This window comes from Vibrio sp. 378, assembly GCF_033339435.1.
On record NZ_JAWOUO010000006.1, the window covers coordinates 255801 to 313471 of the forward strand.

51 protein-coding genes and 1 riboswitch (1 of these 52 only partly in view) are annotated in these 57671 nt (G+C 45.6%); of the genes, 29 read left to right on the forward strand and 22 right to left on the reverse strand.

The genetic code is table 11. The features are described from left to right. The first annotated feature begins 5 nt into the window (after positions 1 to 5). A complete protein-coding gene (gene glpT / locus R7Q48_RS13560) occupies positions 6 to 1370 on the forward strand; it encodes a glycerol-3-phosphate transporter (RefSeq protein ID WP_005380199.1) in 1365 nt (454 codons plus the stop codon). 56 nt (positions 1371 to 1426) lie between these two features. Beyond that, the gene (gene glpQ, locus R7Q48_RS13565) at positions 1427 to 2482 is read left to right on the forward strand and encodes a glycerophosphodiester phosphodiesterase (protein ID WP_005380201.1); all 1056 of its coding nucleotides are present in this window, start codon (positions 1427 to 1429) and stop codon (positions 2480 to 2482) included. A 70-nt stretch (positions 2483 to 2552) separates the two neighbouring features. Here the strand turns inward: glpQ and dapD are convergent, their stop codons facing one another. The 5 genes from dapD to R7Q48_RS13590 form a co-directional block, all read right to left on the reverse strand. Then, the gene (gene dapD / locus R7Q48_RS13570; protein WP_025768219.1) at positions 2553 to 3584 is read right to left on the reverse strand and encodes a 2,3,4,5-tetrahydropyridine-2,6-dicarboxylate N-succinyltransferase; all 1032 of its coding nucleotides are present in this window, start codon (positions 3582 to 3584) and stop codon (positions 2553 to 2555) included. Positions 3585 to 3907: 323 nt separating this feature from the next. Then, positions 3908 to 4891, reverse strand: coding sequence for a GGGtGRT protein (locus tag R7Q48_RS13575; protein ID WP_064368735.1), 984 nt, complete (start codon positions 4889 to 4891; stop codon positions 3908 to 3910). Positions 4892 to 4914: 23 nt separating this feature from the next. Beyond that, a complete protein-coding gene (locus R7Q48_RS13580) occupies positions 4915 to 5607 on the reverse strand; it encodes an iron-sulfur cluster assembly scaffold protein (protein ID WP_005450903.1) in 693 nt (230 codons plus the stop codon). Positions 5608 to 5739: 132 nt separating this feature from the next. Next, positions 5740 to 5815, reverse strand: a riboswitch (Fluoride riboswitch). Positions 5816 to 5971: 156 nt separating this feature from the next. Continuing rightward, positions 5972 to 6271, reverse strand: coding sequence for a YebG family protein (locus tag R7Q48_RS13585; protein ID WP_005380208.1), 300 nt, complete (start codon positions 6269 to 6271; stop codon positions 5972 to 5974). A 128-nt stretch (positions 6272 to 6399) separates the two neighbouring features. Next, positions 6400 to 7326: a LysR substrate-binding domain-containing protein gene (locus tag R7Q48_RS13590; protein WP_025768221.1), complete on the reverse strand. Its 927-nt coding sequence runs from the start codon at positions 7324 to 7326 to the stop codon at positions 6400 to 6402. A 109-nt stretch (positions 7327 to 7435) separates the two neighbouring features. Here R7Q48_RS13590 and R7Q48_RS13595 point away from each other — a divergent pair, with 109 nt between their 5' ends. Then, positions 7436 to 8410, forward strand: coding sequence for a TDT family transporter (locus tag R7Q48_RS13595; protein ID WP_017636010.1), 975 nt, complete (start codon positions 7436 to 7438; stop codon positions 8408 to 8410). 75 nt (positions 8411 to 8485) lie between these two features. Here R7Q48_RS13595 and R7Q48_RS13600 read toward each other — a convergent pair whose 3' ends face one another. Continuing rightward, positions 8486 to 10309, reverse strand: coding sequence for a DUF3413 domain-containing protein (locus tag R7Q48_RS13600; protein WP_025768222.1), 1824 nt, complete (start codon positions 10307 to 10309; stop codon positions 8486 to 8488). Between the two features lie 252 nt (positions 10310 to 10561). Here R7Q48_RS13600 and recC point away from each other — a divergent pair, with 252 nt between their 5' ends. The 3 genes from recC (at position 10562) to recD (ending at position 20202) form a co-directional block, all read left to right on the forward strand. Next, positions 10562 to 14053 carry an exodeoxyribonuclease V subunit gamma gene (gene recC / locus R7Q48_RS13605; protein WP_318132328.1) on the forward strand — a complete coding sequence of 1164 codons (3492 nt, stop codon included), beginning with the start codon at positions 10562 to 10564 and terminating at the stop codon, positions 14051 to 14053. Positions 14054 to 14380: 327 nt separating this feature from the next. Then, positions 14381 to 18055 carry an exodeoxyribonuclease V subunit beta gene (recB, locus tag R7Q48_RS13610; RefSeq protein WP_064369108.1) on the forward strand — a complete coding sequence of 1225 codons (3675 nt, stop codon included), beginning with the start codon at positions 14381 to 14383 and terminating at the stop codon, positions 18053 to 18055. Continuing rightward, positions 18055 to 20202 carry an exodeoxyribonuclease V subunit alpha gene (recD, locus tag R7Q48_RS13615; RefSeq protein WP_064368732.1) on the forward strand — a complete coding sequence of 716 codons (2148 nt, stop codon included), beginning with the start codon at positions 18055 to 18057 and terminating at the stop codon, positions 20200 to 20202. Before recB ends, recD begins: the two co-directional genes overlap by 1 nt. Before the next feature lie 34 nt (positions 20203 to 20236). Here the strand turns inward: recD and R7Q48_RS13620 are convergent, their stop codons facing one another. Together R7Q48_RS13620 and argA are read right to left on the reverse strand one after the other, a co-directional pair. Beyond that, positions 20237 to 20425, reverse strand: coding sequence for a hypothetical protein (locus R7Q48_RS13620; protein ID WP_130545062.1), 189 nt, complete (start codon positions 20423 to 20425; stop codon positions 20237 to 20239). A gap of 400 nt (positions 20426 to 20825) precedes the next feature. Then, positions 20826 to 22163 carry an amino-acid N-acetyltransferase gene (gene argA, locus R7Q48_RS13625; RefSeq protein WP_012841478.1) on the reverse strand — a complete coding sequence of 446 codons (1338 nt, stop codon included), beginning with the start codon at positions 22161 to 22163 and terminating at the stop codon, positions 20826 to 20828. 162 nt (positions 22164 to 22325) lie between these two features. Here argA and R7Q48_RS13630 point away from each other — a divergent pair, with 162 nt between their 5' ends. The 5 genes from R7Q48_RS13630 (at position 22326) to R7Q48_RS13650 (ending at position 26745) form a co-directional block, all read left to right on the forward strand. Beyond that, complete coding sequence (locus R7Q48_RS13630) at positions 22326 to 22781, forward strand: DUF2850 domain-containing protein (RefSeq protein ID WP_005380234.1); 456 nt, start codon at positions 22326 to 22328, stop codon at positions 22779 to 22781. A gap of 273 nt (positions 22782 to 23054) precedes the next feature. Continuing rightward, on the forward strand, positions 23055 to 24158 hold the full coding sequence (gene mltA / locus R7Q48_RS13635; RefSeq protein WP_238966867.1) for a murein transglycosylase A: 1104 nt from the start codon (positions 23055 to 23057) through the stop codon (positions 24156 to 24158). 99 nt (positions 24159 to 24257) lie between these two features. Next, the gene (gene tcdA, locus R7Q48_RS13640) at positions 24258 to 25067 is read left to right on the forward strand and encodes a tRNA cyclic N6-threonylcarbamoyladenosine(37) synthase TcdA (protein WP_005380241.1); all 810 of its coding nucleotides are present in this window, start codon (positions 24258 to 24260) and stop codon (positions 25065 to 25067) included. Positions 25068 to 25086: 19 nt separating this feature from the next. After that, positions 25087 to 25515: a cysteine desulfurase sulfur acceptor subunit CsdE gene (csdE, locus tag R7Q48_RS13645; protein WP_213898557.1), complete on the forward strand. Its 429-nt coding sequence runs from the start codon at positions 25087 to 25089 to the stop codon at positions 25513 to 25515. 309 nt (positions 25516 to 25824) lie between these two features. Next, positions 25825 to 26745: a GGDEF domain-containing protein gene (locus R7Q48_RS13650; protein ID WP_318132329.1), complete on the forward strand. Its 921-nt coding sequence runs from the start codon at positions 25825 to 25827 to the stop codon at positions 26743 to 26745. 33 nt (positions 26746 to 26778) lie between these two features. On the opposite strand, the gene csdA is transcribed toward R7Q48_RS13650, so the two are convergent. The 4 genes from csdA to R7Q48_RS13670 all read right to left on the reverse strand — a co-directional run bounded on the left by csdA (position 26779) and on the right by R7Q48_RS13670 (position 30382). Then, positions 26779 to 27990: a cysteine desulfurase CsdA gene (csdA, locus tag R7Q48_RS13655; RefSeq protein ID WP_256903025.1), complete on the reverse strand. Its 1212-nt coding sequence runs from the start codon at positions 27988 to 27990 to the stop codon at positions 26779 to 26781. After that, complete coding sequence (locus R7Q48_RS13660) at positions 27990 to 28589, reverse strand: DJ-1 family glyoxalase III (RefSeq protein ID WP_213867032.1); 600 nt, start codon at positions 28587 to 28589, stop codon at positions 27990 to 27992. Before R7Q48_RS13660 ends, csdA begins: the two co-directional genes overlap by 1 nt. Then, positions 28586 to 29476, reverse strand: coding sequence for a 2-dehydropantoate 2-reductase (panE, locus tag R7Q48_RS13665; RefSeq protein WP_256900256.1), 891 nt, complete (start codon positions 29474 to 29476; stop codon positions 28586 to 28588). The genes R7Q48_RS13660 and panE overlap by 4 nt, the downstream gene beginning before the upstream one ends. Before the next feature lie 108 nt (positions 29477 to 29584). After that, on the reverse strand, positions 29585 to 30382 hold the full coding sequence (locus R7Q48_RS13670; RefSeq protein WP_005380251.1) for an outer membrane protein OmpK: 798 nt from the start codon (positions 30380 to 30382) through the stop codon (positions 29585 to 29587). A 323-nt stretch (positions 30383 to 30705) separates the two neighbouring features. Here R7Q48_RS13670 and R7Q48_RS13675 point away from each other — a divergent pair, with 323 nt between their 5' ends. The 4 genes from R7Q48_RS13675 to R7Q48_RS13690 are packed head-to-tail and all read left to right on the forward strand — an operon-like array spanning position 30706 to position 33942. Continuing rightward, positions 30706 to 31302 carry an LON peptidase substrate-binding domain-containing protein gene (locus R7Q48_RS13675; protein WP_225473681.1) on the forward strand — a complete coding sequence of 199 codons (597 nt, stop codon included), beginning with the start codon at positions 30706 to 30708 and terminating at the stop codon, positions 31300 to 31302. Continuing rightward, positions 31299 to 32657 carry a DUF4397 domain-containing protein gene (locus R7Q48_RS13680; RefSeq protein WP_256903026.1) on the forward strand — a complete coding sequence of 453 codons (1359 nt, stop codon included), beginning with the start codon at positions 31299 to 31301 and terminating at the stop codon, positions 32655 to 32657. Before R7Q48_RS13675 ends, R7Q48_RS13680 begins: the two co-directional genes overlap by 4 nt. A gap of 44 nt (positions 32658 to 32701) precedes the next feature. Next, positions 32702 to 33286 (forward strand): RNA polymerase sigma factor, encoded by a 585-nt coding sequence (locus R7Q48_RS13685; RefSeq protein WP_017636022.1) that lies wholly within the window; start codon positions 32702 to 32704, stop codon positions 33284 to 33286. After that, entirely contained in the window at positions 33283 to 33942 is a 660-nt protein-coding gene (locus R7Q48_RS13690) for a ChrR family anti-sigma-E factor (RefSeq protein ID WP_005380256.1), read from the forward strand. The genes R7Q48_RS13685 and R7Q48_RS13690 overlap by 4 nt, the downstream gene beginning before the upstream one ends. Before the next feature lie 63 nt (positions 33943 to 34005). Here the strand turns inward: R7Q48_RS13690 and R7Q48_RS13695 are convergent, their stop codons facing one another. The 4 genes from R7Q48_RS13695 to R7Q48_RS13710 form a co-directional block, all read right to left on the reverse strand. Next, the gene (locus R7Q48_RS13695; protein WP_005380257.1) at positions 34006 to 35358 is read right to left on the reverse strand and encodes an AmpG family muropeptide MFS transporter; all 1353 of its coding nucleotides are present in this window, start codon (positions 35356 to 35358) and stop codon (positions 34006 to 34008) included. 71 nt (positions 35359 to 35429) lie between these two features. Next, complete coding sequence (locus tag R7Q48_RS13700; protein WP_005380258.1) at positions 35430 to 35975, reverse strand: peptidylprolyl isomerase; 546 nt, start codon at positions 35973 to 35975, stop codon at positions 35430 to 35432. Next, positions 35975 to 36544 (reverse strand): YajG family lipoprotein, encoded by a 570-nt coding sequence (locus R7Q48_RS13705; protein ID WP_005380259.1) that lies wholly within the window; start codon positions 36542 to 36544, stop codon positions 35975 to 35977. The genes R7Q48_RS13700 and R7Q48_RS13705 overlap by 1 nt, the downstream gene beginning before the upstream one ends. Before the next feature lie 32 nt (positions 36545 to 36576). Next, positions 36577 to 37731 carry a methyltransferase gene (locus R7Q48_RS13710; RefSeq protein ID WP_256903027.1) on the reverse strand — a complete coding sequence of 385 codons (1155 nt, stop codon included), beginning with the start codon at positions 37729 to 37731 and terminating at the stop codon, positions 36577 to 36579. Between the two features lie 243 nt (positions 37732 to 37974). Between R7Q48_RS13710 and bolA the strand changes: the two genes are divergently transcribed. From bolA to nqrM, 9 genes are all read left to right on the forward strand, one after another. Continuing rightward, positions 37975 to 38283 (forward strand): transcriptional regulator BolA, encoded by a 309-nt coding sequence (bolA, locus tag R7Q48_RS13715; protein ID WP_005380262.1) that lies wholly within the window; start codon positions 37975 to 37977, stop codon positions 38281 to 38283. A 473-nt stretch (positions 38284 to 38756) separates the two neighbouring features. Then, entirely contained in the window at positions 38757 to 40097 is a 1341-nt protein-coding gene (locus R7Q48_RS13720; protein ID WP_042521444.1) for a Na(+)-translocating NADH-quinone reductase subunit A, read from the forward strand. A gap of 5 nt (positions 40098 to 40102) precedes the next feature. Then, positions 40103 to 41347, forward strand: coding sequence for an NADH:ubiquinone reductase (Na(+)-transporting) subunit B (locus R7Q48_RS13725; RefSeq protein WP_005380265.1), 1245 nt, complete (start codon positions 40103 to 40105; stop codon positions 41345 to 41347). Beyond that, positions 41337 to 42107 carry a Na(+)-translocating NADH-quinone reductase subunit C gene (locus R7Q48_RS13730; protein WP_005380267.1) on the forward strand — a complete coding sequence of 257 codons (771 nt, stop codon included), beginning with the start codon at positions 41337 to 41339 and terminating at the stop codon, positions 42105 to 42107. The genes R7Q48_RS13725 and R7Q48_RS13730 overlap by 11 nt, the downstream gene beginning before the upstream one ends. Continuing rightward, entirely contained in the window at positions 42107 to 42739 is a 633-nt protein-coding gene (locus R7Q48_RS13735; protein WP_005380269.1) for an NADH:ubiquinone reductase (Na(+)-transporting) subunit D, read from the forward strand. Before R7Q48_RS13730 ends, R7Q48_RS13735 begins: the two co-directional genes overlap by 1 nt. Before the next feature lie 7 nt (positions 42740 to 42746). Continuing rightward, positions 42747 to 43343, forward strand: a complete 597-nt coding sequence (gene nqrE / locus R7Q48_RS13740) for an NADH:ubiquinone reductase (Na(+)-transporting) subunit E (protein ID WP_005380270.1) — start codon at positions 42747 to 42749, stop codon at positions 43341 to 43343. A 33-nt stretch (positions 43344 to 43376) separates the two neighbouring features. Next, on the forward strand, positions 43377 to 44600 hold the full coding sequence (gene nqrF, locus R7Q48_RS13745; RefSeq protein ID WP_005380271.1) for an NADH:ubiquinone reductase (Na(+)-transporting) subunit F: 1224 nt from the start codon (positions 43377 to 43379) through the stop codon (positions 44598 to 44600). A 155-nt stretch (positions 44601 to 44755) separates the two neighbouring features. After that, positions 44756 to 45760, forward strand: coding sequence for an FAD:protein FMN transferase (locus R7Q48_RS13750; protein ID WP_262681196.1), 1005 nt, complete (start codon positions 44756 to 44758; stop codon positions 45758 to 45760). A gap of 22 nt (positions 45761 to 45782) precedes the next feature. Next, complete coding sequence (nqrM, locus tag R7Q48_RS13755; protein WP_005380273.1) at positions 45783 to 46016, forward strand: (Na+)-NQR maturation NqrM; 234 nt, start codon at positions 45783 to 45785, stop codon at positions 46014 to 46016. 158 nt (positions 46017 to 46174) lie between these two features. On the opposite strand, the gene R7Q48_RS13760 is transcribed toward nqrM, so the two are convergent. Continuing rightward, the gene (locus tag R7Q48_RS13760) at positions 46175 to 47392 is read right to left on the reverse strand and encodes a response regulator (RefSeq protein ID WP_225496626.1); all 1218 of its coding nucleotides are present in this window, start codon (positions 47390 to 47392) and stop codon (positions 46175 to 46177) included. A gap of 187 nt (positions 47393 to 47579) precedes the next feature. On the opposite strand from R7Q48_RS13760, the gene R7Q48_RS13765 reads away from it, so the two are divergent. Together R7Q48_RS13765 and dinB are read left to right on the forward strand one after the other, a co-directional pair. Beyond that, a complete protein-coding gene (locus R7Q48_RS13765; RefSeq protein ID WP_005380277.1) occupies positions 47580 to 47813 on the forward strand; it encodes a DUF2789 domain-containing protein in 234 nt (77 codons plus the stop codon). A 76-nt stretch (positions 47814 to 47889) separates the two neighbouring features. Then, positions 47890 to 48954: a DNA polymerase IV gene (gene dinB, locus R7Q48_RS13770; protein WP_025998728.1), complete on the forward strand. Its 1065-nt coding sequence runs from the start codon at positions 47890 to 47892 to the stop codon at positions 48952 to 48954. On the opposite strand, the gene R7Q48_RS13775 is transcribed toward dinB, so the two are convergent. Next, on the reverse strand, positions 48951 to 50876 hold the full coding sequence (locus R7Q48_RS13775) for a RecQ family ATP-dependent DNA helicase (RefSeq protein ID WP_318132336.1): 1926 nt from the start codon (positions 50874 to 50876) through the stop codon (positions 48951 to 48953). The genes dinB and R7Q48_RS13775 overlap by 4 nt on opposite strands. A gap of 76 nt (positions 50877 to 50952) precedes the next feature. On the opposite strand from R7Q48_RS13775, the gene R7Q48_RS13780 reads away from it, so the two are divergent. Beyond that, positions 50953 to 51432 (forward strand): GreA/GreB family elongation factor, encoded by a 480-nt coding sequence (locus tag R7Q48_RS13780; RefSeq protein WP_167415397.1) that lies wholly within the window; start codon positions 50953 to 50955, stop codon positions 51430 to 51432. A gap of 61 nt (positions 51433 to 51493) precedes the next feature. Then, positions 51494 to 52237, forward strand: coding sequence for a YggN family protein (locus tag R7Q48_RS13785; protein WP_167415396.1), 744 nt, complete (start codon positions 51494 to 51496; stop codon positions 52235 to 52237). Between the two features lie 91 nt (positions 52238 to 52328). On the opposite strand, the gene R7Q48_RS13790 is transcribed toward R7Q48_RS13785, so the two are convergent. Further along, positions 52329 to 54875 carry an Ig-like domain-containing protein gene (locus tag R7Q48_RS13790; RefSeq protein ID WP_167415395.1) on the reverse strand — a complete coding sequence of 849 codons (2547 nt, stop codon included), beginning with the start codon at positions 54873 to 54875 and terminating at the stop codon, positions 52329 to 52331. Positions 54876 to 55253: 378 nt separating this feature from the next. Between R7Q48_RS13790 and R7Q48_RS13795 the strand changes: the two genes are divergently transcribed. After that, positions 55254 to 56618 carry a sodium-dependent transporter gene (locus R7Q48_RS13795; protein ID WP_005391763.1) on the forward strand — a complete coding sequence of 455 codons (1365 nt, stop codon included), beginning with the start codon at positions 55254 to 55256 and terminating at the stop codon, positions 56616 to 56618. Between the two features lie 104 nt (positions 56619 to 56722). On the opposite strand, the gene R7Q48_RS13800 is transcribed toward R7Q48_RS13795, so the two are convergent. The 3 genes from R7Q48_RS13800 to R7Q48_RS13810 form a co-directional block, all read right to left on the reverse strand. Continuing rightward, entirely contained in the window at positions 56723 to 56914 is a 192-nt protein-coding gene (locus R7Q48_RS13800; RefSeq protein WP_005380289.1) for a DUF4250 domain-containing protein, read from the reverse strand. Further along, entirely contained in the window at positions 56914 to 57120 is a 207-nt protein-coding gene (locus R7Q48_RS13805; RefSeq protein ID WP_005391765.1) for a YaeP family protein, read from the reverse strand. The genes R7Q48_RS13800 and R7Q48_RS13805 overlap by 1 nt, the downstream gene beginning before the upstream one ends. Positions 57121 to 57231: 111 nt before the next feature. Beyond that, positions 57232 to 57671: the 3' portion of a tellurite resistance TerB family protein gene (locus tag R7Q48_RS13810; protein ID WP_017820764.1), read on the reverse strand. The gene runs 229 nt beyond the window's last position; the window shows 440 of its 669 coding nt (coding positions 230-669); the start codon falls outside the window, past its right edge — the gene reads right to left on this strand; it ends in the stop codon at positions 57232 to 57234.

Below are 57671 nucleotides of genomic sequence, written 5' to 3' on the forward strand. Positions count from 1 at the left end.
TTCCTATGTTTGGAATATTCAAACCTAAGGCGCACATTGATCGTCTGTCCCCTGGCAGCATCGATAGCACCTACTCTCGCCTCCGTTGGCAACTCTTTATCGGTATCTTTGTTGGCTACGCCGGTTACTATCTAGTTCGTAAAAACTTCAGTTTGGCGATGCCTTATCTTATCGAGCAAGGCTTTAGCCGCGGAGACTTAGGTGTCGCCTTGGCAGCTGTTTCCATTGCATATGGTCTCTCTAAGTTTCTAATGGGCAGCGTTTCAGACCGCTCCAACCCTCGCTATTTCCTTAGTGGCGGCCTATTGATGTCTGCATTAGTGATGTTTTGCTTTGGCTTTATGCCATGGGCGACTGGTAGCGTCACTGCGATGTTCATTTTGCTTTTCTTGAACGGTTGGTTCCAAGGGATGGGGTGGCCTGCTTGTGGCCGAACCATGGTGCACTGGTGGTCACGTAAAGAGCGTGGTGAGATCGTTTCGGTTTGGAACGTGGCGCACAACGTGGGTGGCGGTTTGATTGGTCCACTATTTATTCTTGGCCTATGGGCATTTAACGATGATTGGCGCACTGCATTTTATGTTCCTGCATTTTTCGCCACGTTGGTTGCTGTGTTTGTTTGGATGACGGTTCGCGATACCCCTCAGTCTTGTGGTCTGCCTCCTATTGAAGAATACAAAGACGATTACCCAGATGACTATGACAAGTCCCATGAACAAGAAATGACAGCGAAGGAAATCTTCTTCAAATACGTCTTCAACAACAAACTTCTTTGGTCGATTGCAATTGCAAACGCATTTGTTTACCTAATTCGTTACGGCGTACTGGACTGGGCACCTGTTTACCTAAAAGAAGCGAAGGATTTCTCGGTAGATAAATCGTCATGGGCTTATTTCTTATACGAATGGGCTGGCATTCCCGGAACACTATTGTGTGGTTGGATCTCTGACAAATTGTTCAAAGGTCGTCGTGCACCTGCTGGTATCTTATTTATGGTGTTAGTGACAGTTGCAGTGATGGTTTATTGGTTTAACCCTGCGGGCAACCCAACAGTAGATATGATGGCGCTTATTGCAATTGGCTTCCTAATCTATGGTCCGGTTATGCTGATCGGTTTGTACGCACTTGAACTCGCTCCGAAGAAAGCCGCAGGTACTGCCGCTGGTCTTACTGGTTTGTTTGGATACCTGGGTGGGGCAGTTGCCGCAAACGCGATTTTGGGCTACACCGTAGACCACTTTGGCTGGGATGGTGGCTTTATCATCTTAGTGGGTTCTTGTATTACTTCTATCGTGTGTTTGATGTACGCCTTCTTAGGTGAGCGTGCGCACCACGAGCAAAAAGAGCGCGAGAAGGAAGCGCTAGCGTAATATTTATTTAAAGAGGCAGTGGAATACTGCCTCTTCGCTTTATCAAGGAAATAACAATGAAAACAAAGTCAGTATGTCTTACTTTTTTAGCACTTAGCCTTTCTGCTGGTGCGATTGCGAAGCCGCTTGTCATTGCGCACCGTGGTGCATCGGGCTACTTGCCTGAGCACACGCTAGAAGCCAAAGCACTTGCTTACGCAATGAAACCTGACTACATAGAGCAAGATGTGGTAATGACGAAAGACGACCAGTTGGTCGTGTTGCATGACCATTATCTCGATCGCGTAACGGATGTTGCGGAGCGTTTTCCTGATCGTGCACGTAAAGATGGTCGTTATTACGCGATTGATTTCACTCTGGCGGAAATCAAATCCTTGCGAGTTACCGAAGGGTTCAACATCGATGAGAAAGGCAACAAAGTAGCGGGCTATCCAACCCGATTCCCTATGTGGAAATCTGATTTCACCGTGCCGACGTTTGCTGAAGAGATTGAGCTGATCCAAGGCTTAAACAAAACGCTGGGTTATGACATCGGTATTTACCCAGAAATTAAAGCGCCTTGGTTCCATCGTCATGAAGGTAAGGACATTTCTAAAGCAGTACTTAAAGTCTTGAAGCAGTACGGTTACGGCTCTCAAGACGACAAAGTCTACCTTCAGTGTTTTGATGCGAATGAACTTCAACGCATCAACAGTGAACTCATGCCTGCAATGGACATGGACTTAAAACTCGTTCAGCTTATGGCTTACACGGACTGGAACGAAACTATGGTGTACAAAGGCGACAAGGCAACACCATACAGTTATGACTGGATGTTCGAAGCCGACGGAATGAAGAAAGTAGCGAGTTACGCGGAAGGAATTGGACCTTGGAAGCCGATGCTGGTGGATGATAAGTCAACCAAAGACAATATCATCATCAAGCCGTTGATGAAGGCTGCAAAAGACGCTGGCTTGCAAGTGCATCCATACACGTTCCGCGCCGATCCAGGACGCATTCCAGCGTACACTGACAGCTTTGAAGGCATGATGGATGTGTACTACAACCAAGTAAAAGTGGATGGTTTGTTTACTGATTTCCCAGATAAAGCGGTCAGCTTTTTAAATCAGTAATCACGCATTTTGACTTAAGCTAAAAAATCCCCCAACAGTTTCCTGCTGGGGGATTTTTCTTAACTATTTATTAGTTGTTTTTATGCAGTTCGCTGTTCAGTTCAACCGCGCTCTTGTTTGCAAGACACTCAATTTGACCTGTTACAGAGTTACGACGGAACAGTAGGTCAGAAACACCAGCAAGATCGCGTGCTTTCACCACTTCGACTTCTTGACCGTCAGAATCTAGCATGCGTACTTTAGAACCAGCAGTTACGTACAGACCTGATTCGATAGTACAACGGTCACCCATTGGGAAGCCAAGACCTGCGTTCGCGCCTAGTAGAGAGTTTTCACCGATAGAAACTACAACTTTACCGCCGCCAGATAGCGTACCCATGATAGATGCGCCGCCGCCGATGTCAGAGCCGTTACCAACCACTACGCCAGCAGAGATACGACCTTCAACCATGCTCACGCCAGTTGTACCTGCGTTGAAGTTGATGAAGCCTTCGTGCATTACCGTTGTGCCTTCGCCAACGTGTGCGCCAAGACGTACGCGAGAAGTGTCAGCGATACGAACGCCAGTTGGTACCACGTAGTCCACCATTTTAGGGAACTTGTCTACGCAATCTACGCTTAGTGCACGACCCGCTAGGCGAGCTTCGATTTGACGCTCTGCTAGTTCAGGTAGATCGATTGGACCTTCGTTAGTCCATGCGATGTTGTGTAGTAGACCGAAGATGCCGTCTAGTACCGTGCCGTGCGGTTGAACTAGGCGGTTAGAGATAAGTTGAAGTTTTAGGAAGCCTTCAGCAACGCTTTGTGGCTGCTCGTCAGTTGCAAGGATAACCAGTACAAGTGGTTGTGCTGATTCTGCTGCTTTTGCTGCGAAAGATGCGTTTGCAGCATCGCCGTTTGCTTCAAATGCTGCTGCCAGTTCTGCGCTTTGTGCTGCAGAGATCTCGATAGCTTGGTTGCCTTGCTCGTAACCTGCTACTGCTGCTAGTGCGTTAACAAGCGCTTCGCTTGGGTTAAGAACTGGGTTTGGGAAAAACGCTTCGATGATTTTGCCGTCGCGATTTTTAGTTGCCGTACCAAAGGCTAGAGAGAAGAAAGCCATAGTTGATCTCCATGTGTTGAGTCTTGTGTCTCGTCTGTTCACTGACAAGAAATAATTAAGTTGTCAGTCATCATAATGAGAGTGCTAGGGAGTTTAAAGAGGGGAAATAGATAAAGTCTGTAGATGGATACCTTTTGTCTTTTTAGAGATATGTTTGTCTGATGAGAAATGTGTCGCAAAAGCCTTCTCAGACCGATTTGGGGTAAAGACAAAGTGAAGTTGGAAAAGGGGCGCAGCAAAAAATAAGGGGAGGACCGAAGTCACTCCCCCTACACTGGGTTTATTGGATTTACTGGCTTTGGATAGTAAAGCGATAAATCGACTTAGAGGCTTAGCTCGCCGACCTCTACTGCAAGTGCAACCGTTGCCCCTACCATTGGGTTGTTACCCATGCCGATGAAGCCCATCATTGCAACGTGCGCTGGTACAGAAGAGCTACCCGCGAACTGAGCATCAGCGTGCATGCGACCCATGGTATCTGTCATACCGTAAGAGGCAGGACCCGCCGCCACGTTATCTGGGTGTAGAGTACGACCAGTACCACCGCCTGATGCCACAGAGAAGTAAGGCATGCCTTCATGGTTACGTTCTGCTTTGTAGATGCCTGCTACTGGGTGTTGGAAGCGAGTCGGGTTGGTTGAGTTACCAGTGATGCTCACATCCACTTGTTCTTTATGCATGATAGCCACGCCTTCACGTACATCGTCTGCACCGTAGCAAAGGATCTCACCACGTGGACCTTGGGAGAAACGGCGACGTTCTACTTCCACTAACTCACCAGTTTGGTAGTTGTATTGAGTGCGTACGTAAGTGAAACCATTGATGCGTGAGATTAGGTAAGCGGCGTCTTTACCTAAACCATTCAGGATCACTTTCAACGGATTTTTGCGTGATTTGTTCACGTTTAGTGCGATTTTGATTGCGCCTTCTGCCGCTGCGAATGACTCGTGACCGGCAAGGAAAGCGAAACAGCCGCTTTCTTCATTCAATAGACGAGCCGCCAATGCACCGTGACCGATACCCACTTGGCGTTGCTCTGCCACGCTGCCGGGTTTAGTGCACGCCTGAAGACCTTCACCGATGATGTTTGCTGCTTCTTCTGCTGTTTTTGCTCCGCGGAAAATCGCCAAAGCGGTGCCCAGTGTGTAGGCATCTGCCGCGCTTTCAAACGCGATAGGTTGAGTGTCCATCACTAGTGCTTTAGGGTCGATACCACGATCCATACAGCATTGGTAAGCCGCTTCCAGAGAAGAAAGTTGCATTTCGTCTAATGTGCGACGTACAGATTCAGTAATTGGAGTGTTCATAATCTCTTTCCTCTTGGTGGCAATTATTGTTGGCGTGGGTTAATGGTCGTTACGGCTTCGTCAAAACGACCGTAAGTGCCCGTTGCTTTTTCTGCTGCTTCTGCTGCAGATACGCCTTCGTTGATGGCTTTCATCATCTTGCCTAGGTTGAGATATTGGTAACCAATCACTTCTTTGTTTTCGTCTAGCGCGAGTTTTGTTACGTAGCCTTCAGCCAACTCCATGTAACGCACGCCTTTTGCTTTAGTTGAGTAACTAGTACCCACTTGGCTACGTTGAGTTTGACCAAGGTCTTCCAGTGCCGCACCAATTTCCAAGCCGCCTTCAGAGAAAGCAGATTGAGTACGACCGTAAACAAATTGAAGGAAGATTTCGCGCATCGCGACGTTAATAGCATCACATACCAAGTCGGTATTCAGTGCTTCAAGAATGGTTTTGCCAGTTAGGATTTCTGCGGCCATCGCGGCTGATTGAGTCATGCCTGAACAGCCGATCGTTTCGATCAAAGCTTCTTCGATGATGCCGTTTTTGACGTTAAGAGTCAGTTTTGCTGCACCTTGTTGAGGAGCACAAGCGCCAACGCCGTGGCTAAGACCAGAAATCGCGATAACGTCTTTTGGATTGATCATTGCGCCTTCAACAGGGATCGGTGCAGATGCATGAAGATCGCCGCGTTGAATCGGGCACATTGATTGGATTTCGTGTGAGTATTGCATAGTGTTTTCCCAGTGTATTTTTATTTTTTGAGAAAACAGGAGCGGGGTTGGAGAAGAGTTGAATTGCTCACTACAGAACTCTTGCTTTCACAACATAAGCGAAAGCACTTCCAACAGGGCTGACCTGTTTTCGTTTCTGTAGGAGTCATTAGCTTTAACAGCGGTTCGAATCTTTCGATTCCGGTGGTACCCCATCACCGAACCCATTTAGACTAGATCTAAGTCACACTAATCTGCAACATGAAATTTAGAGCAATTTGGGATATTAAATCGGTTCTTTATATTCTCAGAGATATATGGAGATAAACGGAAGGAATAAAAAAACGCCGCATAATGCGACGTTTTTTCTAAACAAATGAGAGGCTTATGCAGCGTCTTCTTGCTCGCTATCTTCTTCAACAGCTTCAAGCTTCTTTGCTTTTTTTGGTGCAGGTTTACGTTTTGCACCCAGAGCGTAAAGCACTTCTTCTTTGTTTTGCGCAAGGAACATTGCAAGATCTTCTTGCTTACCTTCGTCTTCTAGAAGTTCACTTTTACCCAGCAGTGAGAATAACTCGTCTGCCATATCCAGCATTTTGTCGTATGCGTCAGCTTCCGCTTTAGAGGTAAAAGTCATTTTCTCTTCTCCATTGCGTTCTACCACGTACTTGACGATTACAGCCATGGTTGGTCCCCTAATTTGGTGTATTGATACTGGCTTTTTATACAGTTTTTGACCAATCAAGTCTAGCGACAAGCCTCAGAATGAGAGACACGTACAACTAACTGACTAGCATTTAAACTATCTTGGTTTCACTTTGCGGATTTGTCCGCCAAAGGAAGGTTTGTTGGTCGCTCCCAATCTTGGCAAAATTCGATAAACGTTTTGAGCAATGGGCTTTGATATTTCTCTTTATGAACCAGTAACCAGAAGCGACGTTTCATATCTAAAGGCATGTCGAGCAGTTTTACGCGGCCGTCACGAATAGCAGGTTCTGCAGACAAACGTGACAAGCAACCTAAGCCTAACCCTGCCGATACTGAGTTGATCAGCGCTTCGGTGGTATTGAGCTGAAAAGCTTCATGCCAATGTTCCAAGCGCGGCGCGACAACGCGCATAAAAAATTCGCGTGAACCAGATCCTGCCTCTCGCAATATCCATTCACTGTTTTCTAGCTCGGTTAAGTTTACTGGCCCTTCGTGCGCGGCTGGGTAATCGGGCGCGCAAATCACGCACATTTCATCTTCGCTAAACTGGGTAGACTGCAATTCAGGGTGAAGTGTTTTGCCCTCAATGAGGGCTATGTCTAACTCGTAATCGGTCAGCATGTCGCAGATTTGTGCGGAGTTAGAAATGAACAGGCTTTGAGAACGATGGTTCGTTTGCTGACGAAATTCGCTAAGCAAATAGGGCGCGACTTGGTTGCCAATGGTGTCGCTGGCACCAATGCGAAGTTGGCCCGATAGCGCTTGGTCACCATCGAAAATGCTCTCGATGTCTTTGGCTCGGTTGAGTAACTCATCCGCCAGTGGTAGCAGTTTTTGACCTTCTTGGTTCAAAATCAGTCGGTTATTAACACGATCAAACAAGTGATGGCCGATCTGTTTTTCTAATTCTGAGAGTGCCATGCTCACTGCGGCTTTCGATAAAAAGAGACTATCAGAAGCTGCTGTGAGCGTTTTGTGCTGCGTGATCGTCGTAAACACTTTCAGTTGTTTAAGAGAAATGTGACTTGCCATACCCCACCGTTAAGTAATTCTGAACGTTTGTTTTAAATAATTAGATATATCGGAACGAAGTGCAAGCGTATTATACGTCCCATCAAGAGTGAGTCTGGTTGAGGTCATTATGATTCAAAGAACAAAAGCAAAAGTAATGGGAGCACCAACTCCAATGGCGGGTTTGGCTCTTGGTATTGCAAGCTTGGGCTGGAGTTGGGAGAACTTCGCCGAATTACATGGCTACGGACAGTGGATTAGTGCGGGTATCGCGAGCATATTATTGGCTATATTGGCAACCAAGTTTTTGCTACATAATCATCTATTGAGACAAGATCTTGCTCATCCGGTTGTGGGCAGCGTGGTTCCGACATTTGCGATGGGAACCATGGTGGTTTCAAATTCTCTCGGCCATTTTTACCCATTAGCTGGCGATGCGCTTTGGCTGATTGCGGTGGTTTTGCACATCGTGTTCTTGGTGAGCTTTGTTTACCATCGCGCCAAAGATTTTGAATTGCACCACATGGTTCCTAGTTGGTTTGTACCGCCTGTGGGTATTATCGTTGCGGATGTGTCTTTCTCTGGCAACCCGATGTTAGCACCAGTGGCACAAGGTGCATTGATGTTTGGTATGGTGGCGTACGCGATCATGTTGCCGATGATGATTTACCGTTTCATGTTCACCCATGAAATTCCGGATGCAGCGAAACCAACAATGGCAATCATGGCAGCGCCAGCAAGTCTATCATTGGCAGGGTACTTAACGGTCACTGCGACACCATCACCAGTGATCATCGCTATGCTATTTGGTATCGCGGTATTGATGACAGCCATCATTTACCTCGCATTCTTTAAATTGCTTAGACTGCCATTTAGCCCAGGCTATGCGGCGTTCACTTTCCCGATGGTGATCGGTGCGACGGCGCTGTTTAAAATGGCGAATTGGATGGAGTTGCAAGGATTGGCTGCGCACTATGTTCAACAAGTGCGAGGCTTAGCTGGTCTTGAGTTGATTGTGGCAACATTTGTTGTCTCTTATGTGGCTTTACAATACATCAACAACTTATTGATTCAGCCACGCTTGATGCACGCTCATCACGCTTAAATAGCAGATAGGAAAAAGCCTCTTGGTCTTACAACCAAGAGGCTTTTTTATTTCAATCGGCGTCGATGTTGGACACTAGCCTTTTTTGTAAAATCGCGACATCTCATCCAGAGAATGACGAATGATATCGACAGGAACTTTCTGTTCTTTCTCGACTTTTAACTGGCGATTCAGTTGCTGAGAGTGCCCGCCAGGGTTTACCACAAGCATCAGTTCTTTGCCGACCAATGCATAGTTGTAGTAGCTGCCTGCAATATACCAATCGCGAGAGGCAGAGCTATCAAACAAGTTATGACCAACGCTGTATGAACTCGTTGTGCCTTGAACGTCAAACAGCGTATTCATCATGGTTGGCACGACGTCAAAATGGGTCGTGCGGTAATCAACTTGCTCTGGCTGACGATTTGGCATGTACACGTAAAGAGGCACATGCACTTGAACGTCACTGTAATTACCCGTGTGGCCCCAATAGTTCATCTTATGGTCGTTAAACTCTTCACCATGATCTGATGAAATCACCACAATGGTGTTGTCTAAGTCGACGTTTTTCAGCACATCACCAATCAAGCTGTCGATGTAGTACAACGAGTTCTTGTATCGATTGTGGTAAAGCGAAGCGTCAAAATCGTTGTTGAGCAAAATGTGGTCAACGCGTTCCCAGTATGGTTTGAATTTCGCAAATTCAGGTTCAGGAAACACCGTGCCGTGGGCGGCATCGTAGAACAGAAAACCAAAGTACGGCTTGTCGCTGTCCTGCTTTTGGAACTCGATGAACTTGTCTGTTATCTGCTGATCGCGCTCGACAGCTGTTTCCCCAGTTTGTTTCAGGGTCAAGTCCGACACTTTTTTGAATACCGTGCGAGAGAGTGGCGGACTGGTGAGCGGTGCTGAGCCAAAAATGCCCATGCGGTAGCCTTCTGCTTGCAGCGTATCCATAAAAACAGGAGAGCGTTGACTTGCGTAAAAGCTTTCCCAGTAGGTCGCTGGCAAGCTGTAAAACAGGCTGAAAATACCCGCTTGAGTTGAGTTGCCGCCGCTCATATGTTGTGTGAAATTCACCGTTTTTTCGGCGAACTTGCTGACATTTGGCATGACTTCCGGCGTCGCATCACTGTAGCGCCACGCGTCAACCAAGATAAACAAGACATTGGGCTGTTTCTCTTTGCTTTGCACTTGAATCGGCGCAAGCGGGTAGTTGAGTGAGCTACGTTCAATGTTGGTTAACTCTACGCGGTTCTTCGATGCAATGCTCTCATCCACTAGGTCGTGTTTGTAAATAAATTTACGAGCCGTCAGCGGGTAGTAAAGTGGCCAGTTATTCGAAAACTGACTGACTTCATCTTCGTAAAGGGCATTTTTGTACGCATGAATCATCTGTGTGCTGAGCAATACAGCAAACCAGACGCTGATCAAAACGAACTTAGCTCGGCTTTGTGCCAGTTTATTACTTACCCAAACGGTACAGGCGAGCCCGATCACCAGAACGGTAACTTCACTGACGAAGATAAGCCAACTCATCCACGAAATATCGAAGACATCACCGCCACCTTCGAAAAACATACGGATTAATAGAGCGTTGATGTGAAGTTTGTATTGCTGAAAAACGAGGATATCGACTTTAAACATGATCAATAGACAGATCGCGATAGCGATCACGATGCCTTTGAATACTCGAGTCGGTAGAAAAGAGAGCAATAAACTCAACAACATAAATGGAAGAGCGATCAAGCCCAGCCAGCCATATTGAGTCGAAACCAAATAGTAACCTTGCAACAAGGTTAGCGGTTCATTCTGATTGTTAGACAACACAAAAGGATAACAAGCGATCGACAGGTACACTGCAAAGCAAGCAAAAAAAGCAATCAGCCAAGCGCTGTTGGAAGACAGTTTGCGAAACATACTTTTTGTTTGTTTATAAATTATGGGTAGAGGGAGTATAAAACAGTGTTTTTTATTATGGAATAGTTGCGACGAATGTCACATTTTGTATGGAAGTGTCAGACTTGATTGACATGTGAAAATTCAGAAGATTCATACTCTATTTGAGTGATATATAACCTTTTGTTTTTTCCGAACGCGAGATCACTGCGGGTTTAAATGGGGCTGTGCTAAGCTAGCTAACAGTTTCAATCGGCGCTCGGTATTCCCAATTTGTTTACTGTTTATCACTCCAACCAAGTTGACGTTCTTAAATCACTCCTTGTCGAACTGATTCGAATCAGTCCGCTGGAAAACCCGTTCGAAAAAGAACAAATTCTGGTTCAAAGTCCGGGCATGTCCCAGTGGCTAAAAATGGAATTGGCCAAAGAGTTTGGTGTTGCCGCGAACATTGATTTTCCGCTTCCTGCTACCTTCATTTGGGAAATGTTTACGCAGGTGTTGCCAGACGTGCCAAAACGCAGTGCGTTTAACAAAGAAGCGATGACTTGGAAGTTGATGCATCTGCTGCCGGGGCTTCTCAACCAAGACGTGTTTTCGCCGTTAGCGCAGTACCTCAAAGATGACAGTGATCACTCTAAGCTGTATCAACTGGCTGAGAAAATTGCCGATATTTTCGATGGTTACTTGGTGTATCGTCCGGAGTGGATCGCAAGTTGGGAAGCAGGGCAGAGTGTGCCAGAGCTGGAAGATGAGCATCCGTGGCAGCCGATCTTATGGCAAGCGTTGTATGATCACACTGTGTCATTAGGGCAGTCTCCTTATCACCGTGCCAACCTTTATGAGCACTTTATCGACACGTTAGAGAGTTTTAACGGCAATTTTGACCATTTACCCAAGCGTTTGTTTGTTTTTGGCATTTCTTCGTTGCCGCCTCGCTATATGGATGCGCTAAAAGCAATTGGTGAACACATCGACGTGCATCTGATGTTCACTAACCCTTGTCGTTATTATTGGGGTGAAGTTCGAGATCGCAAATATCTGGCTCGTTTGGCGGCGAAACATCGTCAGCACGTTGTGTGGCAGGACGATCACTCGGAAGTGCAAGGTGAAACTGAGCAACTGAAAGGATCACTGGAAGATAATGTGATCGATGAGCTGCACACCGATGTGGTCGGAAACAGTCTGTTGGCATCCATGGGTAAACTCGGGCGCGACAATATGTATCTGTTGTCTCAGCTGGAATCTCATGAAATTGAAGCCTTTGTTGATGTTGAGCGCGACAGTCTGCTCCATCAATTGCAAGCGGATATTCTCAATCTTGAAGAACATCAAGATGACCAACAGATTGAAAACAGTCATCACAAACAAGTGGTTAGCTTGGGTGATAAATCACTGAGCCTACACGCTTGTCACAGCCCGATGCGTGAAGTGGAAGTGCTGCATGATCAACTATTGGCGATGTTCGATGCTGACCCAACGTTAAAACCGCGCGATATTATCGTGATGGTCGCGGACATCAACGCTTACAGCCCTGCGATTCAGGCGGTCTTTGGTAACGCGCCGGGTGAGCGTTTTATTCCATATTCGATTTCTGACCGAACCGCCGATCAAGAGAGCCCAATTCTGGCCGCATTTATGCAGTTGGTGAACTTACCCAATACGCGCTGTTTGGCATCAGAACTACTCGAACTTCTGGAAACTCCGGCGATATTAAAGCGTTTTGAACTCAGCGAAGGTGATTTCTTACAAGCTAAACAATGGGTTGAGGAATCGGGAATTCGCTGGGGGTTGGACGCCAATACCGGACGCGAATTTGAACTGCCGGAAACCCGTCAAAACACATGGCAATTTGGTATTCAACGCATGTTGCTTGGCTACGCGATGCCAGAATCCGCAGGCTTGTTTGAAACCGAGCAAGGCAGTTTGTCTCCGTACAACGAAGTGCAAGGCATGGGCGCAGAGCTGGCGGGCAAGTTGGCACACTTTATCCAACAAATTAGCACTTATCGAAGCAAACTTTCTCATGTTCAAACTATCGATGGTTGGCGAGAGACTTTGGTTTCACTGCTGGATGACTTCTTCTCGGTTGAGTTAGAAGGCGAAATGGCACTCAAATCCATTCGCGATACGCTCAGCCAACTCAAAGAGCAATTAGCTGATGCCGCATTTGATGATGCGTTATCGCCGTCGATCATCAGCCAATACCTTCAAAACAAATTATCTGGCACACGAGTCAGCCAGCGCTTCCTTGCTGGTCAAGTGAACTTTTGTACCCTGATGCCTATGCGATCTATTCCGTTTAGAACCGTATGTCTACTGGGGATGAATGACGGCGTGTACCCGCGTTCCATGCCGCCAGAAGGCTTTGACTTGATGACGGGAAGAACCAAACCGGGCGACCGTTCGCGCCGAGATGATGACCGTTACCTATTCCTCGAAGCAATGCTATCGGCACAGCAAACGCTCTACATCAGTTATGTTGGCCGTTCAATCCAAGACAATACCGAGCGAGTGCCTTCGGTTCTGGTTTCTGAGCTGATGGAATACTGCCACCAAAACTATTGTTTAAGTGGTGATGAAGCGTTGCCCGTTAATGAGTCTGGCGACAACTTATTAAATGCGTTGGTGAATACCCACGCCATGGTGCCGTTTAGCCCAAGTGCGTTCCAAGGCATGCACGCCAGCTACGCGAAAGAGTGGATTCCAGCGGCATTGACTCAAAGCAGTCAATCGCAAGGCTATGTTCGTCCTGATTTTAATCGGGCATTAGACGACTATCTGTTAGGAGCGACGTTCCCACTTGAGCTCGACTTAGTCGAGTTGCAACGTTTCTGGCGCTTACCTGTGCAGTATTTTTTCAATCGTCGTTTAAAAGTAATCTTTGAACCGCCACTGCCGGTGATGGAAGACGACGAACCCTTTGTTTTAGGTGGTTTGGAAAGCTATCAAATGCGTGATGAGCTGTTAGAAACCTTGCTTGAAACGACATTGATGCAGCCAGAGAAAAAAACAGAGGTGCTTAAACACTTTATGAGTCAACAGCGCGCGCAAGGCAAACTGCCGGTGGGGGCGTTTGGTTATATCGAGTTTGAAACCAACCGAGTTCAGGCGGAAGAGCTGGTGGACAAACTGGCGTTTTTATCTGGTGCGCCTCAAGACGATTTGGAAATCGACCTGACGTTTGACTCTTTGTTTGAGCGAAATGAAGGCGAAGAGAAAAACGTTCGCCTGACTGGTTGGCTGACTCAATGCTACCAATCCGGTTTGATTCGCTACCGAAGCGGTAAGATTCGAGCGCAAGATTACCTTGCAGCGTGGATCGATCACCTTGCCATGTCGGCGTCGGGTTATGCCAAGAAAACTCATCTGATTGGCTACGATCGTAAAGAAGGCGCGCTGCATTTGATCTACCCAGAAATTGCCGATGCTCAGTATGCCAAACAGCTACTGACTGAATTAGTTCGCTTATTCTTCGAAGGCATGACTAAGCCTTTGCCTTATTTCCCGAAAACGGCGTTGGCTTGTGTTGAAGCGGGCTTTAGCCGCGGTCAGTGGGTCGATGACGAAGAGAAATCTTTGAAGAAAATGGCTGACGCATTCAATGATGGCTTCATGAGCCCGGGCGAAGGCAGTAATGCGTACATCTCTCGAATTTGGCCTGCTTGGAATGATGAGTTGGCCTCAGAAGTTCGTTTGCTGACAGCATTAGTACTGCAAGGTGCGCGCTTAGCGGTTCAAGACGCTGATGATGTAAAAGCGTAATAAAGACAGCTGGATAAAGAGAAGGAAGAGTAGGGTGGCCGCCAGAAAATCATTATTTTTTGTAGGGCGTTCGCTGTACGGCCACAAGGTCAGAGGGACCATGATACTTTTGTTTAATTCATTTGAGTTGTGCCGCCAAAAAGGTTTGGCTTATCTCGTGGGGCGCATACTAACGGTACGTCTTATGGATAACCGTGAGAAAGATCTCACAAAGCTCTAAATTATCCAACTTGTTAAACATATTAATAGAATTTTTAACTATAGATCACATTTATTAGGTGATACGTCCTAGTAAATAATCCGGAGAGATTCAGCGTTATGGATCAAATGTCAGGTGCAGAGTGTCCTCTACATACGTTAGACCGCACAGAGCAACCTCAACCAACGCCACTAGAACCGATGACGTTTCCTCTGCACGGTGCGAGGTTAATCGAGGCATCAGCAGGTACAGGTAAAACCTTCACTATTGCAGGTTTATATCTGCGTCTTTTGCTTGGTCATGGCAGCGCGGAAACTCGACATCGCGTACCGCTTACGGTCGACCAAATTCTGGTTGTAACCTTTACCGAAGCGGCAACTGCGGAATTACGCGATCGTATCAGGGCAAGAATCCATGATGCGCGAATCGCGTTTGCGCGTGGACAGAGTTCCGACCCGGTGATCCAACCTTTGCTTAATGAGTTTGACGATCACAAGCAAGCCGCAGAAATTTTATTGCAGGCAGAGCGTCAGATGGACGAGGCGGCGGTCTACACCATTCACGGTTTTTGCCAACGTATGCTAACGCAAAATGCGTTTGAATCTGGCAGCCGATTTAATAACGAGTTTGTGACCGATGAAAGTCACCTAAAAGCGCAAGTTGTAGCCGATTACTGGCGCCGCAATTTCTACCCGTTGCCATTTACCTTGGCTGGAGAAATTCGCCAGCTATGGGGCTCTCCATCTGCGTTATTGTCTGACATCAGCAATTACTTAACTGGTGCGCCGTTAAGCCTTTCTGTTCCGGCAATGAAAGGCAGTTTGGCTGATCTTCATACTGAAAATTTGAAAAAAATTGATGAATTAAAAGCACAGTGGCGAGAAAGCCAAGATGACTTCTTAACGCTAATTTCAGGTTCAGATATTAACAAACGCAGCTACACCAAAAAGTCTCTGCCGACGTGGTTGGAGGCGGTAAACGCTTGGGCGGCAACGGAAACTACAGGTTACGATTATCCAGACAAGCTGGAGAAGTTCGCGCAAAACGTCTTGTTGGAAAAAACACCGAAAGGCAGTGCGCCGCAGCATGCGGTATTTGAAGCCATTGAAACATTTCTTACCAACCCAATCAGCTTAAAAGCGCCACTGCTTGCTCATGCAATTGAACATTGTCGTGTGATGCTGGCTAACGCGAAAAATCAAAAACAGTGGCTCTCTTTTGATGATTTGCTGACGCAACTTTCTGCTTCTATCGATACGGACGAAAGCGAGCTTTTAGCGGCGCGTATTCGTACTTTGTATCCTGTCGCAATGATTGACGAGTTCCAAGATACCGACCCGCTTCAATACAGTATTTTCAGCCGTATTTATCTGAACAACCCAGAATGTGGTTTGTTTATGATCGGTGACCCCAAGCAGGCGATTTATGGCTTTCGTGGCGCAGACATTTTCACTTACATCAAAGCGCGTAACCAAGTAAGTGCCCACTACACGTTAGGAACCAACTGGCGTTCTAGCGCAGATATGGTGCAGGCGGTAAACCAAGTATTTGCTTTGCCTGATAGTCCATTTATCTATGATTCGGACATTCCGTTTTTACCCGTTAAGTACAGTCCCAATGCCGAAAAACGCATTTGGACTATGGGTGGCCAAAAGCAACCAGCGCTGACTTATTGGTTGCAAGAAGCGGACGATAAACCGCTACCAAAAGGCGAGTATTTGACTCGAATGGCAGAGGCGACCGCAAGCCAAATCCAAACCATTTTGACGCAGGCTCAACAGGGGCAAGCGTGTCTGGTGAATGGCGAAAAACAGAAAGCGGTTCAAGCGGGCGATATCGCGGTGTTGGTTCGAACAGGTAGTGAAGGTCGAATGGTCAAACAAGCGCTGGCAGACCAAGGCATTGCCAGCGTGTATCTGTCTAACCGAGACAGTGTGTTTACCAGTTCGGTGGCGCAGGATTTACAGCGTTTGCTGCAAGCGGTGCTGACTCCAGAAAATGACCGTGCGCTGCGTGCAAGTCTTGCTTCTGAGCTGTTTGCCCTCGACGCAGCAAGTTTGGATGCACTTAATAACGATGAAGTGGTGTGGGAAAACGCCGTAAACGAATTCAAAGAATATCGCAAACTTTGGGTTCAACGTGGTGTGCTGCCGATGTTGCGCGCGGTGATCAGCAAACGCCATATTGCCGAGCGATTACTAGAAGAAGGTGCTAGTTCACAGGGTGAGAATGGTGAGCGAGTACTTACCGATTTAATGCACATCGGTGAACTGCTTCAACAAGCCAGTAATGAACTGGATAGCGACCACGGTCTGCTGCGTTGGCTCGCTCAGTCTATCAGTGATGCGGAAAACGGTTTGGGTGGCAGTGATGACCAAATCCAACGTTTAGAATCGGAACGTAACTTAGTGCAGATCGTAACTATTCACAAATCAAAAGGCTTGGAGTATGACCTCGTGTTTCTGCCGTTTGTGTTCAGCTATCGAGAAGCCAGTGAAGCCAAATATTACGATGCAGCCAATGACCGCACGGTACTGGATATCACTGGCAACGATGCGTCCATGAAGCAAGCGGATAAAGAGCGTTTGGCGGAAGACTTACGCTTGATATACGTGGCGTTAACGCGTGCTGTGTATGCGTGTTTTATTGGAGCCTCGCCTTTGCGCAATGGCCGTTCGACCAAAGAGCCAACCGGCGTACACCGCAGTGCGATTGGCTATTTGATTCAAAATGGTCAAGAAGGTGGCATTAACGATTTGTACCAAGGTTTAACAAAGCAACAAGACGAGCTTGATTGTGTCGTTGTGGCCGATCCGCCGCAGCAACTCGAAGAGAAGTACGTAGCGCCACAAGAAGAAATACACGATCTTAGCGCGAAAGAGCTGCAAAACCCTATCGATAGAAACTGGCGCATCACCAGTTATTCTGGCTTGGTCAAGCAAGGCTCTCATCACGCCGAGCATGATGCCACGATTGAGATTACGGGTTTTGATATCGACTCATCTGAAGAACAAGACGAAGCGGATTTGGTGGAGCCAGAGCGTTCTATTTTTACCTTCCCTCGTGGTGCGCGTCCGGGTACGTTCCTGCACAGCCTGTTTGAGGAAATTGAATTTACTCAGCCAGCCACGACGGAAGAGAATACACAAATCATCCTTGGTTTGATGGAAAGCGAACAGCTCGATGAAGAGTGGTTACCCATTTTACAGCAATTGATTGATACCGTACTCGCAACGCCGTTGGATGGTAAGTCTTTGCTGCTGAATCAAAAAGCACCGTCGCAACGTTTGGTGGAGATGGAATTTTTGCTGCCGATTGAAGTTTTGTCTGCACCGGCGTTAAACCGAGTCATTCAACGTCACGATCCGTTGTCGGCGAAAGCGGGGGATTTAGGTTTCCAAACCGTGCAAGGTATACTCAAAGGTTTTATCGACTTGGTGTTTGAACATCAAGGTAAATACTACGTGCTTGACTGGAAATCGAATCATCTTGGCGACGATGTGACGAGCTACCATGGTGAGGCTCTGAAATCGGCGATGGCGGATCACCGCTACGATTTGCAGTATCAGATTTATGCGTTAGCACTGCATCGTTTCCTAAGCAGCCGATTGGCGAATTATCAATATGATCATCACTTCGGTGGCGTGTATTACTTGTTCTTGCGCGGCATGGATGGGCAGAGTGACCACGGCATTTTTGCCGCGAAACCAACCTTAGACTTCTTACAAGAGATGGATCGTTTGATTGATGGTCAAGTACTTGAAACGCGCTCAACTCAAGCCGGGCAGATGGAGCTACTTTAATGACGACAAATCACAATCTTCATTCTGGCCAAGATAGTCTATTGGTAGTGCTGGAACGCTTGGCGCACAAAGGCGCTATTCGTCAGCTCGACTACCAATTCGCCTGTTTTATTGATTCTCAAACGCATGATGAACAGTCGGATAGCCAAGCAATGGCGTTTATCGCTGGTGTTGTCAGTAGTGAGCTTGGCAAAGGACATATCTGCCTGTCTCTGTTCGATGCACAAGGGCAATCTACGGATTTAGCCAGTAAGCTAGGGCTGTTTGGTGAGTCGGCATTGGCGCTCAACACACAGCTACAAGTTATAGACTGGATAGAACTATTACAAAATTCCAGCTTGGTCGGCGCGCAAGGAGAAGCCTTGCCGTTGATGTTCGATGGCGAGCGTCTGTATCTGCACCGCTATTGGCATTATGAAGTGACTCTGGCGGAAAAGCTTAATCACTTGGGCGCCGCAGTTAACTTGCAACCACAAGAGTTTGCGCGATTATCCGAGTTGCTCAACCATTTATTTGCACGCCAATACCATTTTCTGTTTAACGCGTTAGGCAAAGCAGTAGAAGCGGGAAGCAGCAACCAAGTGTTGCGTCAACAATTGGTGTGTGACCACCTTGATGTGGTCGCAAGCGAATCGTTGGATTGGCACGCCATTGATTCCGTGCTTAGCAATGCGCGCAAGGTTCAGGATTTGCAGCAACTGGATGAGCTGGTGCCACTTTCTGCTTGTGTGAACTGGCAAAAAGTCGCGGCGGCGGTTGCGTTAACTCGTCGATTTGCTGTGATTTCTGGTGGTCCTGGTACGGGTAAAACGACGACAGTAACCAAATTGCTTGCTGCTTTAATTGAACAGGCGACGCACGAGAAAAATCTAACCATCAAGCTGGTGGCCCCAACGGGGAAAGCGGCGGCGCGATTAACCGAGTCCATTGGTAAAGCAGTGCAAGAACTGCCAGTTTCTCCGGAGCTAAAAGTCAAAATTCCGACTGAATCGAGTACCTTACATCGATTGCTTGGCGCGATTCCTAATAGCGCAGAATTTCGTCACAACAAGCAAAATCCACTGCATTTGGATATTTTAGTTATCGACGAAGCGTCGATGGTTGATTTACCAATGATGTACAAAGTGGTCGATGCCTTACCGAAGCATGCGCGGCTGATTTTGTTAGGTGATAAAGACCAACTTGCCTCAGTTGAAGCAGGGGCTGTGTTGGGTGATATCTGTTCGTTCCATGCATTGGGTTATGGCAAAGAGCAGGCGTCAGCCATCGCAAAACTGACAGGTTTCGATACTTTAGCCCATACGGGGAACAGTGCCTCCAGCATTGCCGATAGCTTATGTATGCTGCAAAAGAGCTACCGATTTGACGCTCGCTCAGGCATTGGTCAGTTGGCAAAAGCGGTTAACTCAGGTTCTGCTGCGAGCGTAGATAGCGTCTGGGCGCGTGACTTTTCCGATATCGAACATTTCGCACTAAGTAGTCAACATTACAACCAAATGATGCAGACGTTGGTGCAGGAATACGGTCGTTACCTCAAACGCATTGGACAACAGGAAACTGATCCTAAAACCGGAGAGCCAGAGTCGCTAACGCACAAAGCCAAAGCGGCGTTAGATACCTTCAACCAATGCCGACTGCTGTGCGCGATCCGTGAAGGTGACTTCGGTGTGGCTGGGCTAAACCAACGCATCGAGAAAGCGCTCGCGGCGCGCAAGTTCATTCAAGTTCAGGATGAAATTTGGTACCACGGCAGACCCGTCATGGTTACGCGTAATGATCACGGTTTAGGTTTGTATAACGGTGATATTGGTATTTGCATGCGAGATGACACTGAAGAAGAACCGCGTTTGAAAGTCTTTTTTGAGTTACCTGACGGCAGTGTGAAATCGGTCTTACCGAGCCGAGTACCTGAACATGAAACGGCTTACGCCATGACCATCCATAAATCGCAAGGCAGTGAATTTGATTACACCCTGATGATTTTGCCACCAGACTTTAGTCCGATATTAACCCGTGAGTTGATTTACACAGGCATTACCCGCGCGAAAAAGCGTTTAGCTCTTTACGCCGAACTCAATGTTCTGAAGCGAGGCATTAAGGTGAAAACCACTCGCGCGAGTGGGTTAGTAAAGCGGCTTACCAACTAAAACAAGAAGACCGAGCTTATGGCTCGGTCTTCTTTTATGCATGTTTTGCAAACGCATTGGTAAAAGACACGCTGCGTATTTTGTATTGCTGTTGATAAGCAAGAATAAAATCTCGGATAGCGTCATTTACGGGAAAAACACAGTGTACGTCTAGGCCTTCTAAAAACTGATTGTCAGCCATATCCCAGAAACTTTGAAGCGAATTACAAATGATTGTTTTCATAACAGTGCTCGTCTCGGCTTATTTAAAGTCAGATTAACAACTGTCCTTGGTGTGCAATACGGAGCTAACTAGTTTTTCAATTGCCCAGTATTTTAGGGTGAAGGCTACATTACATCACCTAGATCCATTCGTATTGGTTAAAAACCAATCACTAGCGAGCAGAGTATAGCCAACCAAATGTATATTTAAAAGATAAAATTGGAACGAAAATCAAGCAATGGTTTGCGTATTGCTAAGTTGGTGTTTATATGATGACTCGCTAGCTCGAAGCAGGATTTATGTGAGGCCTTACTCCAAAACAAACTTGATGTGCAGGATTGAGCGTCAATGAGCTGAATCCCGCACCTTGAGGTTTTGGTATAGCGGAACGTTAAGTTTCGCTCCCTGATTTAAGGTTAAGCTATAAATCTAACGCTAAGATTTTTGACTTACGCTGGAAGTTATATAGCCCTTGTTTGGCTCCGGGCAAATAGTCGACACTGACTTCGTAAAAACCTTGCTCTCTAAACCAATGCAAACTGTGTGTCGTGAGGACAAAAATCTGATCAATGGTTTCGGATTTAGAACGATGTTTCATGTAGTTGAGCAGTAACAAACCTCGGTTTCCATCACGATAGTCAGGGTGAATCGCTACGCAAGCCATCTCAGCTTTACGCTCTTCTGGGTATGGGTAAAGGGCAGCACAGCCAATAATCAAGCCGTCTTTTTCGATGATGGTAAATTTTCCAATCTCTTGCTCTAGCTGCTCTCGAGAGCGCCTAACCAGTACACCTTGTTCTTCTAACGGGCGAATGAGGTCTAAGATACCGCCAATATCGTCAATATTAGCTTGCCTCACTTGTTCAGCACTCGCCATAACAACTTGGGTTCCGATGCCGTCGAAAGAGAACAACTCCTGAATTAAGGCGCCATCTACTTTATAACTGATCAAGTGGCTACGAGGTACTCCGGCACGGCAAGCGGCAATAGAGCCTTTAAGAAAGCGCAGTGTTCCTGTGTTGTAATCTAGATCAGGAGACGTATTTTCAGAGAGCGTTTTGATGACATGCTCCGCCTCAATTGGCAGTAATTCGGCGACAGCATTGCCGTTGTCATCAATGACACCTTGTTCGGAGCAAAAACCAATCAGCTTATCCGCACCCAGCTTTATCGCCAGTTGTGTCGCGACTTCTTCAGAAAGTAAGTTAAAACACTCGCCAGTCACAGAGCTAGCAATGGGGCCAAGTAGCACAATAGAGCCTTGGTCGAGCGTGCGATTAATCGCGTCGGTGTCAATGCGGCGAATGCGTCCACTATGGCAATAGTCCACACCATCATCAACGCCGAGTGGCTGAGCAATGATGTAGTTTCCGCTAACGACATTGAGCTGGGTGCCTGCCATCGGAGTGTTGTTGAGGCTCATTGATAGGCGCGCAGTAATCGCAAGTTGAAGTTGTCCGGCAGCTTGCATAACAACAGATAAAGCCGATTCATCCGTAATGCGGATATTTTTGTGGTAAGGCGTAGTGAGGTCTTGTTTTTCTAGCAGCTGATTAATTTGAGGACGTGCACCATACACCACCACGACTTTGATTCCGAGGCTGTGCATGAGTGCGATATCATTAATAATATTGCCAAAATTTTTGTGTGCGACGGCTTCTCCGCCCAGCATGATCACCATGGTTTTTCCGCGGTGAGCATTGACATAAGGTGTTGATTGACGGAATCCTTTTACGAGAGCAGTACTACGAATTTTCACTACAGCCATTCCTTTGTTTAATTATGTTAAAATAATGCCTTTTTATTCACTTGGTGGCAAGGTGAAATTTTGGAATAAAGCACAAACATATTGAGGTAGGTTCTTGGTCCCGTTAAGAGGGAAGGTTACAATGGTGGCGTCTTTCCTCAATACGTGAACCTCATGTCTTCTGCTGTTAATAAGAATGCTGCGATCACTGCTTCAAATCTGTCAAAAACGTCATCTAAATCAATGCTTCGTAAGTGGCTAGAGCGTTCTCTCATGCTTATAGCGATAGTTGGAACCGTTGTCGTGTGCATGCTGTATAGTGATTTGATTACTCGAACCATTAATCCGCCCATTCCCAAATCGACAATTTATGGTCGCTGGGTTGAGCAAGATGTTGCGCCTTATGCTCGTGAAGAATTTGTGTTGAGTGAGCGCGGTGTTACCGTAAATGGTTCTACAGTGGCGACCAGTTTTGAATTCGATGGGGATTCGTTTTCGTATCGAGTGGGTTCAAATGAGCGGCACTTCAATTTTGTGGGTAAGCAGCATGCAGAAATGAAGCTGGATGCCAATGCACATTATCTACCTGTATTCCGTTTAGAGGGGCGTGCAAGGATTGCGGTAAGATAGTCGTTTTTATCTTTGTCTGTTAAGCAGAGATCTCTTGCGTCTGTGAGTCACATGGATGATCACAATTTCATCTCTCAATCAGTAAATCTTACTTTCAAACATAATCCGGACAATTCCGTAATTCTTCCGCTGCTATCATGTTGCATTAACTGAATGAATTCACAACGAGTAAACGGATTGGCTTAGCGTTGAAACATTTTGTCGTTGCTTTTCAATTGCACCGTATGCATTTGTTTGCCATCCTTTTGCTATTCTCTTTTACGGAAAAGACACGTGTTAAAAAAACTCCTTCCTATTATATCTTTGAGCCTACTCTTTGGCTGTGCTCAACAAAATGATCGTGCTCAGCAATATCTTGATGGTGAGTTTCCTCAGATCCTCAATAAAGTGGACGTAGTTGAGTCTAACAAACCACGCGATTTTACTGAATTTAACAAGCAAGCTGAGCAAGTGGTGATAAAGTCACCATCCATGGCGAAGATGTACCAACCGCTATATCAACGATTAAGTGAGTGGGCGCAACAGAGCGGAGATACCAGTGCGTTGAGTGCGTTTGGCATTCAAGCCGCGCAATTGGGTGGTGGTGATAAAAAAGGTAATGTGCTGTTTACCGGATACTTTTCTCCCGTGATGGAGCTGCGTCATACACCAAACGACATTTTTAAGTACCCAGTTTATGGCAAGCCAAACTGCTCATCAGATTGTCCGACTCGCGCGGAGATCTACAATGGAGCACTAGATGGACAAGGTTTGGTGCTAGGTTACGCGCCTAATCGTATCGACCCATTTATGATGGAAGTGCAGGGCAGTGGCTATGTGCATTTTGAAGATGATGATACGTTGGAGTACTTCGCGTACGCAGGGAAAAATAATAAAGCTTACGTTAGTATTGGCCGCATTTTGATTGAACGTGGTGAAGTGCCGCGTGAAAAAATGTCTCTCAAAGCGATTAAAGAATGGGTAATGGACAACGACGACGCAACAGTACGCGAGTTGTTGGAGCAAAACCCTTCTTACGTCTTCTTTGCGCCAAAAGCGGAAGCGCCAGTAACGGGGTCGGCTGGTATTCCTTTGTTGCCAATGGCCGCGGTCGCGGGTGACCGTTCTATCTTACCAATGGGCACACCAATCTTGGCGGAAGTACCATTGCTGAATGCGGATGGTACGTGGAGCGGTGCGCATCAACTGCGAATGCTGATCGTTTTAGACACTGGTGGTGCGGTAAAACAGAACCATTTGGATCTGTATCATGGCATTGGTGCGAGAGCAGGAACGGAAGCAGGGCACTACAAGCATTTTGGTCGAGTTTGGAAACTTGGGCTGGAAAACTCACCAACTCAAGCGCCTTGGGCTTTGCCGCCAGAAAAGCTACAATAGCGACCCAAGAAAGAGGAACCGCCTCTTATCTAGACATTTCATCAAAGAGTGCGTATAAATCGCACTCTTTGTTTTTCTATCGATCATCTGGACTTCAATATGCGTGAACTCGATACCCCAGCATCTGACAGCTACAATCAACGCTTTGGCGGCACTCGTCGTCTTTATGGCAACAGTGAAGTGGACATTCTTCGCGCTGCACACGTTTGTGTTATTGGTATTGGTGGCGTGGGTTCATGGGCGGTCGAAGCGCTGGCCCGTACTGGGATCGGTGAGTTGACTCTGATTGATATGGATGATGTTTGTGTCACGAACATTAACCGCCAAATTCATGCGATGACGGGCACCGTTGGCCAAAGCAAGATTGAAGTGATGGCCGAGCGTGTCAAATTGATCAACCCAGAGTGTAAAGTCAATCTGATTGATGATTTCATCACGCCAGATAATCAACATGAGTACTTAAGCAAAGAGTTTGATTACGTGCTAGATGCGATTGACAGCGTAAAAGCGAAGGCGTCTTTGTTGGCGTATTGCCGCAGCAACAAGATCAAAGTGATCACCACGGGTGGTGCTGGTGGTCAGGTTGACCCAACGCAGATTATGGTCGCTGATTTAACGAAAACGATCCAAGATCCTCTAGCGAAGAAAATCAAAGACACCCTGCGTCGTCATCATAACTTCCCTAAGAATCCGGCTCGTAAGTTTGGTATTGATTGCGTGTTTTCAACCGAGCAGCTGAAGTACCCTCAAGCAGACGGTTCAGTGTGTGGTGTGAAGTCGACAGCGGAAGGCCCAAAACGTATGGATTGTGCTAGCGGTTTTGGTGCGGCGACTGTGGTAACTGCAACGTTTGGCTTTGTCGCGGTATCGCGAATCGTTGAGAAGTTGATTTCAAAATATAAGAAGTAAACTAGAAGAAGAGCGCATCATGACAGATTTTCCCGTTTCTCCATTTGGTACAGATATCACCAGCGAAGACATTGTAGCGACTATGCAGCAATTTCAAGGCTGGGAAGATCGCTACCGTCAGGTTATTCAGTGGGGTAAAAAGCTGCCACAAATGCCAGAAGAGCTGAAATCAGAACAAGTTACCGTTTCGGGTTGTGAAAGCTTGGTGTGGTTAGTGAGCCAAGAGCAAGATGGCGTTTGGCATTTTTGTGGGGACTCCGATGCGCGTATCGTCCGTGGATTGATTGCCTTGGTAATGGCAGCTTATGACGGTAAAACGGCCGATCAAATTCAAGCATTTGATATTGATGCTTATTTTGATCAACTGGGGCTTGTCTCCCATTTAAGCCCGTCACGTGGTAATGGCTTGAAAGCTATTGTAGAGCAGATTAAGCAAACCGCCGTGTAACGAGTCATTTTCCCAATTCTTAAAAAACGCCGAATAGCCTAGCTGTTTGGCGTTTTTTGTATCTGAGTTGAGATATTTTTTGCAAATGGATAAAAAATATGCAAATGGTCGACTATTTTAGCGTTAATTAACCATTCTATTGATCCTGGTTCATTATATTGCCCACTTGGTTTTTATAAACTCAATTGTATTTAAAATTTGTCTATATTAGATAATAGACATATGCCCCACTCGCTCCTATTCCCCAATGTGGAAACACACTTGGAAGCGATTGGGTTACTTAGATACAAATGCTAGGAACCTCCCTATATGCAATTCACCTTGGAACATGCACAAGACGTGTTATCCGGAATGCCAGACCCCACTTTTATTCTGAGTGAAGATGGTATCTATATTGATGTTTTTGGAGGAACAGATAAAAAAGCCTATCACGATGGAAGTAATTTGATAGGTGAGACGCTGCACAGCGTACTTGAGAAAGATAAAGCTGACTGGTTTATCGAACAGATAAATCGGTCACTGAAACAAGACAGTATTGTGACGATCGAGTACAAGATGTGCGCCGACAGCATTCAGGGAATAGATGCTAACAGTGGGCCAAGAGGCGACCTATACTACGAAGGCAAGATCTGCCCACTCGCTATAAAATACCGAGGTCGTCGCGTTGTCCTTATTCTTACACGCAACATCTCCAATCGCCACCGAGTTGAAACCCTTCTTCGCCATCAAAGCCAAATTGATGCTCTTACCAACATCTCCAATCGACGTGTCTTTTTCGAAAAGCTCACAGAAGAGGTCATTAAAGCTCAAGAGCCGAACTATCACTCCGCGTTGTTATTGTTTGATTTGGACTTTTTTAAAGTCATCAATGATAAACGTGGTCATGATGCGGGGGATTATGTCTTAGAGACCTTAGCTGATTTGGTTTCTCACTTACTCGTCAAAGACGAAATTTTTGCAAGAGTCGGAGGGGAGGAGTTTGCGATTATTTTGCCAGAAACTTCTCTGTCGGCGGCGAAAGAGGTAGGAGAGGAAGTACGTTCCCACATTCAAAATTGTCAGTTCGAATTTGAAAAGATTGAAATTCCGGTCACGGTGAGTGTAGGCGTGGTGGAAATAGGCAGAAATGAAACCACCAAACGTTTGTATGCGCATGCAGATAAAGCGCTTTATGCTGCGAAAAGAAATGGCAGAAATTGCGTGGCGACTCTGGATAGGCAGATGGAGTAACCTTGTTGGTTACTCCAAATCAAACCGTTGGCGTTATAGCATGTCGACGGCTTTTTCTACGGCGGCGATGAGTCTATCCACATCTTCAGCCGTGTTATAAATACCAAAAGAAACGCGTACCGTGCCTTTAACGTTTAGCGCATCCATCAATGGGTGAGCGCAGTGGTGTCCTGCTCGTACCGCAATGCCTTGTTGATCGAGCAGCGTCGCCATGTCTTGGTGATGAACGCCGTCCATGACGAACGTCAGTACAGAGGCATTCGGTTGATAGCCTAGAATATGGATGTCATCCAACGCGCTTAGTGCTTGGTAGGCCTTATCCTGAAGCGCATGGAGATGATCCTCTACTTCGTGATGGTCAAAACCTTGGTACCACTCAATGGCTTTCGCTAGAGCAATCGCGCCCGCAACGTTTGGTGTGCCCGCTTCAAATTTACCAGGAAGTGCAGAAAACGTCGTTTTCTCGAAAGAAACGCGTTCAACCATTTTACCGCCGCCGTGCCATGGTGGCATGGCTTCCAAAAGTTCAAGCTTGCCGTATAAAACCCCAATGCCTGCTGGTGCATAAAGTTTGTGACCTGAGAAAACGTAGAAATCGATATCTGATGCCGATAAATCAAGTTGCTCATGTACGATGCCTTGCGCGCCATCAACTACAACAACCGCGCCAACGTTGTGCGCCAGTTCAGTGATTTTTTCGATAGGTTGGCGTGTGCCTGTTACGTTGGTTATTTGTGCGCAAGTAACAATTTTACAGCGGTCAGACAGAAGCACCTTAAATGCGCTGATGTCGAACTGGCAATCTGATGTCATTGGAACTTTTATGACTTTGGCGCCCGTTTGCTCTGCCACGATTTGCCAAGGCACGATGTTAGCGTGGTGCTCCATCTCGCTAATCAAGATCTCATCACCCGGTTGTAACGTGCTGCGGGCGTAAGTCTGAGCAATTAAGTTCAGTGCTTCGGTTGCGCCCCGTGTCCAAATGATCTCTTTAGAGCTGTTTGCACCAATAAAGTTTGCCACTCGTTCTCGTGCCGCTTCAAATTGGCTGGTGGCATTAGCCGTTAAACTATGACTGCCACGGTGAACATTGGCATTTTGCGCACTGTAGTAATGACTGATGACATCAATCACACATTGCGGTTTTTGCGTTGTCGCTGCGCTATCTAGATACACTAAGGGTGTATCGTTGACGGATTGATTTAGAGCGGGAAATTGCTCACGTAAAGCATTTACGTCAAACATTATTCTTCACCAAGCTTATGGTAATGCAGAGTAGGCAGAGGGATCATTGGTTCAGCAACTGACCATGCGTGTTTTTTACCTGAGAGTTGAATGATTACTTCCATTGCGAACTCTAAAGCAGTGCCCGGACCTTGACTGGTGATCAGGTTGTGGTTGATATCAAAGGTCACGCGTTTGCTGCGCCACTTCTCTTCCGGGATATGTGACTGAAAGCTCGGGTGACAGGTCATCAGTGATTGTGAGAAAAGATCATGGTGTTGCAATACCAACGCCGGTGCTGCGCAGATAGCTGCGACCAATTTTCCCTCGTAGATGTGCTGCTTAAGGATTTCTATCATCACCGTACTATCACGAAAAATTTCTGCACCACCAACACCACCAGAAAGCGCTATGGCGTCAAACTCATCATCAGCGATATCGACCAGTTTACAATCGGCTGTTAGTGTGACTCCGCGAGAAGCTTTCATCGTCAATGAGCCATCAAAAGCAGCACTCGCTACCGTAACGTCATAACCCGCGCGAACCATCATGTCGATAACGGTGACGGCTTCCATTTCTTCGGTGCCCGGAGCGATTGGCACTAAGATTTTCTTACTCATTGTTCTGTCCAGCTTTGTTCTATTTGTTTGATGCGTTGGTAAAGTTTTAAATTCTCAGGCGTATTGATGCGATGTTTCTCGGCAGCCTTTAACAGGTATCCGGTTATAAAATCAATTTCCGTTCGACGCTGATGGAATACGTCTTGTCTCATTGAAGAATAGTTCTCAGCTGTGGCGTTCACCACTTGCATTACCGTATCGAAAAGAGAGCGAAACTCGATAGCAATACCTTCTTTACTCATTACTTCAACCAGTTCTTGAGTGATGCTTTCGAGTTGTATCTTAAACTCGGGCTGCGCAAGCTCACCATTCTTACACTGCTGAATCGCAGTCAGTGGGTTAATCGCGCAGTTAATTGCTAACTTAGTCCATAACGCAGATTGGATGTGTGGATTCCAAATGGCCTCTGGAAGAGCATGATGCATAACATCTTGCAGAAAAGCGCACTGCATTCCTTTGTCATTATAACCACCCACTTGCGTTGTTCCGTGACCGGTATGCAGTACGTGTTGGTTATCTGGTTTGTATGCGCCGTGCGTCGTTGTGGCGAGCACGATAGGATTGTTTGGCAGAGCCTTCTCCACGCCAGAGGCGGTACCCATACCATTGTGCATCAGCATGATAATCGTGTCTGCGTTGATATGAGGCAGTAAAGGCTGAATGGCGTCTTCCACTTGCCAAGCTTTTACCGTGATCAAAATGAGATCTGCTTTATTTACGGAGGAAATATCTTGATTACTGAATACGATTGCGGGTGTGTCATCCAACTGAAGTGATTGTTGGCTTTCAGAACTTCTTCCCCACAATGAAACATTGTGCCCGGCAAGCTTAAATTTTGTTGCCCAGAGTGAGCCCACCGCACCTGGACCGAGGATAAGGATATTCACCAAACGCTCTCATTAAAAAGGTTTGCTGCAAGGATAATGAGGGAAAAAAGGAAAGCAAATAAAAATGGCGCCGAAAGGCGCCATTTTTGAGCAAACTTAGTGGTTCAATTAGAACTTGTAAGTTACAGCAAGGTAGTGGCCAAAGCCAGTTGACTTGAACCCATCAGTATCTTTGATACCGTACACGTCTTTGTAACCTTTTAGACCGTAACCCACTGCGAAGCGGTCTGAGTGCCAGTAGATACCGTTGAACATTGCACCACCGTTTGACGCGGTTGAACCAAACTTGTTACCAGCAGCATCATCCATACCGAATTGGTAATCGATGTAGCCTTGGTAAGAAATGAATGAACCGTTCTCGAAGAAGTAGAATGGTTTGAACCAGTTAGTCGAGATTTGGAAACCGTTCCAATCCTTTTTGTTGCCGTCGTAAGTGCCGTATAGGTTAACACCAACTTTACCAAACCAAGGAACCATTACGTCAGAACCTAGACCGATTTTTTGAGAGTTAACACCAGAGTTACCACCCCACTCGATTAGAGTTGCAACGTATAGCTCTTGAACTGGACCGAAAGATAGGTCTTTACCAGTTACCGCATCTAGAGACATACGTGGAGCGAATTTCATAAAGATCTTCTCTGCGCCAGCTTTGTCGCTACCTGGATCAGAAGTTAGGTTGAATACATCAACGTAGCCGTAAAGGTCGAAGATACCAGAGCGGCCGCCGAATTCCATTTCTAGGTAGTCGTGTGAAGACTCACCTGGAAGTTCGTCAAATGCACCCATTAGGTTAAATTGCATCCACTTGTAATCGTTTTTGTGAATATCGCCGTCAGAGTAATCTGCCGCCATAACTGGAGCTGAAGTAGCCGCTAGAAGGCTAAGAGCTAAAAGTGATTTACGCATAAGGGGACTCTCTATGTTTGTAATGATTCAGAACACGCAATCTGTGCTGCGCTTTCCAATTGGCGGGAATAATAGCGATAAAAATCCCAAATGAAAGTGATAAAGGGTGCAAAATGAAACGTTTTTGGTGAGTTGCATCACGAAATTATCTTTATTTACGGAACTTTTTGTTTGTTGCATTTTATTGCAATAAATGTGTGATTTGGATCGTTTGAGTGAGCGATTTTATGACTTTTTAAGCCAGTCGATTAACCAACATAAATCGTTAGTGATCGGAGTGATAAGGGATTCGTATGTATCCGTGAATCAAAGAGGACGTTTGAATGAAAGAAGTCATGTTATTCCCACTCACTTCAGTTGTACTCCCTGAAGGTAAAATGAATCTGCGCATTTTTGAGCCACGATATAAGCGAATGGTAAAGGAATGCAGCCTACAAAATGTGGGCTTTGGAGTTTGCCTAGTAGGAAGTGAAGGTGACCCTAAAGACGTGGGTAACGTTTCATCTATCGGAACTTTGGTCAGGATCGTTGATTTTGAAACACTCAGTGATGGCCTTCTTGGTATTACAGTTGCTGGTGAGCAACGCTTTGTTGTCAAACGCGTCCGTGCAGATGCGGATGGCTTACGTCATGCAGAGGTTGAATGGTTAGACAATTGGCAACATCCAGACAACTCACCAGATTTCTTCTTTTTAAGCCAGCAGTTATCCCATGTTTATGAAGAGTTTCCTCAACTTGGAAGCCTCTACCAGCATCGTTTTTACGATGACTCTGCTTGGGTTACTCAGCGTTGGCTTGAGTTACTACCCCTAGACTGCAATCTGTTCGAACAGCTAGTCGGCGCAGAGGACTGTATTCCTGCGTTGCAATTTCTGACAGAAGCCATAGAAGCCCCGACTAACAAAGAGGCAAGGATATGAAAGGATTTAATAAAGCTGCGCTAACTATTGTTGCGACATTAGGACTGGCGGCGTGTGGCTCCGACAGTGACACTATCGAGTATTCCAATTTACAAGCAGTGCACGCGTCTTCTGATGCGCCGCTTGCAAATGTGTGGATCAACGATAAACCATCATTAACGAATGTTGATTATGGTGTGGGATCTGGCTACGTTAAATTGCGAGAGGGGATGAATTCGATTCAGGTCGATGTTCAGCTCCCAGGTAATGAAACCGCGACCGTAATACCTAAAACAGAACTAGACCTTGATTCCGACCTCAATTATAACGTGTTCGTTGTTGGCGATGCCGATGGTTCGCCAAACCCAGTTGAGCCCTTAGTTGTGACTCGCAGCTCCGATTCAATGGCTGATGCCAATAGTCTAGATGTTCAAGTTGTTCATGCAGCTTCAGGCGTTCCTGCTGTTGATCTTTATGTCACTGAGCCAGGTGCTGCTCTTGCTAGCGCGACTCCAATAACTAACCTTGCTTACAAAGCTTCTACCGACGTATTGAACATCCCAGCTGGTGAGTATCAAGTTCGACTTGCCGTAGGAGACAGCGTTGCTTTTGACTCGGGCACAGTATCTCTTGCGGCTAATTCCAACTTGACGATTGCCGCTATCGGCACAGGAGATTCGAATAGCACGTCACCTGTCAAACTCTTGGTGTTGGACGGTTCGGGCTCTTCTATAATTGAAGATATGGGCAGCCAAGCTGAAGTAAGAGTCGGACACCTTGTCGATGGAGCGCCTGTCGTCGATGTTAACGTTAACGGGGCGGCCTTCGCTCCTCTTGCCGACTTAGCGTTCAAAGAGATTCGTGGTTATTTGGAGCTCGATGCTGGCGCTTACGATATTGACGTTTACGTGGATGGCACAACAACCAATCCTATTATCGATGTTGACGGATTAATGGTTGCGGGCGGAAAGGATTACAGTGTTTACGCAGTCGGTGTTGTTAGCCCAGCGATTGATATCGAACCTCTGGTTGTTGAAGACATGAGACGTGCAGTGGCAACTAGCGCGACGCTGAATGTGACACACGCTGCGGCTAATCCTATAGCGGAAATGGTGGATATTTACCTCACTACGAGTGCAGGAATAGATGGAAGTGATCCAACCATCGCTAATTTTGCGTATAAAAATAGCGTACAAGGATTATATGTCGCTGAAGGTACATATTATGTAACGGTAACAGTGGCTGGTAACCCAAGTATTGTTGCGGTTGACTCAGCACCAGTCAATGTAATGAACGGTGTTGTGTACCAAGTCGTTGCCATTGATGATGGGAACAACGGTGGTTTCAACTTGTTGGTCGATGACGTGACCGATTAGGACGAATGGGAGGAGGAAATTCCTCCCACAAATTAAGGCCGATTATGATGAGTGATAGCCCGAAAAAACTGGGGCGCAGTGATTGGAACGATTACATGGATAAAGTGAAGGATCGAGACAAAGATGCGTTCGCTTTTGTATTCCGTTTTTACGCACCCAAGCTGAAGCAATTCGCTTACAAACATGTTGGTAATGAGCAAGTTGCTATGGAGATGGTGCAAGAGACCATGGCGACAGTTTGGCAGAAAGCGCACCTCTATGATGGTGAAAAGAGCGCGTTATCGACTTGGATATATACCATAATCCGAAACCTTTGTTTTGATCTGCTGAGAAAACAGAAAGGTAAGGAATTACACATTCATTCTGATGACATTTGGCCGTCAGAGTATTATCCACCTGATCTTGTTGATCACTATTCACCAGAACAAGATATGTTGAAAGAACAGGTGGTTAAGTTTTTAGATATATTACCGAAAAACCAGAGAGATGTTTTACAAGCGGTATATCTTGAAGAGTTACCTCATCAACAGGTCGCGGAATTATTTGATATACCCCTCGGTACCGTAAAATCCAGGCTGAGGCTTGCAGTAGAAAAGCTAAGGCATTCAATGCATACGGAGCAACTATGAACAAACACCCAGATAACAGCTTGTTAGAAGCATACGCTTCGGGAAGCATTGATGCAGTTTCTGGTCTTGTGGTCGCAACCCATTTAGAAACATGCACCAAGTGCCGAGCTTATGTGAACCAAGTCGAAGCAAGTCAAGCGAACATCGTAAGTGACATACCTTCTGAGTATGTTTCTGAATTTGACGACATGTTTAATGACATCATCAATGCGGAGCCAGCGACTGATAATATCGTGATCCGCGACTCTGCTGCTGTTAATGTGGCAGGAAAAAGTTTCGCTCTTCCTAAAACTCTAGCGCGTTTCTCTGACCTCGTAGGGTCATGGAGAAGTTACGGAGGCAAGGTTTTCAGTGCTCAGATTGACCTAGGGGAAGACGCTCGTGTCAGCTTAATGTACATCGGGGAAGATGTGCAAATTCCTCAACATACGCACAAAGGCCTGGAGTCTACATTGATCCTACATGGTGGATTTAGTGACGAGGATGGCCAATATGAAGAAGGCGATTTGATGATTAGAGACGCATCAGTGAAGCACAGCCCTTACACTAAGGCCGGAGAAGACTGCTTGTGTTTAACCGTATTGACTGAGCCGATGATCTTTACTCAAGGCGTGGCACGTATATTTAATATGTTTGGTAAAGGGTTATACCCATAGACTTCTTATCTTATATCTCGCAAAACAAAAACCACCGAATTCGGTGGTTTTTTATATGTTTCGTTAATGTTTGTGACGTGCTTTTTCCAATAGAGCATCAAAGTAATGTCGTAGCGAGTACAACATAATCAAGCTTGGCACGACCATGACAGCGGTAAGCACGAAGAATGTGCTCCAATCATTAAGATAATCCACTAGCTCGCCACTGAAAGAAGCAAGAGTCGTCCGTCCGAAGTTTCCTAGAGAGGCAAGCAACGCATACTGAGTTGCCGAAAATGCTTGCCCGGTTAGAATCGTCAAAAATGAAACAAAAGCGACAGTTGAGAAAGCAGTCGTAAAGTTATCGACAATAATCGTGGCTAAGTACAAGTGCTCGTTTGGGCCTACCGAAGCAATCCAAGCAAACATCAAGTTACTGGCAGACATAGCAATACCGCCGATCATTAATCCACGTACAATACCAAACCTAACATTGAACATGCTTCCGACAAAAGTAAAGAAGATGGTGGCTCCCCAACCGATCAGTTTGGAGTAATAGCCAATTTGTTCATTGCTAAAACCAATATCTTTATAGAACGCGATCGACATCCTGCCCAAAAACGCTTCGCCAATTTTAAATAGGAAAACGAACAGCAACAGAGTAATCGCGACACGGACGCCATTGCGATTAAAGAAATCAAGGAAAGGTTCTACAACAGTCACGGTAAACCAAGCTACGACTTTTGAACCAACCACTTCTTTGTGGCGTTGTTCAGCGGCAGACTGAAGTTGTTCGCGTTGAGTCTTCGGTTCACCGACTAAAATCGTAAAGACCATTAGAATGCCGACTATCACCGCCATCCCGTAGTACACACCATTCCAACCGACACTGTCAGCATTAACAAACGCTAAATAACCCGGTAGTGAATAACCTGTCCACCAGCCAATGACCGCCATTGCAGAAGCTTGAGGCAGTTTAGACTCTTCTGACTTTGGGAAAGTATCAATACGAAAAGCATCAATTGCGATGTCTTGTGTCGCTGAAGCCGTTGCAATGCACAAGGCGAGTAGTGACGCAAACACCAAGTTTTCCGCTGGATTAACGCCGGCAATAAATAGGGTAGCGACGAGTACGATACTTTGGCAAAAGAAAATCCAGCTACGTCTTTGCCCCAGCAGTCTAAAGAGGACTGGCAGCTTCACGCGGTCAACCAGAGGTGCCCACAGAAAGTTGATCGCATAGACCGCAAAAACGCTACCAAAATAGCCAATTGCGGAGAGGGTCAAGCCGGCATCTTTTAGCCAACCTGACATGTTTGAACCGATAAGAACCCACGGAAAGCCGCTAGAGCAGCCCAGCATGAAAACCCACATGAGTCGTTTATCGAGGTAACTTTTTACCGTTTCCAACCAAGTGATGGAAGGTAATGAAGACATAAATCAATCCAATAAAATGAAGCCGTTGAAAGAGAAAGCCCTTCGATTATTCAAAGGGCTTATCGTTTTGGCTATTTAAGTAGTGTAGCTTTGGTGATGACGATTTGCGTCTCTGGTACATCACGCATTCGGCCTACTGTCGTGGTCGGCTGCTGAGCCATTTTCTGGATAACGTCGAACCCCTCAGTAACCTCACCAAATACAGCATAACCTGGTGGTCGAGCGCCATAGTTGAGAAAGTCATTGTCGACTAAGTTGACGAAAAACTGACGAGTTGCAGAGTTTGGTGCATTAGTTCGTGCCATGGCGATGGTAGCACGGTCATTGTTTAGACCATTATTTCCTTCGTTTTTGATTGGCGCGTATGTTTTCACCATCTGCATATCTTGGTTAAAGCCGCCACCTTGCGCCATAAAGCCTGGGATAATACGATGAAAAATAGTACCTTCGTAGCTCCCATCTTCTACATATTTCAGAAAATTAGCGACAGTGATAGGTGCTTTCTCTTCGTTTAACTCAACCGTAAATGAACCAAGGGTCGTTTCAAACGCTACTTTTGGCCCAGCCCAAACGCTGCAGCTGAGTAATGCTAAAGACAGAATCGCTTTGCGTAACATTAGAAACGCTCCTGCATGTATTGACGAAGCTCAGGGTCATTGGCAATCTCTTTAAGCGTCAATGTCACCACATCATTCAATGTCTCTTCAATATCGGCATCAGAAGCACTCAATGTGCCAGATCGCTTTGCTGTACCTGTATAAGTTTTGACTAGCTTGCCCTCAGGTGTCTCTGCTGTGATTTCCAGCACAACTTTAGCATCCATCTCATTTTCCATCACCGAATGCTTCACGTTGACCAACGCTTCTTGAACGCTCAATTCAATCGCGTTGTTGCTGTTTAGATCCGCATGGAAACCTTGAGATGAGAATTGCTTCTCTAATGCTTCTTCTAACGCAATACGTAAATTCTGTTTAGCATGAAGAGGAAGAATGTTCGAACGGCCGTTATCCACCAACGCCACGTACTGCGCTGCACGTACATCTTTGCTGGTCAAACTGTAAGTCTTGCCTTGAACAATTGGATTGGTGCTCAATGTGCTTTCTGGCATCAGGTTCAGCTGAGGTTGTTGAGGGGCTGAACACGCAGCAAGCAACGCAACCGAAGCCGCAAGTACCAATTTTCTCATTTTATTATTCCTTTTAACTATTTTGCTAAAGCTTATTTTGCGCTTAATTTAGCAGGATTTTTTGTAGCCTGTAAAATCACAAACTTATTGTTGGAAGCGATAAGTTTCACATTTTTATCGCCAAACAGACGTTTGAGTTTTGCGTCGTACCCGAGGTGACGATTTCCGATAACCAGTAAACGGCCATTTTCACTTAATACTTGTTTAGCATCGCAGAACATTTGCCAAGCAATATGATCGGTGATTGCCTGTTGTTGATGAAACGGTGGATTACACATAACCATAGAGCTGCTGCTGTGTTTAAAACCGTCCAAGCAATTGTTCGCTATGCACTGTATGTCTCTATTTTCACCAAGGTTGTCGCGTAGGTTCTGTTTTGCCGACTCAAGCGCCATAAAACTTTCATCAACACATGTTAGCCGAGCATTTGGATTCAACTGACCAAATTTAACAGACAGAACACCATTGCCGCAGCCGAGGTCGATGACATTGTCTATCGAAGGGTCTTGAGGCAGGTGCTGCAGCATAAAGCGTGCACCTAAATCTAAACTTTCTCCTGAATAGACATTTGGCATGTTCTTGAGTTCGATATCTTCGCCATCAACGCGCCAAGTCGTGAAAGGCATTACTTCAATCGTAGGCTCAACTGTTGCTTGAGAAAACACCAATCTGTGCTTCTTCCAGGCCAAAGATGTTTTTGTTTCGCCTAAGTATTTTTCAAACAGTTTTAGCGTCGAAGTGTGAATGTCTTTCGCTTTATTGACTGCAAAGACGGGGCAGGAAGCCGGTAGCGCCTTTCTTAATTGGCTTAGTATCCACACTAGATGGCGGTTACTTTTGGGCAGTTGCAGCAAGACGAGATCAATATTGGCAGGAACGAGGTCCATCGTGGTGGCAAACGCTACTTTATTGCACTGGTTTTGCTCGAGATTTTGCTGTGCACCTTTATGTGAGATGAATGAATCACTCATTAGCGTTACATGGTGCTTTTCCGAAAACCAGCAGGAGAGGGCACCAAAGCTGTCATTAATCACGAGGATGTTTTGATTGTCTGGCAAAGCAAGCTCTTCAACATGATTAATAAGATACTCATCACCGGCATCCCACGCTTGTAGCGTTTCGTTACTACGTTTTGGGAAACGATGAAGTGTTAAGCTTCGCTCGTGAAGGTTCAGTTCGGTTTTCATAGCTAAATGTAAGTTGATTTAGAAATTAAGTGTTATTGTCGCAAATGATGACGTGTCGAGATACAAAAAGCTGTCAAATTTTACGAGTTCAGTGATGGCCGCTCTCTAGGCATGTTCATGGAGTCGAGGGCCTTGAGACAATATGTCTACAAAGTGCGTCAATAATGAGAGTGACGTTTGAGTGATGCATGTCTGCTTTACTTAGGTATATACTTATGGAATTCGCATCAATGAGGAACGAATATGATCCAAGAAATCATAGAGAAGAAACTACACAGTGAGCTGCAACCCAGCTATCTCAAAGTCATTAATGAGAGCTACATGCATAATGTTCCACCAGGCTCAGAGAGTCATTTCAAAGTGATTGTTGTGAGTGATTCGTTCGCGGGACAGCGTTTGATTGGGCGCCATCGTCAAGTTCATCAAATTTTGGCAGATGAACTGGATAACCACATTCATGCATTAGCTATTCATACATACACTGATGAAGAGTGGAAGCGTGAACAAGATGGCGCCCCTGATAGCCCGATGTGTATGGGTGGCGGTCACTAAAAACGCAAGATATAAAGGTGCAGAGAAAGGTGGCTTAAGGCCATCTTTTTTCGTTTTACATTCTTTAGGGACGTTAACGTGGCACAAATTCTGGTTAAAAAATGTGTTAACAGTGTTTCAACAAATGAATGGAAATTGCAGAATATTTCAGGCGATGAATATCACTTTTCCATAAGATATGTATGGAATATGGCATTTGTGCGATGGGTCAAAGTTATGACTATTCTTTGACCTTTTAGACCTGATTCTACCGAAATAACCCCTCTATTCTAATGATTGATCATGGCATCAAGTTCCTAAAAAATGCTAGACTACGGCACCTGATAAATCTCGCGTATTCCTTGTGACGAGATTTTTAATAGGATGTTGCGATTTTGATGTTTAAAACAACATCAAAACCGGACACTGATGTCGTGTCTAAAAGTTACGCAATCAAAAGAATCTTTTTCCCGATAAAAGTAGTGCAAGTGCGTATGATTACAATAAAGAAGGGCTTGGATCTTCCTATCGCAGGAACTCCATCCCAGGTGATTAATGATGGTAAGACCATCAAAAAAGTCGCCTTGCTTGGCGAAGAGTACGTTGGCATGCGACCTACCATGCATGTCCGCGTTGGTGATGAAGTGAAAAAAGCGCAAGTTCTTTTTGAAGATAAAAAGAACCCAGGCGTGAAATTTACTGCACCAGCAGCCGGTAAAGTGATCGAAGTTAACCGTGGCGCTAAACGTGTCCTTCAATCTGTAGTGATTGAAGTGGCAGGTGAAGAGCAGGTGACATTTGATAAGTTCGAAGCCGCTCAACTTTCAGGTCTAGATCGTGAAGTGATCAAGACTCAGTTGGTTGACTCTGGCTTATGGACCGCTTTACGTACTCGTCCGTTTAGCAAGGTTCCTGCAATCGAGTCTTCTACTAAGGCTATTTTCGTAACTGCAATGGATACTAATCCACTAGCAGCTAAGCCTGAGTTGATCATTAATGAGCAACAAGAAGCATTCATTGCTGGTCTAGACATTCTTTCAGCCCTGACAGAAGACAAGGTTTACGTATGTAAATCTGGCACTAGCTTGCCACGCTCTTCACAGTCTAACGTAGAAGAACACGTCTTCGATGGCCCTCACCCAGCAGGTCTTGCTGGCACCCACATGCATTTCCTATACCCAGTAAATGCAGAGAATGTGGCATGGAGCATCAACTACCAAGACGTTATCGCGTTCGGTAAGCTGTTCCTAACTGGTGAGCTATGCACAGATCGTGTTGTGTCTCTAGCTGGCCCAGTTGTGAATAACCCTCGTCTAGTTCGTACCGTAATGGGTGCAAGCTTAGATGACCTAACAGATAACGAGCTGATGCCTGGCGAAGTTCGTGTGATCTCTGGTTCAGTACTAACAGGTACACATGCAACTGGTCCACACGCATACCTTGGCCGTTACCATCAACAGGTTTCTGTATTACGTGAAGGCCGTGAAAAAGAACTATTTGGCTGGGCAATGCCTGGTAAGAATAAGTTCTCGGTAACTCGCTCTTTCCTTGGTCACGTATTCAAAGGTCAGTTGTTCAATATGACAACGACGACCAATGGTAGTGATCGTTCAATGGTTCCAATTGGCAACTACGAACGCGTAATGCCTCTAGATATGGAGCCTACTTTGCTGCTTCGTGATCTATGTGCCGGCGACACAGACAGTGCTCAAGCACTGGGTGCGCTTGAACTGGATGAAGAAGATCTAGCATTGTGTACCTTTGTATGTCCAGGTAAGTACGAGTACGGTACGTTACTTCGTGAATGCCTAGATACTATCGAGAAGGAAGGGTAATTTTCATGGCTCTTAAAAAGTTTCTTGAAGACATCGAGCATCATTTTGAGCCTGGTGGCAAACACGAAAAATGGTTTGCCCTGTACGAAGCTGTAGCAACAGTTTTTTACACGCCAGGTATCGTAACAAATAAAAGCTCGCACGTTCGTGATAGCGTTGACCTAAAACGTATCATGATCATGGTTTGGTTTGCGGTATTCCCAGCAATGTTCTGGGGTATGTACAACGCAGGTGGCCAAGCTATTGCAGCACTTAACCACATGTACGCTGGTGACCAACTAGCGACAGTTATCGCAGGTAACTGGCACTACTGGCTAACAGAAATGCTTGGCGGCACTATCGGTGCGGAAGCGGGTGTTGGCAGTAAGATGCTACTAGGTGCGACTTACTTCCTGCCAATCTACGCAACAGTATTTATTGTTGGTGGTTTCTGGGAAGTGTTGTTCTGTATGGTGCGTAAGCACGAAGTTAACGAAGGTTTCTTTGTAACTTCTATCTTATTCGCACTTATCGTTCCACCAACGCTACCTCTATGGCAAGCGGCGCTAGGTATCACATTTGGTGTTGTTGTAGCAAAAGAGATCTTCGGTGGTACAGGTCGTAACTTCCTTAACCCTGCACTTGCAGGTCGTGCATTTCTATTCTTCGCTTACCCAGCGCAAATTTCGGGTGACGTAGTATGGACTGCAGCTGACGGCTTCTCTGGTGCAACTGCTCTTAGCCAATGGGCTCAAGGTGGTAACGGTGCTCTAGTTAACACAGTGACTGGCGCTCCTATCACTTGGATGGATGCGTTCATCGGTAACATCCCTGGTTCAATTGGTGAAGTATCGACTCTAGCTCTAATGATCGGTGCAGCGATGATCGTTTACATGCGAATCGCTTCATGGCGCATCATTGCGGGTGTAATGATCGGTATGATCGCAGTATCGACTCTGTTTAACGTGATCGGTTCTGACACTAATCCAATGTTTAATATGCCATGGCACTGGCACCTAGTTCTAGGTGGTTTTGCATTCGGTATGTTCTTCATGGCAACGGACCCAGTATCAGCGTCATTTACTAGCAAAGGTAAATGGTGGTACGGCATCCTGATTGGTGCAATGTGTGTGATGATCCGTGTAGTTAACCCAGCGTACCCAGAAGGTATGATGCTGGCGATTCTATTCGCGAACCTATTCGCACCTCTGTTCGACCATGTAGTGATTGAGAAGAACATCAAGCGGAGACTAGCACGCTATGGCAAGTAATAACGACAGCATTAAAAAGACGCTGGGTGTTGTTATCGGGTTGAGCCTTGTTTGTTCAATCATCGTATCAACAGCAGCAGTAGGTCTGCGTGATAAGCAAAAAGCTAACGCTGTCCTAGATAAGCAATCAAAGATCGTTGAAGTTGCAGGCATTGACGCAAACGGTAAGAAAGTACCAGAGCTATTTGCTGAGTACATCGAACCTCGTCTAGTAGACCTTGAAACAGGTAACTTTACTGAGGGTAATGCATCTACGTACGATCAACGTGAAGCATCAAAAGATGCAGAACGTTCAATCGCATTGACACCAGAAGAAGACGTAGCTGATATCCGTCGTCGCGCGAATACAGCAGTGGTGTACCTTGTAAAAGATCAAGATGAAGTCCAAAAAGTTATCCTGCCTATGCACGGTAAAGGACTATGGTCGATGATGTATGCCTTTGTAGCCGTTGAAACTGATGGTAACACTGTGTCTGCTATTACTTACTACGAGCAAGGTGAAACTCCTGGACTTGGTGGTGAAGTAGAGAACCCTTCATGGCGCGATCAATTCATTGGTAAGAAATTGTACAATGAAGATCACCAGCCAGCGATTAAGGTCGTGAAAGGCGGCGCACCGCAAGGTTCTGAGCACGGTGTTGATGGCCTATCAGGAGCGACGCTCACTAGTAATGGTGTTCAACACACATTTGACTTCTGGTTAGGTGATATGGGCTTTGGTCCTTTCCTAGCAAAAGTTCGTGACGGAGAACTTAACTAATGTCTAGTGCACAAAACGTTAAAAAGAGCATTCTAGCGCCAGTATTGGATAACAACCCAATCGCGCTACAAGTTCTTGGTGTATGTTCTGCTCTTGCAGTAACAACTAAACTAGAAACAGCTTTTGTAATGACACTAGCGGTAACATTTGTAACTGCGTTGTCTAACTTCTCTGTTTCATTGATCCGTAACCACATTCCTAACAGTGTGCGTATCATCGTTCAGATGGCAATCATCGCATCGTTAGTAATCGTGGTAGACCAAGTGCTAAAAGCTTACCTATACGATATCTCTAAACAGCTATCTGTATTCGTTGGTCTGATTATCACTAACTGTATCGTAATGGGTCGTGCTGAAGCATTCGCAATGAAGTCTGCGCCAGTACCATCTCTTATTGACGGTATTGGTAACGGTCTAGGTTACGGCTTCGTTCTTATCACTGTAGGTTTCTTCCGTGAGCTATTTGGCTCAGGCAAACTATTTGGTCTAGAAGTTCTACCTCTAGTGAGCAACGGTGGTTGGTACCAGCCTAACGGCCTAATGCTACTAGCACCATCAGCATTCTTCCTAATCGGCTTCCTTATCTGGGTAATCCGTATTCTGAAACCAGAACAAGTAGAAGCGAAGGAGTAAGGACGTCATGGAACATTACATTAGTCTGTTAGTTAAATCGATTTTCATCGAAAACATGGCTCTGTCTTTCTTCCTAGGTATGTGTACTTTCCTTGCCGTATCTAAGAAGGTTAAGACCTCTTTCGGCCTAGGTGTTGCAGTTGTGGTAGTTCTGACTATCGCTGTTCCTGTGAACAACCTAGTATACAACCTAGTTCTGAGAGAGAACGCGTTAGTTGAGGGCGTGGACCTTAGCTTCCTAAACTTCATCACCTTTATCGGTGTAATTGCAGCACTTGTACAGATTCTAGAGATGGTCCTAGACCGTTTCTTCCCACCTTTGTACAACGCGCTAGGCATCTTCCTACCGCTGATCACAGTAAACTGTGCAATCTTCGGTGGTGTATCTTTCATGGTACAACGTGACTACAACTTTGCTGAATCGATCGTTTACGGTTTCGGCTCTGGTGTGGGCTGGATGCTAGCAATCGTTGCTCTTGCAGGTATCCGTGAGAAGATGAAGTACTCTGACGTACCTCCAGGTCTACGTGGTCTTGGTATCACATTTATCACTGTAGGTCTTATGGCGTTAGGCTTTATGTCTTTCTCTGGTGTTCAACTGTAAGTCGGGTAAACCGCAACAATTAAGGAATAGTCAATGGACATTATTCTTGGTGTAGTGATGTTTACTCTGATCGTACTTGCACTAGTACTAGTGATTCTTTTCGCTAAGTCTAAGCTTGTACCAACAGGTGACATTACAATTTCTGTGAACGATGACCCTTCTCTGGCGATCGTTACACAACCAGGTGGTAAGCTACTGAGTGCTCTAGCAGGTGCTGGCGTATTCGTATCTTCTGCTTGTGGTGGCGGTGGCTCATGTGGTCAGTGTCGCGTAAAAGTTAAATCAGGTGGTGGCGACATCCTACCAACCGAGCTTGACCATATTACTAAAGGTGAAGCGCGTGAAGGTGAGCGTCTAGCGTGTCAGGTTGCAATGAAAACTGACATGGATATCGAGCTTCCTGAAGAAATCTTCGGCGTTAAGAAGTGGGAATGTACTGTTATCTCTAACGATAACAAAGCGACATTCATCAAAGAGCTTAAGCTACAAATTCCAGATGGCGAATCAGTACCTTTCCGTGCTGGTGGTTACATCCAGATTGAAGCTCCTGCTCACCACGTGAAATACGCAGACTACGATATTCCTGAGGAATACCGTGAAGACTGGGAGAAGTTCAACCTTTTCCGTTACGAGTCTAAAGTTAATGAAGAGACCATTCGTGCATACTCTATGGCTAACTACCCAGAAGAGCACGGTATCATCATGCTTAACGTTCGTATCGCAACTCCGCCGCCGAACAACCCAGACGTACCACCAGGCATCATGTCTTCGTACATCTGGTCTCTAAAAGAAGGCGACAAGTGTACTATTTCTGGTCCATTTGGTGAGTTCTTTGCGAAAGATACAGATGCAGAAATGGTATTCGTTGGTGGTGGTGCTGGTATGGCTCCAATGCGCTCACACATCTTCGACCAACTTAAGCGTCTGCACTCTAAGCGTAAGATGTCTTTCTGGTACGGCGCACGTTCTAAGCGTGAAATGTTCTACGTAGAAGATTTCGATATGCTACAAGCTGAGAATGACAACTTCGTATGGCACTGTGCACTGTCTGATCCACTTCCAGAAGATAACTGGGATGGTTACACTGGCTTTATTCACAACGTTCTTTACGAGAACTACCTACGTGATCACGAAGCGCCAGAAGACTGTGAATACTACATGTGTGGTCCACCTATGATGAACGCTGCTGTAATCGGCATGCTAAAAGATCTAGGTGTAGAGGATGAAAACATCCTACTAGATGACTTCGGTGGTTAATTCCTCCAAGTGATTGAATCTATGGCTAGCTCTCCAAGAGCTAGCCATTATTTTTTATAGACATAAAACTGATACTCAACAGTTGATATAGGTAATCGGATTGAAAGGATTGGTCCTATTTCCCATATCAATTCAACAACATTGGGAGTTAACAAGTGAAAAAGTGGCTTGTTGCATTCGCTTCTCTATTGATTTTGGCTGGCTGTGAGCAGCCTGCAGATCAAATTCATTTAAGTGGTCCTACCATGGGGACTTCTTACAACATCAAGTATATCGAGCAAGATGGTATTCCAACGCCAAAAGAGATGCAGACAGAAATTGATCGCTTATTGGAAGAGGTTAATGACCAAATGTCGACCTATCGTGACGACTCAGAGTTAAGTCGTTTTAACCAGCATCAAACGAGCGAGCCATTTACAGTTTCGACACAAACAGCAACGGTAGTGAAAGAAGCAATTCGTCTTAACGGTCTTACTTTAGGCGCGTTGGATGTGACGGTCGGCCCTCTAGTTAATCTGTGGGGGTTTGGTCCAGAAGCTCGTCCAGATGTAGTTCCAACCGATGAAGAACTCGCTGCTCGCAAAGCAAATACCGGTATTCACCACCTATCTGTTGATGGTAATAAACTGTCCAAAGATCTTCCTAACTTGTACATCGACCTATCGACGATTGCGAAAGGTTGGGGGGTTGACGTGGTTGCTGACTACCTTCAATCTGAAGGGGTACAGAACTTTATGGTCGAAGTTGGCGGTGAAATGCGTCTCAAAGGTGTCAATCGTGAAGGTGTGCCTTGGCGTATCGCAATTGAAAAACCGACCGTTGATGAACGTTCAATTCAAGAAATTATTGAACCAGGCGACATGGCAATTGCAACAAGTGGTGACTATCGTAATTACTTTGAGAGTAATGGTGTGAGATACTCTCATATTATTAATCCACGAACAGGCAAACCAATTCATCATAAAGTGGTGTCTGTAACGGTATTAGATAAATCGTCGATGACTGCTGATGGTCTTGCAACTGGTCTTATGGTGCTAGGTGAAGACAAAGGCATGGCAATTGCGAACGAAAATAATATTCCTGTTTTCATGATTGTGAAAACGGAAGATGGTTTTAAAGAGTTGGCTTCGGAAGCATACAAGCCATTCATGAAGAAATAACAACAGAAGTGAGCATGTTTTTATGAATACATTTCTAATTACCTTTGCTGTGTTTGTCGCGGTAATCACTGCAATGGCTGTCGGATACATTTTCCAAAAGAAAGTCGTGAAAGGTAGCTGTGGTGGCTTAGGGGCAGTTGGCATCGAAAAAGTGTGTAATTGTCCAGAACCCTGCGATGCGCGTAAAAAACGTGAAGCGCGAGAGGCTGCGCGTGCTGAGAAATTGGCGGCGTGGGAAAAAGATAGAATTGCTTAGTATTGGTTAATCGTACTAAGAAAGTGATAAAGCTCAGCGTTCTGCTGAGCTTTATTTTTAGGCGGCTAACCAAAACTCAGATGTCCGAGAAAGAGCTCAATACCGTGTTTTGTTGTTTCTTTCTCTCATGTTATAGAGCAAGACTACATCGATAATCATTAGGACGAAGCAATGATTTGGTTACGTCCGTTCTCTTTGGCCATGTAAAGTCGCTCATCCGCCACTTTTATTTGTTGTTCTAGCTCCCCCACGATGTTGCTTACACCAATACTCGCGGTCACAAGAATGTTTTTGTCCAAATAAGTTATTGGCGTTTTTTCTATGCGCTGTCTCATTTGTTCTAAGCGTGTTAGAAAGCCGTCATAGTCGCCACTGGCTTGAATACAAAACTCCTCGCCACCAAGCCTAGCGACAATATCATTTGGAAAATAGATTTTTAGAATATTCGCTATCATGACTAGCACGGCATCGCCGCCCTCATGTCCGTGTGTATCATTTACTTGCTTAAAGAAATCGATATCAAGCATCGCGATGTTTCTTTGAGCGTTTTCTACATGGGGCTGCTCAAACAGAAAGCGGCGGTTCCATAAGCCCGTTAGCGCATCTTGATTTGCCATTTTAAACAGTTCAGATGTTGCGTCTTTGATATCTAACAGTTGGTGAATACGGCAAAAAAATTCTTCTTGATTAAATGGCTTGTATAAAAAGTCATTGGCCCCTGCTTTTAGAAACCTAGCCGTCATGGTCTTAGAGTTACTACCCGACAAGCCGAGAATGGCTAATTGATTTTTATCCCACTTCCGACGTAATTCTCGCACCATCGTAATGCCATCTTTAACGGGCATGTCATGGTCGGTTAAAACGAGAGTGATATCTGGATTTTGCTCGACAAGCTCTAGGGCTTTTTGCCCATTGTCAGCTTCCAACGTTTGAATGTATTGATGCTCCAAAAGTTGGGCAATGTGTCTTCTTACGGTGTGTGAATCATCAACGACTAAACATTTGTGTTGTTGATTGTTGGTTAGTCGCTTGAGGAGTGGTAATAGATAGGAAACGGACGCCATGCTGTCTTTCAAAATATAGTCGAGGACACCTTTTGCGAGCATCTTTTCGCGAGTGTCTTCTTGAAATCGAGCCGTTAAAACAATGACACGATGACCATGTTCCAAAACGAGGTCAATAATCTCGCCATCTTGAGCATCCGGTAAACAATAGTCTAAAACCGCACAGAAGAGGTCCTGTGCTGAAGATAACAAGTTCTTTGCCTCCGCGTAGCTTTCTGCTGCGATGACCTCATAACCAGCTTGGCTTATTGTTTGGCAAAGAAAGTTTTTAAACGCACGACTATCTTCAACAACCAGAATCTTATTACTCAAGCGCAGTCCCCAAAATTAATTGTTTAAAATCAATGATAACTAAAATTAAACTTATCGCCATCAAAAAACACATGTCAACCAAAAGTAGAACAACTACCCAAATGTTTGACACGCATCCGTTAACATCACATCATTATTCCTGTCTTAGTTATATAATTATGTTTAGCTAACGTAGGGAGAAAGTAGTATGGAAATGCATCAACATGGTATGGCTGAGCTATTTCAACAACTGGGCCTCGGTAGCTCTCCTCAAGAAATGAAAGATTTTATTAATCAACATCGACACAAAAGAGATTCTGCGCCTTTACATGAAGCTAGCTTTTGGACGATGTCACAGGCGAACTTTCTAAAACAAGCCATCGAAGAAGATGCAGATTGGGCCGAATTGGTCGATCAACTGGACGTAATGCTTCGAGATTGACGTTCGCTTAAACACGCCCATTTCTCTTCAGGTAGATTTGATTTATACTGTTTTTTTGAACAGTACCTTGATGGCTATGTCAGATCGAATTAGAAAAATTATTCATGTCGATATGGATTGTTTTTATGCTGCCGTAGAGATGAGAGATAACCCCAGTTACCGTGGCATTGCACTCGCTGTTGGCGGACATGAAAAGCAGCGTGGAGTGATTAGCACCTGTAATTATGATGCGCGTAAATATGGTGTTCGCAGTGCAATGTCAACGGCGCGCGCGCTGCAACTCTGTCCTCATTTGTTGGTTGTGCCCGGTAGAATGCATGTATACAAGCAAGTCTCTCAGCAGATTCGTGCTATTTTTGAGCGTTATACGCCTATCATTGAACCTCTCTCATTGGATGAAGCATACCTCGATGTCACGGACTCGACAGCTTGCCGTGGCTCCGCAACGTTGATCGCAGAGTCAATTCGCCGTGATATCTGGAGTGAACTTGGGTTGACGGCATCGGCGGGCATTGCTCCGATTAAGTTTCTTGCCAAGGTCGCGTCAGACATGAACAAGCCCAACGGTCAGTTTGTGATTCCGCCAGAGAAAGTCCAAGAGGTTATCGATAGTCTTCCGTTAGAGAATATTCCTGGCGTGGGGAAGGTGAGTCTTGAGAAGCTCCACCAAGCCGGTTTTTATCGATGTGAGGACATTAAAAACAGTGACTATCGAGAGTTGTTGAGGCAGTTTGGTCGTCAGGGTGCCTCCTTATGGCAGCGAAGCCATGGAATTGATAATCGAGAAGTCGTTGTTGAGCGCGAGAGAAAGTCCGTCGGTGTGGAAAGGACATTCAGCCAGAACATCGCAACCTATGGTGAATGTTGGCAAGTGATTGAGGAGAAACTTTATCCTGAACTCGAGAAACGTTTAGAGCGTGCAAGCCCAGATAAGTCGATTATTAAACAAGGTATTAAAGTCAAATTTGCCGATTTTCAACTGACAACAATTGAGCACATCCATCCGCAATTAGAGCTTGAGGACTTCAAGATCTTGCTAAGAGATATTCTTAAACGCCAAAATGGACGGGAAATTCGCCTTTTAGGCTTGAACGTGATGCTCAAGCCCGAAGACCAAGCGCGTCAATTGAGCTTTTTTTAGGCCCTTACCGTTTCTACCTGCGTTAATACCTGCTCAAAACTTACATTTGCCATTGCACCATAACCTGCTAGCTTTGAGGCTTTTAGCTGGCTAATCAAAGGAGTGCTGATTCCGCACAAGAAGCGAGCAACGGCATCATTACTGATGACTGATGGGGACAGCTGAATAAACTCCTGCGCCCATATCGATACTTGAGATTGTTCAATATCTTCAGGTTCTGGTGCTGTGAATGTGGCGACGTGACCACGACACACGGAGCAGTGACCACATTGCTTTGGTGCATCGTGATCCGCAAAGTAGTTCGCCAATTGTGAGCTCAAACAGTGCTCGGACTGGAACAAGTGCAGCATGGTGTGGATTCTTTCGATATCTTTGCTTTCTTTGGATTGGAACAGTTCATACAGTTGTTGGATTAAAACATCCGAGCTCTGTTTGGTTGGCATAACTGAGTACACGTCCGTCAGTTGTTTGCTCTCTAGTTCTATCCAGCCGTTCTGGTGAAAATAGTCGAGCGCTGCGACAACTCGGCTGCGTTCCGATTGATAGTTCATCCATAGCGCTTCTAGGTCAACTTGGCACCATACTTTGGCTTTTTGCGAGCAGGAGAAAATAGCCTCCACAAATTGACGTCGCTCGCCTTGAAATTGATTCACAATAAATTGCTGATCGTGCAAAAACTTAAACCGATATTCCGCAAAGTAACTGTACTTTGCTTCAATGACGTTATGTAGCTCCAAATAAACCAACAAGGTTTTGATTGGCAATTGGCGGATATTACTTTCACGCGACAAACGCAGTGGCACTACCTCCCATTGTGGAGCATGTTCTTTCGCTTGCTCGACTACATAGTTAATTGACGTAAATTCTGGTGTGTCACCATAGACAAAATTCTCCAACACCGTTAAGCCGGACGTATTGCCTAGCAGAATGCACTCAGAGCGTTGCCCGTCCCTGCCTGCACGTCCAATCTCTTGTGCGTAGTTCTCGATTGATTTGGGTAAGTCGAAGTGAATGACGCGTCGAATATCAGATTTATCGACCCCCATACCAAATGCAATCGTTGCAACAATACAGTCAATTTGGCCATCCATGAACTGCTGTTGGATTTGTTCACGAACGTCGCTTTTCATGCCAGCGTGGTATGCGTGAGCGTTAATGCCAATATGGATTAATGACTTTGCTACTCGTTCTGCTGTTTGCTGCTGCGTCACGTATACGATGGTCGGAAGCTTAGGTGAAGAGGCGATGATCTCACTGAGCTGTTCTTGTTTCTTTGTTTCCTCACACGGGATCACCGAGATATCCAGATTAGAGCGGTAGAAGCCTGTAACGGTAATATGTTCACTGGCAATATCGAACTTTTTTTGCATGTCTTCAATAACTGCAGGCGTTGCCGTTGCGGTGAGAAGTAAAGACTGTGGGATGTTCAGTTCACGTTGATATTGCGGTAGTTTGAGATAATCTGGACGAAAGTTATGCCCCCATTCGGAAATACAGTGCGCTTCATCAATGACCATCAAAGAAATCGGTACTTGGCGAATGAATTCACGAAAACGCTCGTTTTTTAGCCGCTCAACAGAAATCATCAAGATTTTGATTTGTCCATTCTTCACGCCAGCCATGACCTTTTGTGCTTCTTCTCTACTTTGACTGCTATCGATAGAAGCGGCAGCGATTCCTTTACTTTGTAAAAAGCTCAGTTGATCCTTCATTAACGCCAACAACGGAGAGATCACCAACGTAAGGTTGGGTAATATGGTTGCAGGTAGTTGATAACAGAGTGACTTCCCCGAGCCTGTAGGAAAGATTGCCGCAGCAGAGTAACCATTCATAACGGCTTCAATAACGGGTTGCTGACCTTGGCGTAATGAGTCAAAACCAAATACAGATTGAAGTGTTTGATGCAGCGAGTCACTTTGCATAATAGGGAAACCTTTCTTTGATGGTAAACTTAGGTACATTAACACACCCTGAGTGCCAAACGCGCGTCCTAAAAGTATGAACAAAGCTGACTTAGTCCAAATTATCATCCAACATCTGGAAGAAAAACTTCAAGTTGCCCATGCATCGGCTCAGCGAGCTATCGATGCCGCGACAGATGAAGAAACTGTTCCCGAGCACAAGTACGATACATTGGCACTTGAAGCCGCGTATCTTGCTCATGGACAAGCCATGCGAATCCAAGATAGTGAAGAGGAATTGCGTCAATATCGTTCTTTAGTGACTCGCGACTTTAAGAATGCGCCTGTTGGTGTTGGTGCTTACGTTGTTCTCGCAGATGAGAATTTGATCGAAAAGCACTTCTTTGTAGGCCCTTGCTCTGGTGGTTTGACTGTTCAATATCAGGCTCAGGAAGTCTTTGTCTTAACAGCTAAATCTCCTCTGGGTCGAGCGTTGTTCGGAAAAGAAGAAGGTGATGAGGTTGACGTAAAAATAGGAGATAAAACAAATTGTTACGAAGTCGTGACGATTTGCTGACATCTCATGTATCACTCAGTGTTATGTTTAACACGAGTAATGTTAAATAAAAGAGAATGACATGAAAAAGCTTTTTACACTCTCATTGCTGATGGTCAGTGCTACTGGTTATGCAGCGCAGTGTCGTGTGGACATCAATAATGAAGTCCGTATGGATGGGCAAAGCTTGGAAATTCGCCAAACGACAGGTGATAAAGCTGTCGTGGATGAGGATAACAACCTCTTCATCAAAGGTGAGCTAATTGAACTCAATTCTGAACAGAAAGCGGCAATTGAAGACTATCGCGAAAAAATGAACGCGTATATTCCACAAGCAAAGCAATTGGCGAGTGATGGTTTAGCGCTTGCGAATGATATTATTGATGATGTTGCGGAAAGCCTCGATGCACCTGGTGCGTTTGATAATGTAAAAGTCGCAGTAAAGGACTTTTTCGCTGATGTTGAATCACGTTACTACAAAGATGGTGATTTCATCCTGCCGGCGGAGAGTTTTGAGTCTATGACACAAGGGTGGACTAAAGACTTTGCAAAAGCACAAGAGATCTTCAATAAAGAGTTTTTAGCGAGTTCGTTGGATGCTTTATCGAAAAAAATGAAGGAAGAGGGGGGAATAAACCTCACTGCATTATCGGAGAGTATGGCTGAACTCAGCGCGAAAGTAGAAGAGCGTTTAGCTGAGCATTCGAAAGAGGTAGAACAACAAGCAGAAGACTTGTGCGATTCGCTGGATGACATGGCAGGGCAAGAAGACGATCTGTTGAAGAAAATCCCTGAGCTAAAAGATTACCGAGTATTTACGATTTAATTACTCATTAAAAAGTAAAAAACTCAATGAGATAAAGAAAGAGAGCACGATTGTGCTCTCTTTGCGTTTTACTCGCTTATTCTTTGATAACTTATTGCGCATTCATCTCGGTGAGTTTATCGCCGACAGGTTTTGAGAAGTTAAAACCATCATGTTGATCCCAGTTGATAGACCATGTCATTACTCCTGCATAATTCGGGTAATAGTACGCTGGTTTAACGGTGCCACATGAAGTGCCTTTGGTTAAACAATCTAGTGCGTTGATAATATTCTGTGTTGGAGCCTGCCCTGAATTTGCCGAGCTAGGACCTGAAGGTAAACCGATTGCGACTTGATCATCGCGCAATGGTGCAAATTGAGTGCCATCGGCCAACTCAAAACCTTCGATAAGCATTTTAGATTGCGCTACCATCATATCCACAGAGCCTTCTGGTGCACTGCCTGGCAGGTATGGGTTTGGCAAACCGCCGTTGTTATATAACTGGACGTGAAGCAAGTCGAGCGTGCTGCGTGTCTCGTTAATCACAGGGATGTACGCCCCCCAAATACCGCTGTAAGCCACATAACCACCTTGAACATAAGGGTGCTCAGGCGCCATGGTTAGGTACATATCTCCACCCATGTTTTGCTCTATTTGAAGCAAAGCACGACCAAGGCGAGCTTGAATTTGCGAGCCATGAACTAAGTTAGAACCACTCTCTAAATCCACATCTAGACCATCAAAGCCCCACTCAGCGATAAGACCTGTTAGGCTAGAGACAAAGTTGGCTTCATCTTGGTCGGTATTCAGCGTAATCGTGCCTTCTGCGCCGCCAAGAGAGAGAACAAACTTCTTACCTTTAGCTTGAAGCGCTGCCATGTCCTGCTTGAATTGTGTTGGATCGAGTGCTGGACAATCGCTGTAAATATCGCCTGAATATAGATTAAAGTGCACGGTGCCATCACTGTTGCGATCATTTTCAGCAAAGGCAATATCAATCACATCCCAAGCATCTGCCATATCCGCTAGACGAATTGGACAGCCCGCTCCATTTACAAAATTGTGCCAGTAACCGATGAGTTTATGGCGTTTATCTACTTGCTCAACCACCGTTATTGCTGCGGCGTCAGACAATGCATTGCTTCCTGACAAATCCACAGCTTGGGCGCTAACTGTAAAGTTACCAAGTGCAGTTGGTGTCCAGTTGGCTGTGTAAGGTGCCGTGGTATCGGTTGCAACAATAGAGCCGTTGATCATGAAATCAACGTGTTTAATGCCTGAAGTTAAAGACGTTGCATCGGCGCTTAATGCGAGGCTTTTGCCTAATCCGGTGGTCTGACCGCTGCTTGGTGAAGTCAGAGAGACGACCAAATCTTTATCGCTGACTTCCACACCAACCAGGGACTCTGACGTGTTGTTATCATTATCGGTTGCGACGGCTTTAAGCTGGTTAGCGCCAATAAGTGTGGCGTTCCAAGTAACGGAATATGGCGCTTGAGTGGTGACCCCTAAGCTGGTGTTGTTCGCAAAAAACTCAACTTGCGTGACTGTGCCATCAGCATCGCTTGCGTTTGCCGTGATTTCGTTATTGCTGCCAGCGAGCACGACTTGTCCATCCGTTGGTGCCGTAATGGTAACTTGCGGTGGTGTCGAACAAGCACCTAGGCCACTCCAAGCATCTTGCCAGTATAGCCCTTCACCAGGCTCGTAAGCCCATGTCGCATCCGAGGAGCACCAACCAGCAACATCACAACGATATTTTTGGTTGAAGTGAGAAACCAGGTCGCCAGTTTGATAACTTGTGCCTGCCACATAAGGTACTGCATCTGCACATCCGCCCGTTCCGGTTTCTGAATTACTAATAACCAGCGCAACTTCTTGGCTCATCGTTGCGAGGTTTGTATCATCAGTCGCTTGTGCTTTGAACGAGTATGTACCTGGACTAGCGGTCCATTGATATTCGTAAGGTGCGCTAGTATCAATGGCGACAAATTGATTGTTTACGAAGAACTCAACTTGTGTGACCACTCCATCAATATCGTCAGCTTGAGCGGCTACGGTTAGGTTATCGCCTACATTAAGCACTTCTGTGCCTACTGGGCTTGTCAATGAAATGCTTGGTGGCGGTAATTCGACTTGTGGTTGAACTTGGATAGAAATCGTCGTGGTGCTAACAGCTCCCTCATTATCTGTCGCAATTGCGGTCAATTGCGAGATCCCTTCAATAGCTGTCCAAGAAGCTTCGAATGGTGCTTGAGTTACCACAGCAACGGTTTGGTTGCCTGCAACAAACTCAATTTGTGTGATTTGGCCATCTTCGTCAGCTGCGTTGGCTAACAAAGTGATCGCACTGCCTTCGGGAATTTGTGCGTTGTTTATTGGAGAGGAGAACGACACCGTTGGTGATAAGTTGTTGCTTCCACCATCGCATTGCCCTAACGCTTTCCATGCTTCCCAAGATCCTGAGTTGGTCACGGGGTCATTGCCTTGCGTCCAATATGCAGCCTCATAAGCGGCTCCTTGCGTTTTTACTAAAGCGCCCGATGTATAAGTCGCAGTGCTGTCCCAGTCGGGTAGACTTTGACAGTTATAGGCTTGAGCTTGGTAGCTGGCGCTGAGTGCTACAACCATCGCTCCGTGAAGTAGGGTGACCTTCATTTTCCTCTCCTTGAATCATGGGTATAAATGAGAACAGAGTAATAACTAGCTGATAAATAGACATTAGGGGGAAAAAGCGAAGCACAATATTCTGCTTTTCGACACAGTATCACGAGGAACAGTTCGTCCCTTACACCAGAGCTCATTATTTTTCGGCTCACTTCACGGCAGAAGGATTGGTAAAATTCAGCCACGTAAAACGAACAACAGTCGCGAGGCTTTTGAGCGATGAATATGAGATGTACGTTAAAATTTACAAGCTGAATGACTACAAATTGTTTCAACTGTCGAGGATTTAACCGAGGTGCTCTTGTTGAATAGTGAATATTGCTATAGTGTACTAGTTAGCTAGTTCAATGATATTTTTGTGTGAGTAGTATGACACAGCAAACCTCTTCTCAGCCTCGCGAGCATTTTGGCTCTCGTCTCGGGTTCATCTTAGCTGCCGCAGGTGCCGCAGTTGGCCTTGGCAATATTTGGGGCTTCCCAACTCAAGCAGCCAGTAATGGTGGCGGTGCTTTCCTGTTAGTTTATTTGGTGATGATTCTTATCGTCGCATTTCCGATGCTGGTGGTTGAAATGGCGATTGGTCGCCATGGTCAAGCCAACCCTGTAGACAGTATGCGTGCAATCACAGATAACCCTGCCGGTAAAAAGCTCGGCGGCATTGTGGGTTGGATTGGTTTAAGCGTACCAAGCGCTGTCTTAGCGTTTTATTCAATTGTTGGTGGTTGGTTGATCTGCTTTTTACTGGGTGCAATCACAGATCTAATGGGGTTAGAAGCTGCAACTCAATGGCTAAAGGGCTTTAGTGTTGAACGTAACTTGTTCGGAACCATTACTTTTTATGTACTGACGATTCTCATCGTACAAGGTGGCGTAAAACAAGGTATTGAGAAGTGGTCCACACGTTTGATGCCAGCATTGTTTGTTCTGTTTGCTCTGCTATTTGCTTACATCATGACGCAAAACGGTGCGATGGAAGGTCTGAAACATTACCTAGTGCCGGATTTTGAAAAGGTATGGGACCGCAAGTTGATTCTTGCTGCAATGGGACAGGGCTTCTTCTCGCTTACGATCGGTGGCTGCTCAATGTTGATTTACGGATCTTACTTGAGTAAGAAAGAAAACCTACCAAAGATGGCGATGAACGTGACCATGGTAGATACTGCCGTTGCTTTCATTGCAGGATTAGTGGTGATGCCAGCGATGTTTGTGGCAATGCAAAAGGGCGTTCAAATCTATGCAGAAGATGGCTCTCTATTAAGCTCAGATACGTTAGTGTTTACGGTATTGCCACTAATGTTTGATAGTTTAGGTTTGCTTGGTCAATTGTTCTCTATTGTGTTCTTCTTATTACTGACGATTGCGGCGCTAACGTCCTCCATTTCAATGTTAGAGTGTCCAGTGGCTTTAGTGAGTGAGCGCTTCAATACTAAGCGCAGCGCAACGAGCTGGGTTTTAGGTGGTCTCATTGCCTTGTTCAGTGTGGTGATTGTTTATAACTTTGGCGCTCTGTTTGGTATGGTCGCGACGGTTGCTACTCAATATCTACAACCAACCGCTGCGCTCTTATTCTGCTTATTTGGTGGTTGGGTATGGAATCGCAACTCAAAAATCAAAGAACTTGAGCAAGGTTGCCCGGAGTTTACGCAAGGTTGGTTTGGTAAGTTATGGCCTGCGTATGTGAAGTTTGTATGTCCAATTCTTGTGGCGACAGTCATCTGGGCTTCATTTGGCTAACCGAGACGCCTATCGAATAAAAGAAAAGGGCTTGATGGTAACTCATCAAGCCCTTTTTGATATTGGTTATTCTCGTTTCGGTTATCCGCCAAGAATGGTGTTGATTAACGGAATTGTCCTGCTTCTGGAAGAAAGTCAAAACCAGCAGAAGCCAGTTTTGTCTCCAGTGCTGTGCGTTCGATATCGAAGAAAGCCACCAGTTTATCTAAGTCACCACCGAAGTCGTCGCGTAGCTTCATATTCACAATGCTCATCAGCATGACAGGATCCATGGATTCAAAGTTCGCTAGATTCATTACTTATCCTCAAAATCTGAAATCAGTAGGTTTGCCGCAGCAAATGCCGCTTTTTCACGCACTTCTTTTGGTAGCGATTCATCCGCTGCAACATCGTTCAGTGCTTTAACTGCACATGAAATTGCTTGGGGAATATAAGCTTGATCGCCACTACCAATCTGAGCATAAAGCTCACGAACCAGTTCACAACAGCCGTATACTTGCATGTTTTCTTTCCACTAAATGATAACTTATCTCAATATACACACAGCGGATTTGAAACTCAAAGTACAGAGTTGTTTTGGCTCAAGTTAAAGGTTTGCTTGAGCGAGATTTAATCACTGCATTTGTGCTTCTAACTGCTGAGTGACTTCTGGTGAAAGTTGAAGTTGTTTTGCTAGTTCTTGCAGATACGCTTTTTCCATAAAGTTTTGTTCATCAGCGACGATCAAAGACGCTAGGTAAATTTCTGACGCTTGTTGAGGAGAGGTCGCCTGATTAGCAATTTCAGCAGGATCAAGCGGTTTGTTTAACTCTTGCTGAACGAGGTGACGAACGTGCTCATCTGCGCCCATATCCGCGAGAGCTTGTTCAATGCGCGCCATTTCCTCTTCATCAACGTGACCATCAGCTTTTGCAGCTCCAATCATTGCTTTTAAAATTAAGACACTGTGTTTACTGTCATCGGGGTCAAAGGTTTCTTGAACACCTTGACCGGATTGCTTGGCTTGCCAGTCGTTATACACTTTGTAGGCCAAGGCTCCAAGCGCAGCTGCGC

Coding starts and splice junctions, on each gene's coding strand:
- R7Q48_RS13670 (WP_005380251.1), bottom strand. CDS start 30,382: ATGCGTAAATCACTTTTAGCTCTTAGCCTTCTAGCGGCTACTTCAGCT.
- R7Q48_RS13735 (WP_005380269.1), top strand. CDS start 42,107: ATGTCTAGTGCACAAAACGTTAAAAAGAGCATTCTAGCGCCAGTATTG.
- R7Q48_RS13620 (WP_130545062.1), bottom strand. CDS start 20,425: ATGAAAACAATCATTTGTAATTCGCTTCAAAGTTTCTGGGATATGGCT.
- R7Q48_RS13720 (WP_042521444.1), top strand. CDS start 38,757: ATGATTACAATAAAGAAGGGCTTGGATCTTCCTATCGCAGGAACTCCA.
- csdE (WP_213898557.1), top strand. CDS start 25,087: ATGACAGATTTTCCCGTTTCTCCATTTGGTACAGATATCACCAGCGAA.
- R7Q48_RS13580 (WP_005450903.1), bottom strand. CDS start 5,607: ATGCAATACTCACACGAAATCCAATCAATGTGCCCGATTCAACGCGGC.
- csdA (WP_256903025.1), bottom strand. CDS start 27,990: ATGTTTGACGTAAATGCTTTACGTGAGCAATTTCCCGCTCTAAATCAA.
- R7Q48_RS13585 (WP_005380208.1), bottom strand. CDS start 6,271: ATGGCTGTAATCGTCAAGTACGTGGTAGAACGCAATGGAGAAGAGAAA.
- R7Q48_RS13675 (WP_225473681.1), top strand. CDS start 30,706: ATGAAAGAAGTCATGTTATTCCCACTCACTTCAGTTGTACTCCCTGAA.
- R7Q48_RS13725 (WP_005380265.1), top strand. CDS start 40,103: ATGGCTCTTAAAAAGTTTCTTGAAGACATCGAGCATCATTTTGAGCCT.
- R7Q48_RS13780 (WP_167415397.1), top strand. CDS start 50,953: ATGAACAAAGCTGACTTAGTCCAAATTATCATCCAACATCTGGAAGAA.
- R7Q48_RS13700 (WP_005380258.1), bottom strand. CDS start 35,975: ATGTTACGCAAAGCGATTCTGTCTTTAGCATTACTCAGCTGCAGCGTT.
- recB (WP_064369108.1), top strand. CDS start 14,381: ATGTCAGGTGCAGAGTGTCCTCTACATACGTTAGACCGCACAGAGCAA.
- bolA (WP_005380262.1), top strand. CDS start 37,975: ATGATCCAAGAAATCATAGAGAAGAAACTACACAGTGAGCTGCAACCC.
- R7Q48_RS13790 (WP_167415395.1), bottom strand. CDS start 54,875: ATGAAGGTCACCCTACTTCACGGAGCGATGGTTGTAGCACTCAGCGCC.
- R7Q48_RS13630 (WP_005380234.1), top strand. CDS start 22,326: ATGTCTTCTGCTGTTAATAAGAATGCTGCGATCACTGCTTCAAATCTG.
- R7Q48_RS13680 (WP_256903026.1), top strand. CDS start 31,299: ATGAAAGGATTTAATAAAGCTGCGCTAACTATTGTTGCGACATTAGGA.
- nqrF (WP_005380271.1), top strand. CDS start 43,377: ATGGACATTATTCTTGGTGTAGTGATGTTTACTCTGATCGTACTTGCA.
- R7Q48_RS13695 (WP_005380257.1), bottom strand. CDS start 35,358: ATGTCTTCATTACCTTCCATCACTTGGTTGGAAACGGTAAAAAGTTAC.
- glpT (WP_005380199.1), top strand. CDS start 6: ATGTTTGGAATATTCAAACCTAAGGCGCACATTGATCGTCTGTCCCCT.
- R7Q48_RS13705 (WP_005380259.1), bottom strand. CDS start 36,544: ATGAGAAAATTGGTACTTGCGGCTTCGGTTGCGTTGCTTGCTGCGTGT.
- nqrE (WP_005380270.1), top strand. CDS start 42,747: ATGGAACATTACATTAGTCTGTTAGTTAAATCGATTTTCATCGAAAAC.
- R7Q48_RS13650 (WP_318132329.1), top strand. CDS start 25,825: ATGCAATTCACCTTGGAACATGCACAAGACGTGTTATCCGGAATGCCA.
- R7Q48_RS13595 (WP_017636010.1), top strand. CDS start 7,436: ATGATTCAAAGAACAAAAGCAAAAGTAATGGGAGCACCAACTCCAATG.
- R7Q48_RS13575 (WP_064368735.1), bottom strand. CDS start 4,891: ATGAACACTCCAATTACTGAATCTGTACGTCGCACATTAGACGAAATG.
- recD (WP_064368732.1), top strand. CDS start 18,055: ATGACGACAAATCACAATCTTCATTCTGGCCAAGATAGTCTATTGGTA.
- R7Q48_RS13795 (WP_005391763.1), top strand. CDS start 55,254: ATGACACAGCAAACCTCTTCTCAGCCTCGCGAGCATTTTGGCTCTCGT.
- R7Q48_RS13805 (WP_005391765.1), bottom strand. CDS start 57,120: ATGCAAGTATACGGCTGTTGTGAACTGGTTCGTGAGCTTTATGCTCAG.
- R7Q48_RS13730 (WP_005380267.1), top strand. CDS start 41,337: ATGGCAAGTAATAACGACAGCATTAAAAAGACGCTGGGTGTTGTTATC.
- nqrM (WP_005380273.1), top strand. CDS start 45,783: ATGAATACATTTCTAATTACCTTTGCTGTGTTTGTCGCGGTAATCACT.
- R7Q48_RS13685 (WP_017636022.1), top strand. CDS start 32,702: ATGATGAGTGATAGCCCGAAAAAACTGGGGCGCAGTGATTGGAACGAT.
- R7Q48_RS13590 (WP_025768221.1), bottom strand. CDS start 7,326: ATGGCAAGTCACATTTCTCTTAAACAACTGAAAGTGTTTACGACGATC.
- R7Q48_RS13660 (WP_213867032.1), bottom strand. CDS start 28,589: ATGAGTAAGAAAATCTTAGTGCCAATCGCTCCGGGCACCGAAGAAATG.
- R7Q48_RS13785 (WP_167415396.1), top strand. CDS start 51,494: ATGAAAAAGCTTTTTACACTCTCATTGCTGATGGTCAGTGCTACTGGT.
- dapD (WP_025768219.1), bottom strand. CDS start 3,584: ATGGCTTTCTTCTCTCTAGCCTTTGGTACGGCAACTAAAAATCGCGAC.
- R7Q48_RS13800 (WP_005380289.1), bottom strand. CDS start 56,914: ATGAATCTAGCGAACTTTGAATCCATGGATCCTGTCATGCTGATGAGC.
- dinB (WP_025998728.1), top strand. CDS start 47,890: ATGTCAGATCGAATTAGAAAAATTATTCATGTCGATATGGATTGTTTT.
- R7Q48_RS13600 (WP_025768222.1), bottom strand. CDS start 10,309: ATGTTTCGCAAACTGTCTTCCAACAGCGCTTGGCTGATTGCTTTTTTT.
- glpQ (WP_005380201.1), top strand. CDS start 1,427: ATGAAAACAAAGTCAGTATGTCTTACTTTTTTAGCACTTAGCCTTTCT.
- R7Q48_RS13765 (WP_005380277.1), top strand. CDS start 47,580: ATGGAAATGCATCAACATGGTATGGCTGAGCTATTTCAACAACTGGGC.
- tcdA (WP_005380241.1), top strand. CDS start 24,258: ATGCGTGAACTCGATACCCCAGCATCTGACAGCTACAATCAACGCTTT.
- R7Q48_RS13775 (WP_318132336.1), bottom strand. CDS start 50,876: ATGCAAAGTGACTCGCTGCATCAAACACTTCAATCTGTATTTGGTTTT.
- R7Q48_RS13690 (WP_005380256.1), top strand. CDS start 33,283: ATGAACAAACACCCAGATAACAGCTTGTTAGAAGCATACGCTTCGGGA.
- R7Q48_RS13710 (WP_256903027.1), bottom strand. CDS start 37,731: ATGAAAACCGAACTGAACCTTCACGAGCGAAGCTTAACACTTCATCGT.